Annotated in this window: 48 protein-coding genes; 28 read left to right on the top strand and 20 right to left on the bottom strand. The window is 39.9% G+C overall.

Annotation, left to right across the window (positions count from 1 at the left end; translation table 11 throughout):
• Window positions 1–48 precede the first annotated feature (48 nt).
• The 4 genes from ACSHXM_RS00240 to rpsO all read left to right on the top strand — a co-directional run bounded on the left by ACSHXM_RS00240 (window position 49) and on the right by rpsO (window position 3,632).
• Window positions 49–312, top strand: coding sequence for an OadG family protein (locus ACSHXM_RS00240; RefSeq protein WP_435686681.1), 264 nt, complete (start codon window positions 49–51; stop codon window positions 310–312).
• Window positions 313–337: 25 nt separating this feature from the next.
• Window positions 338–2,116, top strand: a complete 1,779-nt coding sequence (oadA, locus tag ACSHXM_RS00235) for a sodium-extruding oxaloacetate decarboxylase subunit alpha (protein ID WP_435686680.1) — start codon at window positions 338–340, stop codon at window positions 2,114–2,116.
• Between the two features lie 5 nt (window positions 2,117–2,121).
• Window positions 2,122–3,252, top strand: a complete 1,131-nt coding sequence (locus ACSHXM_RS00230) for a sodium ion-translocating decarboxylase subunit beta (protein WP_435686679.1) — start codon at window positions 2,122–2,124, stop codon at window positions 3,250–3,252.
• A gap of 110 nt (window positions 3,253–3,362) precedes the next feature.
• Window positions 3,363–3,632 carry a 30S ribosomal protein S15 gene (gene rpsO / locus ACSHXM_RS00225; RefSeq protein WP_435686678.1) on the top strand — a complete coding sequence of 90 codons (270 nt, stop codon included), beginning with the start codon at window positions 3,363–3,365 and terminating at the stop codon, window positions 3,630–3,632.
• Window positions 3,633–4,623: 991 nt separating this feature from the next.
• On the opposite strand, the gene gltA is transcribed toward rpsO, so the two are convergent.
• Window positions 4,624–5,904 (bottom strand): citrate synthase, encoded by a 1,281-nt coding sequence (gltA, locus tag ACSHXM_RS00220; RefSeq protein ID WP_435686677.1) that lies wholly within the window; start codon window positions 5,902–5,904, stop codon window positions 4,624–4,626.
• 439 nt (window positions 5,905–6,343) lie between these two features.
• Here gltA and sdhC point away from each other — a divergent pair, with 439 nt between their 5' ends.
• The 13 genes from sdhC to ACSHXM_RS00155 all read left to right on the top strand — a co-directional run bounded on the left by sdhC (window position 6,344) and on the right by ACSHXM_RS00155 (window position 30,211).
• Window positions 6,344–6,718 (top strand): succinate dehydrogenase, cytochrome b556 subunit, encoded by a 375-nt coding sequence (sdhC, locus tag ACSHXM_RS00215; RefSeq protein ID WP_435686676.1) that lies wholly within the window; start codon window positions 6,344–6,346, stop codon window positions 6,716–6,718.
• Window positions 6,712–7,059 carry a succinate dehydrogenase, hydrophobic membrane anchor protein gene (gene sdhD, locus ACSHXM_RS00210; RefSeq protein WP_435686675.1) on the top strand — a complete coding sequence of 116 codons (348 nt, stop codon included), beginning with the start codon at window positions 6,712–6,714 and terminating at the stop codon, window positions 7,057–7,059. Before sdhC ends, sdhD begins: the two co-directional genes overlap by 7 nt.
• Window positions 7,060–8,829, top strand: coding sequence for a succinate dehydrogenase flavoprotein subunit (sdhA, locus tag ACSHXM_RS00205; protein WP_435686674.1), 1,770 nt, complete (start codon window positions 7,060–7,062; stop codon window positions 8,827–8,829). It begins immediately after the preceding gene.
• 11 nt (window positions 8,830–8,840) lie between these two features.
• Window positions 8,841–9,551 (top strand): succinate dehydrogenase iron-sulfur subunit, encoded by a 711-nt coding sequence (locus ACSHXM_RS00200; RefSeq protein ID WP_435686672.1) that lies wholly within the window; start codon window positions 8,841–8,843, stop codon window positions 9,549–9,551.
• A 105-nt stretch (window positions 9,552–9,656) separates the two neighbouring features.
• Window positions 9,657–12,479 (top strand): 2-oxoglutarate dehydrogenase E1 component, encoded by a 2,823-nt coding sequence (locus tag ACSHXM_RS00195; RefSeq protein ID WP_435686671.1) that lies wholly within the window; start codon window positions 9,657–9,659, stop codon window positions 12,477–12,479.
• A gap of 9 nt (window positions 12,480–12,488) precedes the next feature.
• Entirely contained in the window at window positions 12,489–13,970 is a 1,482-nt protein-coding gene (gene odhB, locus ACSHXM_RS00190) for a 2-oxoglutarate dehydrogenase complex dihydrolipoyllysine-residue succinyltransferase (RefSeq protein WP_435686670.1), read from the top strand.
• Window positions 13,971–14,100: 130 nt separating this feature from the next.
• Window positions 14,101–15,267, top strand: a complete 1,167-nt coding sequence (gene sucC / locus ACSHXM_RS00185; RefSeq protein ID WP_435686669.1) for an ADP-forming succinate--CoA ligase subunit beta — start codon at window positions 14,101–14,103, stop codon at window positions 15,265–15,267.
• Complete coding sequence (sucD, locus tag ACSHXM_RS00180; protein ID WP_435686667.1) at window positions 15,267–16,139, top strand: succinate--CoA ligase subunit alpha; 873 nt, start codon at window positions 15,267–15,269, stop codon at window positions 16,137–16,139. Before sucC ends, sucD begins: the two co-directional genes overlap by 1 nt.
• Before the next feature lie 174 nt (window positions 16,140–16,313).
• Window positions 16,314–17,207: a hypothetical protein gene (locus tag ACSHXM_RS00175; RefSeq protein WP_435686665.1), complete on the top strand. Its 894-nt coding sequence runs from the start codon at window positions 16,314–16,316 to the stop codon at window positions 17,205–17,207.
• Between the two features lie 725 nt (window positions 17,208–17,932).
• Window positions 17,933–20,704: a TonB-dependent receptor gene (locus ACSHXM_RS00170; RefSeq protein WP_435686664.1), complete on the top strand. Its 2,772-nt coding sequence runs from the start codon at window positions 17,933–17,935 to the stop codon at window positions 20,702–20,704.
• Between the two features lie 76 nt (window positions 20,705–20,780).
• Window positions 20,781–22,292, top strand: a complete 1,512-nt coding sequence (locus ACSHXM_RS00165) for a tryptophan halogenase family protein (RefSeq protein ID WP_435686663.1) — start codon at window positions 20,781–20,783, stop codon at window positions 22,290–22,292.
• 453 nt (window positions 22,293–22,745) lie between these two features.
• On the top strand, window positions 22,746–25,787 hold the full coding sequence (locus ACSHXM_RS00160; protein WP_435686662.1) for a TonB-dependent receptor: 3,042 nt from the start codon (window positions 22,746–22,748) through the stop codon (window positions 25,785–25,787).
• 92 nt (window positions 25,788–25,879) lie between these two features.
• Window positions 25,880–30,211, top strand: a complete 4,332-nt coding sequence (locus tag ACSHXM_RS00155) for an alpha-1,6-glucosidase domain-containing protein (RefSeq protein ID WP_435686727.1) — start codon at window positions 25,880–25,882, stop codon at window positions 30,209–30,211.
• 205 nt (window positions 30,212–30,416) lie between these two features.
• Here the strand turns inward: ACSHXM_RS00155 and ACSHXM_RS00150 are convergent, their stop codons facing one another.
• A complete protein-coding gene (locus ACSHXM_RS00150; protein ID WP_435686661.1) occupies window positions 30,417–30,596 on the bottom strand; it encodes a hypothetical protein in 180 nt (59 codons plus the stop codon).
• 61 nt (window positions 30,597–30,657) lie between these two features.
• On the bottom strand, window positions 30,658–31,230 hold the full coding sequence (locus tag ACSHXM_RS00145) for an arylesterase (protein WP_435686726.1): 573 nt from the start codon (window positions 31,228–31,230) through the stop codon (window positions 30,658–30,660).
• Between the two features lie 70 nt (window positions 31,231–31,300).
• On the opposite strand from ACSHXM_RS00145, the gene ACSHXM_RS00140 reads away from it, so the two are divergent.
• Together ACSHXM_RS00140 and ACSHXM_RS00135 are read left to right on the top strand one after the other, a co-directional pair.
• Entirely contained in the window at window positions 31,301–32,020 is a 720-nt protein-coding gene (locus tag ACSHXM_RS00140; protein ID WP_435686660.1) for an ABC transporter ATP-binding protein, read from the top strand.
• Between the two features lie 5 nt (window positions 32,021–32,025).
• Window positions 32,026–34,554, top strand: coding sequence for an ABC transporter permease (locus ACSHXM_RS00135; RefSeq protein WP_435686659.1), 2,529 nt, complete (start codon window positions 32,026–32,028; stop codon window positions 34,552–34,554).
• An 84-nt stretch (window positions 34,555–34,638) separates the two neighbouring features.
• On the opposite strand, the gene ACSHXM_RS00130 is transcribed toward ACSHXM_RS00135, so the two are convergent.
• Together ACSHXM_RS00130 and folX are read right to left on the bottom strand one after the other, a co-directional pair.
• A complete protein-coding gene (locus ACSHXM_RS00130) occupies window positions 34,639–35,532 on the bottom strand; it encodes a TIGR01777 family oxidoreductase (protein ID WP_435686658.1) in 894 nt (297 codons plus the stop codon).
• Window positions 35,533–35,577: 45 nt separating this feature from the next.
• Window positions 35,578–35,940 (bottom strand): dihydroneopterin triphosphate 2'-epimerase, encoded by a 363-nt coding sequence (gene folX, locus ACSHXM_RS00125; protein WP_435686657.1) that lies wholly within the window; start codon window positions 35,938–35,940, stop codon window positions 35,578–35,580.
• Between the two features lie 93 nt (window positions 35,941–36,033).
• Between folX and ACSHXM_RS00120 the strand changes: the two genes are divergently transcribed.
• Both ACSHXM_RS00120 and ACSHXM_RS00115 read left to right on the top strand, forming a co-directional pair.
• Window positions 36,034–37,074, top strand: a complete 1,041-nt coding sequence (locus ACSHXM_RS00120) for an AI-2E family transporter (RefSeq protein ID WP_435686656.1) — start codon at window positions 36,034–36,036, stop codon at window positions 37,072–37,074.
• A 181-nt stretch (window positions 37,075–37,255) separates the two neighbouring features.
• A complete protein-coding gene (locus tag ACSHXM_RS00115; protein ID WP_435686655.1) occupies window positions 37,256–39,214 on the top strand; it encodes a TonB-dependent receptor plug domain-containing protein in 1,959 nt (652 codons plus the stop codon).
• An 83-nt stretch (window positions 39,215–39,297) separates the two neighbouring features.
• On the opposite strand, the gene ACSHXM_RS00110 is transcribed toward ACSHXM_RS00115, so the two are convergent.
• The 15 genes from ACSHXM_RS00110 to ACSHXM_RS00040 all read right to left on the bottom strand — a co-directional run bounded on the left by ACSHXM_RS00110 (window position 39,298) and on the right by ACSHXM_RS00040 (window position 52,538).
• A complete protein-coding gene (locus ACSHXM_RS00110; protein ID WP_435686654.1) occupies window positions 39,298–39,963 on the bottom strand; it encodes a DUF1707 and DUF2154 domain-containing protein in 666 nt (221 codons plus the stop codon).
• Window positions 39,964–40,111: 148 nt separating this feature from the next.
• Window positions 40,112–41,431, bottom strand: a complete 1,320-nt coding sequence (locus tag ACSHXM_RS00105) for an ATP-binding protein (RefSeq protein WP_435686653.1) — start codon at window positions 41,429–41,431, stop codon at window positions 40,112–40,114.
• Between the two features lie 4 nt (window positions 41,432–41,435).
• Window positions 41,436–42,110 (bottom strand): response regulator transcription factor, encoded by a 675-nt coding sequence (locus ACSHXM_RS00100; protein ID WP_435686652.1) that lies wholly within the window; start codon window positions 42,108–42,110, stop codon window positions 41,436–41,438.
• Between the two features lie 2 nt (window positions 42,111–42,112).
• Window positions 42,113–42,388 (bottom strand): PepSY domain-containing protein, encoded by a 276-nt coding sequence (locus tag ACSHXM_RS00095; RefSeq protein ID WP_435686651.1) that lies wholly within the window; start codon window positions 42,386–42,388, stop codon window positions 42,113–42,115.
• A gap of 102 nt (window positions 42,389–42,490) precedes the next feature.
• Window positions 42,491–43,039, bottom strand: a complete 549-nt coding sequence (locus ACSHXM_RS00090; RefSeq protein ID WP_435686650.1) for a glycine zipper 2TM domain-containing protein — start codon at window positions 43,037–43,039, stop codon at window positions 42,491–42,493.
• Between the two features lie 106 nt (window positions 43,040–43,145).
• Complete coding sequence (gene arfB / locus ACSHXM_RS00085; protein WP_435686649.1) at window positions 43,146–43,553, bottom strand: alternative ribosome rescue aminoacyl-tRNA hydrolase ArfB; 408 nt, start codon at window positions 43,551–43,553, stop codon at window positions 43,146–43,148.
• Window positions 43,554–43,556: 3 nt separating this feature from the next.
• Window positions 43,557–44,207, bottom strand: coding sequence for a CPBP family glutamic-type intramembrane protease (locus tag ACSHXM_RS00080; protein ID WP_435686648.1), 651 nt, complete (start codon window positions 44,205–44,207; stop codon window positions 43,557–43,559).
• Between the two features lie 18 nt (window positions 44,208–44,225).
• Complete coding sequence (locus tag ACSHXM_RS00075) at window positions 44,226–44,525, bottom strand: YciI family protein (RefSeq protein WP_435686647.1); 300 nt, start codon at window positions 44,523–44,525, stop codon at window positions 44,226–44,228.
• 33 nt (window positions 44,526–44,558) lie between these two features.
• Window positions 44,559–45,728 carry a DUF6786 family protein gene (locus tag ACSHXM_RS00070; RefSeq protein ID WP_435686646.1) on the bottom strand — a complete coding sequence of 390 codons (1,170 nt, stop codon included), beginning with the start codon at window positions 45,726–45,728 and terminating at the stop codon, window positions 44,559–44,561.
• 9 nt (window positions 45,729–45,737) lie between these two features.
• Window positions 45,738–46,556 (bottom strand): tryptophan synthase subunit alpha, encoded by an 819-nt coding sequence (gene trpA / locus ACSHXM_RS00065; protein WP_435686645.1) that lies wholly within the window; start codon window positions 46,554–46,556, stop codon window positions 45,738–45,740.
• A 1-nt stretch (window position 46,557) separates the two neighbouring features.
• A complete protein-coding gene (gene trpB, locus ACSHXM_RS00060; protein WP_435686644.1) occupies window positions 46,558–47,736 on the bottom strand; it encodes a tryptophan synthase subunit beta in 1,179 nt (392 codons plus the stop codon).
• Between the two features lie 74 nt (window positions 47,737–47,810).
• Complete coding sequence (trpCF, locus tag ACSHXM_RS00055; RefSeq protein ID WP_435686643.1) at window positions 47,811–49,196, bottom strand: bifunctional indole-3-glycerol-phosphate synthase TrpC/phosphoribosylanthranilate isomerase TrpF; 1,386 nt, start codon at window positions 49,194–49,196, stop codon at window positions 47,811–47,813.
• A gap of 23 nt (window positions 49,197–49,219) precedes the next feature.
• Entirely contained in the window at window positions 49,220–50,236 is a 1,017-nt protein-coding gene (trpD, locus tag ACSHXM_RS00050; protein WP_435686642.1) for an anthranilate phosphoribosyltransferase, read from the bottom strand.
• A gap of 11 nt (window positions 50,237–50,247) precedes the next feature.
• Window positions 50,248–50,925, bottom strand: a complete 678-nt coding sequence (locus ACSHXM_RS00045) for an aminodeoxychorismate/anthranilate synthase component II (protein WP_435686641.1) — start codon at window positions 50,923–50,925, stop codon at window positions 50,248–50,250.
• Window positions 50,922–52,538 carry an anthranilate synthase component 1 gene (locus ACSHXM_RS00040; protein ID WP_435686640.1) on the bottom strand — a complete coding sequence of 539 codons (1,617 nt, stop codon included), beginning with the start codon at window positions 52,536–52,538 and terminating at the stop codon, window positions 50,922–50,924. Before ACSHXM_RS00040 ends, ACSHXM_RS00045 begins: the two co-directional genes overlap by 4 nt.
• A gap of 66 nt (window positions 52,539–52,604) precedes the next feature.
• Here ACSHXM_RS00040 and ACSHXM_RS00035 point away from each other — a divergent pair, with 66 nt between their 5' ends.
• The 7 genes from ACSHXM_RS00035 to ACSHXM_RS00005 all read left to right on the top strand — a co-directional run.
• Window positions 52,605–52,880: a hypothetical protein gene (locus ACSHXM_RS00035; RefSeq protein WP_435686639.1), complete on the top strand. Its 276-nt coding sequence runs from the start codon at window positions 52,605–52,607 to the stop codon at window positions 52,878–52,880.
• Between the two features lie 23 nt (window positions 52,881–52,903).
• The gene (locus ACSHXM_RS00030) at window positions 52,904–53,749 is read left to right on the top strand and encodes a PHP domain-containing protein (protein ID WP_435686638.1); all 846 of its coding nucleotides are present in this window, start codon (window positions 52,904–52,906) and stop codon (window positions 53,747–53,749) included.
• 76 nt (window positions 53,750–53,825) lie between these two features.
• A complete protein-coding gene (locus ACSHXM_RS00025; protein WP_435686637.1) occupies window positions 53,826–54,446 on the top strand; it encodes an L-threonylcarbamoyladenylate synthase in 621 nt (206 codons plus the stop codon).
• Window positions 54,447–54,460: 14 nt separating this feature from the next.
• The gene (locus ACSHXM_RS00020; protein WP_435686636.1) at window positions 54,461–55,321 is read left to right on the top strand and encodes a segregation and condensation protein A; all 861 of its coding nucleotides are present in this window, start codon (window positions 54,461–54,463) and stop codon (window positions 55,319–55,321) included.
• Window positions 55,314–56,012, top strand: coding sequence for an SMC-Scp complex subunit ScpB (gene scpB / locus ACSHXM_RS00015; protein WP_435686635.1), 699 nt, complete (start codon window positions 55,314–55,316; stop codon window positions 56,010–56,012). Before ACSHXM_RS00020 ends, scpB begins: the two co-directional genes overlap by 8 nt.
• Entirely contained in the window at window positions 56,012–56,869 is an 858-nt protein-coding gene (rluB, locus tag ACSHXM_RS00010) for a 23S rRNA pseudouridine(2605) synthase RluB (RefSeq protein WP_435686634.1), read from the top strand. Before scpB ends, rluB begins: the two co-directional genes overlap by 1 nt.
• 315 nt (window positions 56,870–57,184) lie before the next feature.
• On the top strand, window positions 57,185–57,671 hold a 487-nt coding region (locus ACSHXM_RS00005; protein WP_435686633.1), incomplete at its 3' end, for a CHASE3 domain-containing protein.

Genomic DNA, 57,671 nt, shown 5'->3' with positions numbered 1-57,671 from the left:
CATGGTACTTATTCGGTATAGAAAGTTTTATTGATGAGGATTCATTTTATGCAAGCAGATGTCGCCAGTGCTTTAGCTGAAGCCGCTAATTTATTGATGGTGGGAATGGGAGTCGTTTTCTTATTTTTAACCATGTTAATTGGAGCCGTTAATTTAATTGCTTGGGTTAATCGTTTCTTTCCTGAAGAAGTGAATTCTCAAGGACACACTCATTCTGTAGCGCCTAAAGCCACGCAGAACTCTCAACAAGTTTCTCCAAAAGTTGTAGCCGCGATTACCGCCGCTGTTCGTCAATACAGACGTAACCACTAGACTAATATTTTAAGGAAGTATCCCTATGCCTAAACCATTAGCGATAACCGACGTTGTATTGCGTGACGCTCACCAATCTATTTTGGCCACCAGAATGCGCCTTGAAGATATGTTACCCATTGCTAGCCAATTAGATGATATGGGCTATTGGTCATTAGAAACCTGGGGTGGGGCAACTTTTGATGCCTGCATTCGATATTTAGGTGAAGATCCTTGGGATAGAATCAGACAGCTTAAAAAAGCGATGCCTAAAACTAAACAGCAAATGTTGTTACGAGGTCAAAACCTTTTAGGTTACAGACACTATGCTGATGATGTTGTCGAAAAATTCGTTGAACGTGCACATACAAATGGTGTAGATGTTTTCAGAATTTTCGATGCGATGAATGATATACGTAATTTGCAAACTGCGGTTAAAGCGGCTATTAAACAAGGCGCTCATGCTCAAGGCACTATGTCTTATACGGTTTCCCCTGTTCATAATTTGCAAACTTGGTTAGACATGGCTAATCGTTTACAAGACATGGGTGTTCATTCAATTTGTATTAAAGATATGGCTGGTTTATTAAAACCATATGATTGTGAAGAATTAGTTGGCCGTTTAAAAGAAAGCATCGATGTACCCATTGCCATGCACTGCCATGCAACAACTGGATTGAGCACTGCTACATATCAAAAAGCGATTGACGCGGGTATAGATATTTTAGATACCTCAATTTCTTCTATGAGCATGACTTACGGGCATAGTGCAACCGAAACAATGGTGTCAATTGTAGAAGGTACAGATCGAGATACGGGTCTTGAATTGCCAAAACTGGCTGATATTGCTGCTTATTTCCGCGATGTTCGCAAAAAGTATGCAAAATTTGAAGGAAGCCTTAAAGGTGTTGATGCTAGGATCCTCATCGCTCAAGTACCTGGCGGCATGTTAACCAACATGGAAAGCCAGTTAAAAGAACAAGGTGCTGGGGATAAAATGGATGAAGTACTCCAGGAAATCCCTAAGGTACGTGAAGATTTAGGTTTTATTCCATTAGTTACACCTACATCGCAAATAGTTGGCACTCAATCCGTTATTAATGTGTTGACTGGCGAACGATATAAAAATATCAGTAAAGAAACGGCTGGTGTATTAAAAGGTGAATACGGCGCTACTGCCGCACCTGTAAATGCTGAATTGCAAAAGCGTGTACTTGATGGTGCCGAAGCGATTACTTGTCGCCCAGCAGACATGATTGAAGACGAACTAGACTCTTTAACTCAGGAGCTTACAAATATAGCAAAAGAAGAGTCGATAGAAATAGCTTCTGATGTTGTTGATGATGTATTGACGTACGCCTTATTTCCACAGATAGGTCTGAAATTCCTTAAAAACCGTAATAATCCAGATGCATTTGAACCAGTGCCTGGTAATGAGCCTGCGCCAGTAAGTCAGCCTAATGTTGCTGCTTCAACTGATGGTGCTGCTTATTCAGTGCGTGTTGACGGACAAGTATTTGAAGTAGAAGTAGCGCAAAGTGGCACATTAACAAGTGTTACTCCTGCGGCAGGTGCTGCACCCGTAGTGAGTGCTCCAGCAGCTTCAACAGGTGGTGAAACATTAAATGCACCACTGGCAGGTAATATCTTTAAGGTGTTGGTACGAGAAGGTGACACCGTTGCTTCAGGTGATGTGATTATCATAATGGAAGCGATGAAAATGGAAACGGAAGTGCGAGCTTCTGGATCTGGTGTAGTATCTAATATTCAAACTAAAGAAGGTGATTCAGTGCAAACTGGACAACCTTTATTAGTAATAGGTTAAGGGTAATGGAAAAGCTAGAAATATTGTGGCAAAGCACTGCTTTAGCTCACTTTGAGTTAGGTCAGATAATTATGATGGCGGTAGGTTCATTGTTATTATACTTAGCCATAGTCAAAAAATTTGAACCTCTACTATTATTGCCGATTGGTTTTGGTGCCATCCTAACTAACATTCCGTTAGCTGGGTTTAGTGAAGTTGGTGGTTTGCTGCACTATGTATACTACATCGGTATTGATACTGGTGTTTTCCCTCTCCTTATCTTTATGGGAGTAGGTGCTATGACTGATTTCAGCGCCTTAATTGCAAATCCCAGAATGTTGTTGCTAGGGGCTGCGGCACAAACAGGTATATTCGCTACGTTATTCGGCGCTATTGCGTTAAATTTGGTACCAGGTTTTGAATTCACTTTAAAAGATGCTGCTGCAATTGCCATTATTGGTGGAGCAGATGGTCCGACAGCAATATTCTTAGCATCTAAGTTAGCCCCTGACCTGTTGGGTGCTATCGCTGTTGCTGCATATTCATATATGGCTTTGGTTCCCTTGATCCAGCCGCCAATAATGAAGCTGTTTACTAACGAAGAAGAAAGAAAAATTGAAATGCCACAGCTTAGACCGGTTTCTAAGCGTGAAAAAATCATATTTCCTTTAGCGGTATTGTTAATGACTATTCTTTTCTTGCCTACAGCGACTCCTTTGGTAGGTATGTTTGCTTTAGGCAATTTAATGAAAGAATGTGGTGTTGTGGATCGTTTAAGCAATACAGCTCAGAATGAATTAATTAATATTGTGACTATCTTCTTAGGTTTAGCAGTAGGCTCTAAGCTATCAGCAGACAAGTTTTTGACTGTTGAGACCTTGGGTATATTAGCATTGGGTGCAGTCGCATTTTCAATTGGTACTGCATGTGGAGTACTAATGGCCAAAGCTATGTCTAAATTTAGTTCGCAACCAATTAACCCTCTAGTGGGTGCTGCTGGTGTATCAGCTGTGCCAATGGCTGCAAGGGTAGTAAATAAAGTCGGGTTAGAGGCTAACCATCATAACTTCTTGTTAATGCATGCAATGGGCCCTAATGTAGCCGGTGTGCTAGGTTCGGCTGTTGCCGCAGGTATTTTATTAGCCTTAGTTGGTTAAGTTTATAGTTGCTATTCTATAGCTCATGGCTATAATACGCGCTCTTTTGGGACTTGCTGAATTAGTGATCGGCAAGTTTGTGTTTAAACTCTTATATATTGGAGAAAAATATGTCACTAAGTACACAAGAAACTGCAGCTATTATTGCTGAATATGGCGTTAAAGAAGGCGACACTGGTTCACCTGAAGTTCAAGTTGCTCTTTTAACGACTAACATCAATAAGTTACAAGGCCACTTTGCAGACCATAAAAAAGATCACCACTCACGTCGTGGCCTTTTACGTATGGTTAGCCAACGTCGTAAGTTACTTGATTACCTTAAAGGTAAAAATACAGAGCGTTATCAAGATTTGATCAAACGTTTAGGTCTACGTCGTTAATCGATGTTTACCTTTTAAAAAGACGCTTAGGCGTCTTTTTTTATGCCTGCTAAAAAATTCAAAGTTAAATCGTTCATCCACTTATTTAACCCGAGTTTCGGATAAGCCGCGCGTTTCAATAAAACTATTTTTGCCCTTAACCGCGTTGGTTTTCCTAGTAATAGCCAGCTAATACGTACGAAAAACCGCCTAGTTAGCTACAAGAATTTTGTCATTTAGGAGTAAATTATTGCGTCCTAAATAGAGATTTATAATTAACTACGTAACCCAATATCGATGCATTTACCATTTTCAACCCATGTGGAACACCTAGTGGACCTTAATAAGTATTTGGTTTAAAAGAGTGTAGATGAGGTCTATCAATCTGACGACTTTAGCCTGCTCTTTCCTTTTGCAGAAGAGAAGTAATTGTTCAATTACGATTATAGAGGTTCAACTGCCGCAGCTATAATCAAGAATGTGTTAGAGGGAATAGACTTAATATAGCTAAACAATAGGTTACGGTTAGTCATCAGTGGGGCATAGAATAACTAAAATGCGGCTTAGATGGATGCTACATCCACTAAATCAATATCATACAAAGACAATAGACCTTTATAGCCATTTAGCTAAAAATATAGTGGTAAATTTTTTAGTGGTTTCAAGTTTATAAACAAAGAGTGAAGATAATTTACATAATACTGTATGAGGTGTTTTGAATAATTTAGCCGTGACTGTAACAATCTGTTTACAATTATGGTTCTTTTACAGTTTGTTTTGCTGGCGTTAAAAACGGATTTTGTTTAAAAATCATTCAAACTAGTTAGTTTTTATTTCGATAACTTTGGATAACTTGGTACATTGGTTATATAAATTGGTTAACAACAATAATTAATTGGTATATCAATCAAGGGGTTTTTAAAGAGGAAACTGACCTGCTTGTGCAGAATTACTCAAAGTTGACATAAAAAAAAGCGCCTTACTAGGCGCTTTTTTATACAAAATAGTTTGTCTATTTCTTAATTGGATTGTATTTACGTTGTTCTTCACCAGTGTAAAGTTGACGTGGACGGCCAATTTTTTGACCAGGTTGGCTTAACATTTCATGCCAATGAGATACCCAACCAACTGTGCGTGCTAACGCAAAAATACAAGTAAACATGTTAGTCGGAATACCAATTGCTTTTAGAATAATTCCTGAATAAAAATCTACATTCGGGAAGAGTTTCTTCTCTGCAAAGTATGGGTCGCTTAAGGCAATTTTTTCTAATTCCATAGCAACGTTAAGCAAAGGATCGTCGATGTTTAGCTCTGATAATACTTCGTGGCAGCTTTCACGCATCACAGTAGCACGAGGATCATGGTTTTTGTAAACCCTGTGACCAAAGCCCATTAGTCTGAACGGGTCTGCTTTGTCTTTTGCTTTAGCTATGAACTCAGGAATACGATCTACTGAACCGATTTCTTGTAACATAGTTAAGCAAGCTTCGTTAGCACCACCGTGAGCAGGTCCCCAAAGCGAGGCAACACCAGCTGCAATACATGCATAAGGGTTTGCACCAGAAGAACCGGCTAATCGTACTGTTGAAGTAGACGCATTTTGCTCATGGTCAGCATGCAGAGTAAATATTCTGTCTACGGCACGAGATACCGCAGGAGTGATTTTGTAATCTTCTGCTGGTACAGAGAACATCATGTTTAGGAAGTTTTCTGCGTAAGTTAAGTCGTTTCTCGGATATACAAAAGGCTGGCCTATGTTGTATTTGTAACACATGGCAACCATAGTCGGCATTTTAGCGACAAGTCTATAAGCACTACGTAGTCTTTGTTCTGGATCTGAGATATCTAAGTCATCATGGTAGAAAGATGACATCGCACCTACTGTGCCACATAACATTGCCATTGGATGCGCATCGCGTCTAAAGCCACGGAAAAAGTTATTTACTTGGTCGTGTACTAGGGTATGGCGAGTGATGGTATCTTTAAACTCTTTGTATTCTTCAGAATTAGGTGTTTTATCGTGTAATAACATGTAGCAAACTTCTAAGTAGTCTGCATCACGAGCTAACTCTTCAATTGAATAACCTCTATGTAACAATACGCCTTTAGCGCCGTCGATAAACGTAATTGAGGACTCACAAGAACCCGTGGCCATAAAGCCTGGGTCATAGGTGAAGTAACCGCTGCTACCTAATGCACGAACGTCTATTACATCGTTACCTGCTACTCCAGATAAAATAGGTAGTTCAATTTCAGCATCACCTGCTTTCAAAATGGCTTTATTATCTGCCATATGTCGTTCTCCTCAGAATCATTTTAATTCGATAAACAGGATTATATTCTGTTTACTGGGGGCGATATGTAACCGCCATTTGTACTGACTAAGTTTAATTATGTCAATTTTAATGCACTAAATCCTATTAATCTTCACTTTTTTGCAGGATGAAAGGCAAATAAAAATTTAGATCTGGTTGGTCTACTTTCTTAATACTTGTTATAAGGCATTAAAATAGAACAATAATTGTATTTATTTGCTACGCTGGATATACTTCTTGGGCTTACAGGGCTTGACTCTAAGAAGCGTTATTTATTCTAACGTTTAGTTTACAAATCTGTAACAAGCTCATGAAAGAGAGACTGTTTTTAACAAATCAATAACATTCGGGGTTTTTTATATAAGCCTATTCGAATAAAAATGTTTAAATGACCTACGGGTATAAAGAGCGAAAAACGTGAAAAAACAAAGACCAGTTAATTTACAACTCAACACTATTAGTTTTCCTCCCGCCGCTATTACTTCTATTCTCCATCGTATTACAGGTGTCGCATTATTTTTTGCGCTGATGTTTGTAATTTGGGCTTGGGCTGTATCGGTTTCTTCTATCGAAGGATTTGATTTTGTGAAAGAACAAATGAATGGTCCTTTAGGTAAATTTGTTGCAATAGGCACAATATCTGCCCTTATTTATCATGTGTTAGGCGGTGTTCGACATATGATTATGGATATGGGCCACTGGGAAGAACTTGAATCAGGTGACCTAAGTGCTAAAGCTATTATTGCTCTGTGGATTATCTTAACTATCGTAGTTGGAGTTTTATTATGTTAACTCAACAAGCAAGTTTAAAACGTAATGGTGTACAAGATTTTGTAACCATTCGTGCTACCGCGATTATCATGACCGCGTATTCTCTTTTCATTGGTTGGTTTTTTATCACGACGTCAGAAGTGACTTTCGACATATGGACAAATTTGTTTTCAGGTTTAGCCATGAAGGTATTTACCTTTGCCGCTTTATCGTCAGTTATGTTGCATATTCGAATTGGTATGTGGCAAGTATTAACAGATTACGTAAAAGCAGCAGGTTTGAGATCGGCTATTCAATTTATTCTTAACTTAATTGCATTTGTTTATGTGGTTATTGGTTTATTTGTGTTGTGGGGTGTGTAAATGAGTATTCCTGTTCATGAGTATGATGCAGTTGTAATTGGTGCTGGCGGCGCAGGTATGCGTGCAGCATTACAAATTTCTGAATCTGGCAAGTCATGTGCCTTATTATCTAAAGTTTTCCCAACTCGTTCTCACACTGTTTCTGCTCAAGGTGGAATTACTGTTGCATTAGGTAACGCCCACGACGATAACTGGGAATGGCACATGTACGATACGGTAAAAGGTTCTGATTATATCGGTGACCAAGACGCTATCGAATACATGTGTAAAACCGGTCCTGAAGCTATTATCGAAATGGAAAACATGGGTTTACCATTTTCACGTTTCGAAAACGGAAAAATTTACCAGCGTCCTTTCGGTGGACAGTCGCAGAACTTCGGTGGTGAGCAAGGTGCTCGTACTGCAGCTGCAGCTGACAGAACTGGCCATGCTTTATTGCACTTGTTGTATCAACAAAATGTAAAAAATAAAACTAAGGTATTCAGTGAATGGTATGCCTTAGACCTAGTTAAAAACCAAGACGGCGATGTAGTGGGTTGTACAGCAATCGATATCGAGTCTGGTGAAGTGGTTTATTTCAAATCTAAAGCCGTGGTACTTGCCACGGGTGGTGCTGGACGTATTTACGCATCTACCACTAATGCTCACATAAATACTGGTGACGGTGTTGGTATGGCACTACGTGCTGGTGTTCCAATGCAAGATATGGAAATGTGGCAATTCCACCCAACAGGTATAGCCGGTGCCGGTACATTGGTTACCGAAGGTTGCCGTGGTGAAGGTGGTTATTTATTAAATAAAGATGGCGAACGTTTCATGGAACGTTATGCGCCTAACGCAAAAGATTTAGCCGGTCGTGATGTTGTTGCTCGTTCAATGATGACCGAAATTCGTGAAGGTCGAGGATTTGACGGCCCATTAGGTCCACATTGTAAATTGAAACTGGATCATCTTGGTAAAGAAGTTCTGGAATCTCGTTTACCAGGTATATTAGAGTTATCTCGTACCTTTGCTCACGTCGATCCGGTTAAAGAACCTATCCCAGTTATTCCTACTTGTCACTATATGATGGGGGGGATTCCTACCAATGTTGATGGTCAAGCACTGAGTGTTGATGCCAACGGTAAAGAAAGCCCAATTAAAGGTTTATTTGCCTGTGGTGAAATTGCTTGCGTATCTGTACACGGTGCTAACCGTTTAGGTGGAAACTCACTACTTGATTTAGTGGTATTTGGTCGAGCGACTGGGTTACACCTAGGTTCAGCTATCGACGGAATCGAAGCACGTGAAGCATCAAGTGATGACGTCGATGCTGCTTTAACAAGATTTAATCGTTGGGAAAAGTCAGACGCCGGTAAAGGTGAAGACCCAGTACAAATTAAGAAAGATCTACAGCAATGTATGCAACTTAACTTCTCTGTATTTAGAGAAGGTGACGCAATGGCAACTGGCTTGAAAGAGTTAGGTGAAATTCGCGAACGTTTACAACATGCCCGTCTAGATGATAAATCAAATGATTTTAATACTCAGCGTATTGAATGCCTAGAGCTTGATAACCTAATGGAAACTGCCTATAGCACAGCTGTAGCAGCTAACTTTAGAACTGAAAGTCGTGGTGCTCATAGTCGTTTTGATTTCCCAGAGCGTGATGATGATAATTGGTTGTGTCACTCAGTTTATTTACCAGAGGACAGCTCAATGATTAAACGTGAAGTAAACATGACGCCTAAACTGCGTGAAGCTTTCCCACCTAAAGCCAGAACTTACTAGGAGTAACGATTATGCAATTGAATTTCTCTGTTTACCGTTACAATCCAGATGTAGACAATGCACCACGTATGCAAGATTACAAACTTGACGTGGATGAAGGTCAAGACATGATGGTGCTTGATGCACTTATCGCTCTTAAAGAAACAGATCCAACCTTATCTTTTCGACGTTCATGCCGCGAAGGTGTATGTGGTTCTGACGGTGTAAACATGAACGGCAAAAATGGCCTAGCGTGTATTACGCCTTTGTCTGCACTTAAAGGTTCAAAAGTGGTTATTCGTCCACTACCAGGTTTACCTGTAGTGCGTGATTTAGTGACTGATATGACCCAGTTTTATACTCAGTATGAAAAGATTAAGCCGTTTTTAATCAATGATGACAATCAACCGCCAGCTCGTGAGTTTTTACAAGCGCCGGAAGAAAGAGAAAAGTTAGACGGTTTGTACGAATGTATTTTGTGTGCATGTTGCTCAACTTCTTGTCCTTCGTTCTGGTGGAATCCAGATAAATTTATCGGACCTGCAGGTTTGTTGCATGCATATCGCTTCTTGGCAGATAGCCGAGATACAGCGACAGAGCAACGTTTAAATGATTTAGATGATGCATTTAGTGTGTTCAGGTGCCACGGTATTATGAACTGTGTAAATGTGTGTCCTAAGGGCCTTAATCCTACGAAAGCGATTGGTTCTATTAAATCAATGTTGTTAAAACGCGCAGTATAAGAACCAATTATTAGTAGTTGGTTCGTTTAAATTAGAGATATTAATAAGAAAGAGAGTGTGCAACAGCGCACATAATTGTAAGTCTTATTCAACCAAGGGACGACAATGCAACAACGCGTGATGAAAGCATGGTGGGATTCGTCTCACATGGCTGGTGGCAACGCTACATATATAGAAGAAATGTATGAGCTATATTTGGAAGATGCGCAAAACGTATCTGATGAATGGAGAGAAACGTTTGACAAACTGCCTAAACTCGATGGAGTCGAAGTAGAATCAAAACATAGTTTAGTAAGAGAACAGTTTCGTGCTTTAGCAGCATTAGGTCCCGCTGGTCGAGCTGGTACAGCGAGCCCTCAAGCAGGAGCCGGTGGTGACGAGAAACAAGTTAAAGTTCTGCAACTAATTAATGCTTACAGATTTAGAGGGCACCAGCACGCCAATCTTGATCCTTTAGAGTTGTGGAAACAGCCTAGGGTTCGTGATTTAGAGCTATCCCATCATAATTTGTCAGAAAGCGATTTTGATACTGTATTTAACGTAGGCTCATTTGCTATTGGCCAAGAGTCAATGCCATTAGGTGAATTGTTTAAATCTCTGAACCGCACCTATTGTGGCTCTATCGGTACTGAGTACATGCACATTACCGATACCGAACAAAAACGTTGGGTTCAACAACGTATTGAATCAGTTCAAGCCAAACCAGAAATTTCTCGCGAAGACAAAGTTAGCCTGCTACAAGGTTTAGTTGCCGCTGATGGTATGGAAAAATACCTGGGCGCTAAATTTCCAGGTGCTAAACGTTTCTCTCTTGAAGGTGGTGATTCGTTAGTTCCAATGCTGAAAAGTTTGATTAGTCATGCAGGCTCCAAAGGGACAAAAGAAGTTGTTGTGGGCATGGCTCACCGAGGTCGTTTAAACGTACTTGTGAATGTGTTAGGTAAAAATCCATCAGTATTATTTGATGAATTTGCCGGAAATCATGATGACTCATTAGGCGCTGGTGATGTGAAATATCACGCTGGTTATTCTTCAGATTATGCTACACCTGGTGGCAATCTTCATTTGGCACTAGCCTTTAACCCGTCTCACTTAGAAATTGTTAACCCTGTGGTTATCGGTTCTGTACGTGCTCGTTTAGATCGTAGAGGTTGTGAAGATGGTTCTATGGTATTGCCAATTACTATTCACGGTGATTCAGCTATTGCTGGACAAGGTGTAGTACAAGAAACCTTTAACATGTCACAAACTCGTGGCTTTAAAGTGGGCGGTACCGTAAGGATCGTAATCAACAACCAAGTTGGTTTCACTACGTCTAAAACAGAAGACACTCGTTCGACTCAATATTGTACTGATATAGCCAAAATGGTTCAGGCGCCAATATTTCATGTGAATGCTGATGATCCAGAAGCTGTGTTATTTGTGACTAAGCTGGCTCTCGATTATCGTAATCAATTTAAGCGTGATGTGGTAATTGACTTAGTTTGTTACAGACGTCATGGACACAACGAAGCAGATGAGCCAAATGCAACTCAGCCTTTGATGTATCAAAAAATCAAAAAACATCCTGTGCCGCGTAAGTTATATGCAGACCAATTAGTAGCAGAAGGTATTATCGAAGCCCACGAAGTTGAAAAGCTTGTTGGTGACTATCGTGCTGCCTTAGATCATGGTGCATGTGTTGTTGAAGAGTGGCGTCCTATGACGGAACACTCTGTTGATTGGACTCCTTACCTTGGCCATGATTGGGACGTTGAATATGACGGCTCTATCAGTGTTGATAAAATTAAGGAGTTAGGCGAGAAGTTATGTGATTTCCCTGAAGAACATAAACTTCAGTCTCGTGTAGCCAAACTTTATCAAGATCGTAAAGCTATGGTTGCAGGTGATAAAGCGCTTGATTGGGGAATGGCTGAAAACTTAGCTTATGCCTCAATTGTTGATGCGGGTGAGAACATTCGTATGACAGGTCAAGACTCTGGACGTGGTACGTTTTTCCATCGCCATGCCGTATTACACAATCAAAAAGATGGCTCTGATTATATGCCTCTTCAGAATATACATTCTGAACAAGGCACAATTGAAATTTATGATTCAGTACTTTCTGAAGCCGCAGTACTTGCATTTGAATTTGGGTATGCCACGGCAGAACCTGGTTGTTTAACCATTTGGGAAGCACAATTTGGTGACTTTGCTAACGGTGCTCAAGTGGTGATAGATCAGTTCTTAAGTTCTGGTGAAGCCAAATGGGGACGTTTATGTGGTTTAACTATGTTGTTACCCCACGGTTATGAAGGTCAAGGTCCTGAACATAGTTCAGCTAGGTTAGAACGTTTCTTACAAATGAGTGCGGATCATAATTGGCAAGTTTGTGTGCCATCAACTCCAGCTCAAGTGTTTAATATGTTGCGCCGTCAAACCGTTCGCCCAATGCGTAAACCTTTGATTGTCATGTCGCCTAAGTCATTATTAAGACACCCGTTAGCCATTTCAAGTATGGAAGAGTTATCTGAAGGTGTGTTCCATAATGTGATTGATGAAATTGACGACATCAGTCCAAGCAAAGTAAAACAAGTGGTGATGTGTTCAGGTAAAGTCTATTACGATTTATTAGAACAGCGCCGCAAAAACGAACAAGATGATGTAGCGATCATTCGTATTGAGCAACTTTATCCATTCCCTCATGTAGAAATGGAACAAATTGCCAGTAAATACAAAACTGCTAAAAGTTGGGTTTGGTGTCAAGAAGAACCTCAAAACCAAGGTGCTTGGTATTGTAGCCAACACCATTTCTGGTCTTCGTTGCCTAAAGGCGCAACATTGACCTATGCAGGCAGAAAAGCATCAGCGTCACCTGCAGTTGGATATATTTCAGTTCACAACCAACAGCAAAAAGAATTGGTTGATGATGCATTAACAGTTAAATAAGGAACCAGTATGAGCATCGAAATAAAAGTACCGGTATTGCCAGAATCAGTGGCAGATGCATCAATCGCTACCTGGCATGTAAAGGTAGGTGATAAAGTCAGCCGAGATCAAAATCTTGTTGATATTGAAACAGATAAAGTAGTCTTAGAAGTGGTTGCTCCTGCAGATGGTGTTGTTAGCGAAATTTTATTTGCTGAAGGCGACACTGTGTTAGGTGAACAAACCATTGCAAATTTTGAAGAAGGATCAGGAGCCGCTGTTGCTGCACCTGCTGCTTCAGCTAGCCCGCAAACAAGTCAAACTTCCGATAATAAAGGTGAGTCAGTGGAAATTAAGGTACCGGTTCTGCCAGAATCAGTGGCAGACGCAACAATAGCAACGTGGCATGTTCAGCCAGGTGAAGCCATTTCTCGTGATCAAAACTTAGTCGATATTGAGACTGATAAGGTCGTACTTGAAGTTGTTGCACCTGCAGATGGTTCGTTAAGTGATATTCTAGCTCCTGAAGGTGAAACTGTTACTGGTGAACAAGTTATTGCTAACTTTGTTGCTGGTGCCGCCGCGGCTGCTCCAGCTGCATCATCAGGTGATGAATCAGCAGATAATGATGCATTAAGTCCTTCTGTTCGTCGTTTATTGACTGAAAAAGGTATTGACGCTTCAAGTATAAAAGGTACGGGCAAAGGTGGTCGTGTAACCAAAGAAGACGTTGAAAAGTCTTTACAAGCGCCTGCTGCTCCAGCTGCTAAAGCTGATTCCTCTGCACCAGCACCCGCTGCTTTGGTAGGTGACCGTACTGAAAAACGTGTGCCTATGACACGTTTACGTAAAACCATTGCTACACGTTTATTAGAAGCAAAAAATAGCACAGCTATGTTGACTACGTTTAACGAAGTGAACATGAAGCCAATCATGGATTTACGTAAGCAGTACCAAGAAAGTTTTGAGAAACGTCATGGTATCCGTTTAGGCTTTATGTCTTTCTACGTGAAAGCCGTAACTGAAGCCCTTAAACGTTTCCCTGAGGTCAATGCATCAATTGACGGTGATGATATTTGTTATCACAACTATTTCGATATCTCGATTGCCGTTTCTACGCCTCGTGGCCTAGTGACGCCGGTATTAAAAGATACTGATTCTCTAGGAATGGCCGGAATTGAAGGTGGTATTAGAGAATTAGCGCTGAAAGGTCGCGATGGAAAACTAAGCATGGCTGACATGCAAGGTGGAAACTTTACTATCACCAATGGTGGTGTGTTTGGTTCTTTGATGTCTACACCTATCTTAAATCTTCCTCAAAGTGCTATCTTGGGCATGCATAAAATCCAAGATAGACCTATGGCTGTAAACGGTAAAGTTGAAATCTTACCTATGATGTACTTAGCCCTTTCTTATGATCACAGAATCATTGACGGTAAAGAGTCAGTTGGTTTCTTAGTGACGATTAAAGAAATGTTAGAAGATCCAACACGTCTACTTTTAGATGTGTAAAAAGCATTAAAAAATTGAGACAGATAAGTATTTGTTTGTCTCCTTCTTCCGCCAACTTTAGTGTTGGCGGTTTACAAAATAAAGCAGCTAACTAGCGGCTTTTTTCTTAAATTAAACGGGTAAAAAAACCATGAATTTGCATGAATATCAAGGTAAGCAGTTATTCAAAGAATACGGCTTACCAGTCTCTGAAGGGATCGCGACAGATTCTCCAGAAGAAGCTGCTGCAGCAGCTGATAAAATTGGCGGAAGCGAGTGGGTGGTTAAATGCCAAGTACACGCTGGTGGCCGTGGTAAGGCTGGCGGTGTTAAATTAGTTAAAACTAAAGAAGAAATTAAAGCCTTCGCTGAAAACTGGTTAGGTAAAAACTTAGTTACTTTCCAAACAGACGAAAATGGCCAGCCAGTTAGCAAGATCTTAGTTGAATCTTGTACTGATATTGCTGATGAGCTTTATTTAGGTGCGGTTGTAGACCGTACTTCTCGTCGCGTAGTTTTCATGGCGTCTACTGAAGGCGGCGTTGAAATTGAAACGGTTGCTCATGAGACTCCAGAAAAAATCTTAAAAGCTGAGATTGACCCAATTGTTGGTGCTCAACCTTATCAAGCTCGCGACATGGCTTTCCAGTTAGGCCTTAAAGGCGTACAGATTAAGCAATTCGTACAAATATTCTTAGGTCTTGCAAAAATGTTTGTTGACCTAGATATCGCTCTAATCGAAATCAATCCTCTAGTAATCAAAGATGACGGTGATATTCACTGTCTAGACGCTAAAGTGGCTATCGATGGCAACGCGGCATACCGTCAGCCTAAAGTTAAAGCGATGCACGATCCATCACAAGATGATGCACGTGAAGCTGAAGCGGCTAAATGGGAACTTAACTATGTAGCACTAGACGGAAACGTTGGTTGTATGGTTAACGGTGCAGGCCTTGCGATGGGAACTATGGATATAGTTAACCTTCATGGCGGCAAACCAGCTAACTTCCTAGACGTAGGCGGCGGTGCAACCAAAGAACGTGTTGCTGAAGCATTCAAAATCATTCTTTCTGACAGCAATGTAAGTGCTGTACTTGTTAACATTTTTGGTGGGATTGTACGTTGTGACATGATCGCTGAAGGTATTATCGGTGCAGTTAAAGAAGTAGGTGTTAAAGTTCCTGTTGTTGTACGTCTTGAAGGTACTAACGCAGAGTTAGGTCGTGAAGTTTTAGCTAACTCTGACCTAGATATCATTGCTGCAAGTAGTCTAACTGACGCAGCCCAACTAGTTGTTAAAGCTGCGGAGGGCAAATAATGTCTGTATTAATTAATAAGCACACTAAAGTTATCTGTCAGGGTTTCACTGGTGGACAAGGTACTTTCCATTCTGAGCAAGCAATTGCTTATGGCACTCAAATGGTTGGTGGTGTTACACCTGGTAAAGGCGGCACAACTCACCTAGATCTTCCAGTATTCAATACAGTACGTGAAGCAGTAGAAACAACAGGCGCAACAGCATCTGTAATCTATGTACCAGCAGCGTTTTGTAAAGATTCAATCGTTGAAGCAGCTGATGCAGGCATTGAGCTTATCATCTGTATCACTGAAGGTATCCCAACTATCGACATGTTATTCGTTAAAGAATACTTGAACGTTAAAGGCGTTCGCATGATCGGTCCAAACTGCCCAGGTGTTATCACTCCTGGTGAATGTAAAATCGGCATCATGCCTGGTCACATTCACAAGCCTGGTAAAGTAGGTATTGTTTCTCGCTCTGGTACTTTAACGTACGAAGCCGTTAAACAAACTACTGACGAAGGTTTTGGTCAGTCTACTTGTGTTGGTATTGGTGGCGACCCTATCCCGGGTTCTAACTTCATCGATATCTTACAGTTGTTCCAAGACGATCCAGAAACAGAAGCTATCGTTATGATTGGTGAAATTGGTGGTTCTGCTGAAGAAGAAGCAGCTGAATTTATCAAAGCTAACGTGACTAAGCCTGTTGTATCTTACATTGCCGGTGTTACTGCTCCTGAAGGTAAGCGTATGGGTCATGCTGGCGCAATTATCGCCGGTGGTAAAGGTACAGCTGACGAGAAGTTTAAAGCACTAGAAGCGGCAGGTGTTAAAACTGTACGTTCTCTTGCTGATATCGGTAAAGGATTACGCGAAATTACTGGTTGGTAATTTCTAAGTAATAGCATTACTTTTTGATTTAAAAACCCGCAGAATAGCGGGTTTTTTTGTATCTCATATTACTCTTGTCGTCGTTTTCTGTGCAGAGTTACTTAATGGAATTGGTATAAGAGGAGAGCTGACTTAGTACTTGCTCAATTGGGATAATTCATCCATGATTAATAAATGATTTATAGGTTTATAGTATTTAACGTATTATTAATCAGCCATTTGGTTATGGGGAAATCATCTGAGCCCACGGTGTTTTCTTACCAAGGTAGTCAATTTGAAGCTGATAGAAGTCATAATTATACGATTGATGTTTTAAAGTTAGCTTTAGATAAAACCAAGGCTGAATACGGAGATTACAAGTTAGAGTTAAAGGGCCATGGTCTAAATGTGGCAAGAGTGGTAAAGCTCGTTGAAACGGGTTACTACAAAAATTTCTTTTTTAAGCATTCGATAACCACTGAAATAAGTAAAAAAGTTCATACCATTCATTTTCCCATCGATAGAGGAATTATTGGCTATCGAATAGCTCTGATTCATCCATCCAATTTAAATAAGTTTTGTAATCTCACCGAAGAATCTGCAGTTAACAATATATCTATAGTGCAAGGTATAGGCTGGACAGACAGTGATATTTTGCAGGCTAATAATTACAGAGTATATCCACTCACCAACCCCGACCACGATAAAGTTTTTGGGTTGATTAAGAAAGGTCGAGTAGACGCTTACTTTCGAGGTGTGACAGAAGAAAAAGACGAATATTTTGTTGCGGCTCAAAAAAAGTTTGGTTTAGTCTATGAACCATGTATTTCATTTGCTTATGAACTACCTAGGTTCTTTATTACACACATAAACAATCATGTTAATGCTAAACGTGTCGAGTTGGGACTCAAGCGTGCGTACAAAGATGGCAGTTTTATTAAGTTGTGGGAAAAACATCACTTGCATAACTTAATAGCAAACAAGCTAGTTGACCGTAAAATACTGTGGTTAGAAAACCCGTTAATTCAAGGCCTTAGCCAAGAATATAAAAAGTATAATTTTTCTGTACAGGAGTACTTTGATAAGTAGAACAAATGAATCCAGTTTAGTTTTGTGTGTTTTTACTCAAGATTAGCTAGTTAGGAATTACCATTAACCAATCTTAATTAGTTGTTTTACAACTCCCCCAAACCTTCGGCCCATTCGCCCTTCCAGTTTATTTTTAACTGTTTTTAGATAACGTCAAAATTACTGTTCATGTCACCACAATTAAAATGTATACCGGCCGAATTTTTCATAATTAGTGGGGGATGTTAGGGGGAAATAGGTTATTTTCGCTTGTTTGACTGCTATTACATATTAGTTCGTTTCTTGGGTGGCCAGTAAAAATTAAACATGGCGTTTGCTTTACACTTCACCTCTATAAAAGTGGAAGTTGTGAACTTGCTCTCCTTTACTAAACAAACCTTTATGCCTACTTTTATGGTGATAGTTAAGTTATTAAGTGTTGAATTGTAACTTTTTGTTTTGAATACGTATGCAAAGGACTGGGCCTTAACAATCAAGTTCAATGATGGTGAGTGTATGAGTTTAATATGCAATTAAATCAAAGGCTTGCATTTGTTATTAAGTTCTTATTATTGATGTCAATATGTTGTGTATTCGTTAACTGAATGTTGTGCATAAGGTTTGAATACGTATGCATTCGATTGAGTCAAAGCATTTTATAACGTTAATATCTGTTCGAAATAAACATAGATTGTATTTTTCTCAATAGAAAATAATGACAATTAACACAACAATGGGACACACCAATGAAACAATTTAAACCTAATCTAATTAAAGCAGCGCTAATTTCAAGCGGCATGGTTATGGGAACTGGCGTATCTGTAGCTCAAGAAAATACTCAATCTGAAGACGCTGATAACTTAGAAGTAATTCAGGTTTCTGGCTTTCGTGGCTCAGTAATTGAATCCATTAATACTAAACGTTTTTCTAGCAACGTTGTTGACGCCATTAGTGCTGAAGATATAGGTAAATTGCCAGACTCATCTATTGCAGATTCATTATCTCGCATTACTGGTTTGGCAGCTCAACGACTTGAAGGTCGTGCGAGTGTTATTTCCATTCGTGGATTTGGTGAAGATGAATCAACGACTACGTTAAATGGCCGAGAGCAGGTTTCTATTGGTGACAGTCGTGGTGTTGAATTTGATATTTATCCTTCAGAGATAATGAGTGGTGTAAGTGTTTATAAAACGCCTAACGCTTCTATTACCGGTGAAGGTATCGCTGGGGTGATTGATTTACAAACGGTTAGTCCCCTTTCAAAAGGTGAACGTGTTTTAGCTGTTAACGGTCAATTGGAAATGAATGGTCATGACGCAGTGGTTGATGGTTATGATAACAAAGGACATAGAGCAACTGTGTCATACATAGACCAATTTGCTGACGATACTATTGGTGTGGCATTTGCTTTCAATACTATGGAATCACCTGGGCAAGAGAAACAATTTGGCCGTCATGGTGACCCTTTCTTATATACGTTAACTGATGAGAGTGGTACTGAATATAACGGTGTTAAAGGTATTAACCTTAAAGGTCGTTCTTCTGTATTAAAACGTGATTCAGTTATGGGTGTGGTTGAATTCATTCCAAATGATGATTTAAAAGTAACTGTTGACGCTTTGTATGTTGATTTCAGTGATGAGCGTTACATTGGTGCAGTTGAATTTGGTTTTAATAATTGTGATGATGCGGGTAAATTCCCTGATTGTAATTACACCATTAACTCTACCGATTCAGGTTTTGTTACAGGGGCAACTTACAATAACTTCCCTTTCTATTTGAAGAATAACCAAGAACATCGTACTGCTGATTTGACCAACCTAGGTCTAAATGTTGAATATCAAGTTAACGATGACTTAGTTGTTGAGTTTGATATGAGTTCATCAAAAGTAGACCGTGAATTATATCAACACGCTACTTTTGCTGGCGGCGGGAACTTTAACGGTAATCAAGTGACTTACCAGTTAAATTCAGATGGTTCAGGCGGTACATTTACGTCTACTCTTGATTACTCAGATCCAAGTGTGATTGGTTTGGGTGATATTATGGGGTGGGGCTTAGCCGGTGAACGTTCACAGCCTAAAGTTGAAGATGAAATTAATGCATTTAAACTTGCCGCAAAACTAGCACTTGATAGTGACGTTTTTGATTCATTAGAATTTGGTGCAAGTTATCGTGACCGCGATAAGTCTAAAACCCTTACTTACACAAAAACAGACGTTTTAGAGTCGGCTAGCAGTATTGGTACTGGTCCAAATGGTACGCCGATTGCCAACTTGCCTTCTAATCTGATCCTCGGCCAAGTTGACTTATCTCACGTAAACTTTGGTACTGCGTTAATCTTTGACCAAGAAGCTGCGCTGTCCAGTGGCAGTATCTATAGTGAAACAGATGTCACTTATTCTTGGGGTAAAATTAACGAAGCTTTCCAAGTGACTGAAGAAGTCACGTCTCTTTATGTTCAAGGTAATATTGATACTGAAATTGCGGGTAAATCAATAAGAGGTAATGTAGGCCTTCGTTATGTTGATACAACACAAAAATCTGTTGGTGATACCTTCGGTTGGAGTGGTATTAATGAAAAAACAGACTATTCACACTCATACACTCATGTTTTACCAAGTGTAAATATTGTGATTGACCTTAGTGAAGATGAAATCCTTCGTTTAGGTCTTGCTAAAACTATTGCTCGTCCAATTATGGATGACATGAAAGGTGGCTTATTAGTAGAACCAACTTCATGGAGTGGAAACCCTGATGATGTTGATGGTGCGGGTAACTACTGGAAAGCGTCTGGTGGTAACTATCGTCTAGAGCCAAGAGAAGCAAATGGTTTAGACATCAGTTATGAAAACTACTTTGCCGCTGACGGGTACTTCTCAGTAGCCGTATTCTACAAAGATATTACTAACTGGAACTTTGATAGTAGTTTTGAGAATGATATCCCATTGAGTGCTGAAGCATTAGCTACGCACCCTGTCTCAGGGTCAATTGAAGGGTTTAACGATACGACTACTACTTTCTACGTGAAAGAAGATGGCGGTGAAGGTGAACTTCTAGGGTTAGAGCTTTCTGTATCAATGCCGTTGAGCATTATAAATGAGAGTTTAGAAGGGTTCGGTATATTAGCTAGCCATACAATCATTGATGCAAGTATGGAAGACTTTAACGGTGATGATTATATTATCCCTGGTTTATCTGATCGAATTTCGTCATTCACAGCTTTTTATGAAAAAGATGGTTTCCAAGCACGTGTTTCAGCCCGTAGCCGTTCTGATTTTTACGCCAAGGTTTATTCAACAATTGGCTTAAACACAGAGGAAAGATTTGGTCTAGGTGAAACTTTAGTTGATGCGCAAATTGGTTATGATGTTTCCGATAAACTTTATGTTTACTTACAAGGACAAAATCTAACTAATGAGGCTTTCCAAACTAAGTTTGAAGATTCTCAGTACGCAACGGATCAATATTTTGACTATGGCGCTAGCTATCAGTTAGGATTTAGCTACAAGTTTTAATTGTTAGTTATTCAATATTAATCACTAATAAAGCCTCACCATAAGTGAGGCTTTATTATTTATATATTAAGAAAATATGCTAAATAATAAAGTTAACAATGTAGTTATAGTAGGCGGTGGTACTGCAGGTTGGATGACTGCATCACTATTAGCGAAAACCTTTGGTTCGACACTTAATATCACTTTAATCGAGTCAGATGATATTGGTATTATTGGCGTGGGTGAGGCGACAATACCTCCTCTTATTCATTTCAATGATGAATTGGGCATTGACCCAGCTGTCTTTATCAAAGAAACCAAAGCCACTATTAAGCTCGGTATTGAGTTTCAAAATTGGGGTGAACTTGGTGAAAGTTATATGCACGCCTTTGGAGATATTGGCAAGAGTTTTCCTTTGTGTGATTTCAGTCACTTTTGGGTTAAAGCCAAACAAGCTAATCTCGATTTTAATTTTTGGGATTTTTCGATTAATTATCAATCAGCAAAAAGAAATGCCTTTGCTCCTTTAGATAAAGTTCCTGCATTAAATCTTCCCGGTATAGCATTTGCCTTTCATTTTGACGCGGGCTTGTATGCTAAGTTTTTGCGCAAATACAGTGAAGCAAGAAATGTAAAACGTGTTGAAGGAAAAGTGGTTAACGTTAATAAATGTGCAACAACTGGCGCTATTCAAAATGTGGTTTTAGAAAATGGTGAAATCATATCGGGTGATTTGTTCGTTGATTGTTCAGGGATCCGTGGATTGCTCATCGAAAAACATTTAAATACCGGTTATGAAGATTGGTCGCATTGGTTGCCTGCTGATAGTGCTATTGCGGTGGCCTGCGAGTCAGTAGAGCCGTTAACTCCTTATACCAAGTCTATTGCTCATGACTCAGGTTGGCAATGGAGAATCCCCCTGCAACACCGCACCGGAAATGGCATGGTGTATTCGTCAAAATACATGACAGATGAAGCAGCCAAACAAACTTTACTTGATAATTTAGACGGTAAACCTTTAGCTGAACCTAGGGTTATTCGGTTTAAAACTGGACGTAGACTTAAACAATGGAACAAAAACGTTGTAAGCATTGGATTGTCTAGTGGATTTCTCGAGCCTTTAGAATCGACCAGTATTCACTTGATCCAAAGTTCCATTGTACGTTTGGTTAAAATGTTTCCTCATAATGGCATCAGTGAACATGTTGAGTGTGAATATAATCGACAGTCTAAAACTGAATTTGAGAAAATCAGAGACTTCATCATTCTGCATTATAAATTAAATAGAAGAACTGACAGTCAGTTTTGGCTTGATTGCCAAAATATGGAAGTACCTTACTCACTAAAACATAAGATGGATGTGTTTAAAGAGTCAGGTTTGGTATTTCGTGAAAGTGAAGAACTCTTTACCAAAATTGCTTGGCAACAAGTGTTTATTGGACAAGGGCTAATTCCTGACGACTACCACAGGCGCGCTGATCAACTGAGTAATCAAGAGCTCAAAGATTTATTAACCAGTGTTAAAGAAGTGATCGCGAAAACAGCGGATAAGATCCCTAATCACGGCGACTATATTCAAACCTGTTTATCTTCTTTACCTAAACACTAACCAACGCCTCCAATAAATACTTCTTATAACCAGCGTATATCGCTGGTTTTCTATTTATATCAGTTATTTAAAGTAAATCATCTTATGTAATACCAATCCGTATTGATATGTGATCTCTCAGAATGCATCCAGCGGTTTTTGAACAAGGCGTCGGTATGTAGGAATGGTTGTTCCCTTTTAAATACTGAGAACGCAGGGTAAAAGCCGCTGGGGCATTCCTTTCAGGCGAGTTTTAAATTCTCGCTGAGTGCACACTTATCAATGCGGATTGGTATAACCAGCTTTGCTCGTTACATACGTATGCATAAGTTGAATACGTATGCATCAAATGTTGCATTTATTAACCAAGCGTTAACATCTGTTGTGAATTTTAAGTTAACAGTTATTTGGCTTATTTCGAGGCATTAATACAAATACCCAGATAGTGACACATAACGATAGCGGGACACATAGATGAAAAAATTTAGACCCAGTTTAATTACCACAGGACTAATAGCGATCGGCTTAGTCTTGGGCAGTACAACGTTGTACGCACAAGAAACCGAGGAAAAACCGAAAGTTGAACAAGACATGGAACGAATTGAGGTCACGGGTTTTTCGACTAGCCTGATCCAATCCCTTAATCAAAAACGTTTCAGTGACACAGTATCTGAGCAACTTTCTGCCGATGATTTAGGGGGATTACCAGATGTGTCTATGGCTGATGCTTTAACCCGTTTACCGGGGATTTCAGCAGTGCGTACTGGTGGGCAAGCCGCCGAAATTAATATTCGTGGTTTATCTGGCGATTTTGTGTTCTCCACCTTAAATGGTCGAGAGCAAGTCTCTACCAGTGGTGATCGTTCCATTGAATTTGACCAATATCCTTCAGAGTTAATTACATCTGCGGCCGTGTATAAATCACCTAAAGCTTCACTGATTGAAGGTGGTGTAGCAGGTACGGTTGAATTACAAACCGCTAGCCCTCTAAGTATCGAAGAAGACTACAAACTAAGTTTTAATGCGCGTGGCATGTTCAACGACCGTGCAGGAGAAGTATCAGACGCAAAAGAGTTTGGCGACAGGTTTAGTATTGCTTATCAAACCAAGTTTTTGGATGACACATTGGGAGTGGCATTTGGTTATGCTCGTTTATTTCAACCTAGTGTTTCAACACAGTTTATTGGTTTAGCGTCTAACGCAGAGGCTGATGTGGATGGTTTACCTAACGACACCGATGGATCAGAAGCTTGTCCTGAATGTGAAAACATCAGCGAAGGTTTTGAGATGCAGCACAAAGGGGGCGAAGAAACCCGTAATGGTTACATGGCTGCCATTGAATGGGCGCCAGTAGATAACTTCACTCTTAAAACCGATGTGTTTTTATCTGAGTTTGAATCAGAAGAATTTGCCCGTGGTTTTAGAGTAAAACTTGGGGGCGCACAAACATCTATTACTAACCCGATCATGTCTGGCAATGATGTCATCGGTGGAACCTTTAATCGTACTTCTGGTAGTTGGACTCGGGTTGAGCTGGTTAATGATGATAATCAGGACTCGGACGAAGTATTTAACTTTGGTGTGAACGCAGACTGGCAAGCGACAGACAATTTAAATTTATCTTTAGACGTGAGTTTATCTCGCGCTAAAAGTGATTTTCGTAATGGATTACTGTGGAGCTTAGTGGCCGATGACGCAATAGCGGTCAACCCCAAATTCGACGAAAATGTGTCCATTAGTTATGGATTAAATGGTTTGAACTTGCCTGATCTTGCCTTTAACCAAGCAGATGCTTTTTCTGATCTTAGCCGAGTAATGGTCAGTAAATACGGTATATATCCTTTTGTAAATGAAGATGAGTCCAAGGCCATTCGCTTTGATTTAGAGTATGCCTTAGATAATGATTATATTTCTTCTATTGAGTTTGGTGTTAGGCATTCTGAGCGTGAGTATTCTAATGATCGTTCAGTGTTTGAGTACGGCAATGACTCTGCTTTTTCAGTGAGTCAACCGCCCTTGCAACTGACACCAGATATGGTTGAAATAGTGGAGTGGCAAGGAGAGTTTGGTTATTTCCCTGCTTACCCGTCCATTGATTTAAATTCAGCCTTAAGCGCTTGGTTTCCTACTGGAATTCCTCAGCCAGTACAAACATGGGGCACTGGGCATCCAGGAGTGGTTAATAGCCCAACCGACGGTGAAGGTCCAAATACCGCGTGGTCTGTACAAGAAAGTGGGGATGTGACAGAACAAGTGACGTCTGCATATATCATGGCTAATTTAGACATGGAGTTAGGTGATTTACCTATCACTGGTAATATTGGCGTTCGTCGGGTTGAAACGACCCAAGGTTCTACTGTTTTACAATTAGCTACTCAACCTATTGTAGATCCCGACACAGGTGAAGTGATTGATGTCCGTGGTGACCCTGCATTAGGCGCTCAGTATATTACTGACCAAGCGGGCTTAATTAATGACCACTTTGCGCCAGGTTTTTTAAGTGATAAATATACAGACTACTTACCATCACTTAATTTAAATTTCTCTATTACTGACAACTCCCAATTACGTTTTGCCGCGGCTAAAGTGATGGGGCGTGCACCAATTAACCGTTTTGCGGCTAATTCAACTAGTAATATTCAAACCGTTACTGCCAGTCAAAATCCTGATACGGGTGAAATTACCCTTTCCTCACAAACAGCTAAAGTCAGCGGACAAAGTAGAAATAGTCCATATTTACGTCCGTTTTATGCCAATCAGTATGACTTGTCTTACGAATATTACTTTGAAGATACGGAAGGTGCCTTTGTTGCCGCTGCTTTTTATAAAGATATTCAATCCTTTATCGAAGATATTGCCATTGACCCATATGACTTCGCTGGCAATGGATTTCTGTTCCCAGAAAGCATCGAAGTTCCAGTCTTTGTTGAACCCGACGAACCAGGTGCAGCCCCACAAGAAGCACTAAATGCCAACGGTGAGCAGATTTTTGTCACAGTGCCCACTGAAAATGGACGATATGAAACAGCCGTCAATAATGCCAAAGGTGGTTATATTCGAGGTATTGAACTGACGTATACACAAATCTATGACTTCTTGCCCGGCGCTTGGTCTGGCTTAGGTTTGAGTGCCAGTTACTCCTTTACAGAAAGTGAAATCACCCGAGCCTTAAGTAGCTCGGTATTTTCTACCCAACTACCAGGTTTGTCGGAAAATGTAGCACAAGCCACTTTATTTTGGGAGCACGAAGGATTCGAAACCCGTTTAAGCACTCGTTACCGCGACGCTTTTGTATCGCAACAAGTGGCGGTAAACGAACAAGTAGTGAATTTTGATTCTGAAATTGTGATGGATTATCAAGCGTCATATCAAATTAATGACAACCTAGGCGTCGTATTTCAAATTAATAATTTAACCGACGCGCCTACTAGAAGTTATTTCGGTAAAGAAGATTTGACCGGGACGATTCAGTTTTTTGGTACTCAATACTTCTTTGGAGTGACGTACTCATTATGAAACTTTCAATCTTAAATCCAATTCAGTTGATTTCTTTGCTAACTAAAGCAAAAAATCCTAATCAAATACAGAAAACATTGGAGCATTTACCTATGTTTAAGCGAACTAAAGCGCTAGGAATTATTTCTATCATGTTGTCAGCTTTTGTATTGGCAGCATGTGGTGGAGCGAGTGTTGAATCAGGCACAAGCCAATTATTAACCTGTGATGTACCCATGGTACCGAATGAGGCTGGCAGTGCTTGTGTTGCACCACCGCCTTTTCCTTGTGATCCACCTACAGTAGCAAACGAATCAAACGATGGTTGTGTAGTAGGAGCTGACCCAACTGCACCTGAACCATTTATTACACCTAACCAAGATCAGGCCGTACTTTATTATAATCGTGCAGCTGTGGGAGCCGATAATTCCAATAATGACCCTTCTTATGAAGGGTACCGGTTACATACTTGGAATAACGATGCCTGTGATGCCTATGCTGATAGTGATACCGATTGGGCAAATGGTCGTGTTCATGACGGTGTAGATGCTAACTATGGCGCGTACTGGGTGTTAGATCTTAAGCCTGGATATGCAGGAACTGCTGCGGCCTGTGGTAACTTTATTATTCATATTGGTACCGACGGTGACGGCAAAGAAATGGGTGGTGGTGATTTCACTATGCCTTTGTCTCAGGATGATCCTGATTTTACGCGCATGAATTTTACCTTTTCTGGGGTTGCGTCGGTATTCGAATATGCAATTACTTCTTTAGGTGAGCAACCGGTTAAGGTTGAAGGTCAAGCCGCTCATTGGTTAGACGCCAATACCATAGTATGGAATGTCGACCCTTCTAGTTTTGTTAGTGCCAAATTACATTATTCAGCAAACGCTGATTTATCAGTGGATTTAGAGACTGGTTTAAGTGGTACGGTACTTGATTTAGAACCTGTAGATTTAACTGAAGAGCAGCGAGCCATTGCGCCACACTTAGCTGATTTCCCTGCCTTTCAAGGTACGTGGACTGCCGATGACGCTAAACAAGTATTAAAAGCTCAAGCTGTGCTGGCTTCATACGATAGTGAAGACAAGCTTAATGGTGCCACCGGCATTCAAATTGCGAATGGCATAGACCAACTTTATACCACTGGCGATAACGATGCAGATGAAGCTAAGTTGGGGCCAATTTATAACGACGATGGCAGTATTAGCGCTGTGGTATGGGCACCTACTGCGCAAAACGTGAAATTAAAATTATTTAATGCCGACAAAACCTTAGCTAACACCCATGATATGTCTCTGGATGAAAATTCTGGTGTGTGGTCATACACAGGTGGCAACGAATTAGATCGCGCTTTATATCGCTTTGAAGTAACGGTATATCATCCAAAAGCTGAAGGGGTACAAGTATTAAATATTACTGACCCATACTCAGTGAGTTTATCCACCAATAGCCGATTCTCCCAGTTCGTAAACTTAAATGATGACGATCTAAAACCAGAAGGTTGGGATTCACATCATATTCCTACCATAGAACACTTTGAAGATGCGGTAATTTACGAAGGTTCTATCCGCGACTTTAGTGTTCGAGATCAAAGTACCAGTGCGGCAAATCGAGGTAAATATTTAGCCTTTACCGAAGAGGGCAGCGCACCAGTTGAGCATTTAAGAAAACTGGCTGAACACGGTTTAACCCACTTCCATATGTTACCCGCGAATGATATTGCCAGTATTGAAGAAGATCCTGCCAAAGTAGTAGATATGACTAGCACTGTAGGGGATTTATGTAAGTTAAACAAAGACGCGGCCATTTGTGACGACGGCTCTGTGTCTGAGTCTATGATCTTAGGTGACTTGTTTGAAAGTTACGACCCAGTATCAGAAGCAGGTAAAGCACAAGCGTTAGCCCAAGATATGCGCGGTGTCGATCAGTTCAACTGGGGTTACGACCCGTTCCACTTTAACGTGCCCGAAGGTAGCTTCTCTTCTGATGCTGAAGGTGTAGCGCGAATTAAAGAAATGCGCGCCATGAACCAAGCCTTACATGGATTAGGTTTACGGGTTGCCTTAGACGTAGTGTATAACCATACCAATGCTTCAGAGTTATACAGCAAGTCAGTGCTAGACAAAGTTGTGCCAGGCTACTACCACAGGTACGAGACTGACTCAGGCTCTATCGTGCGTGAAACTTGTTGTGATGACACTGAGCCACGCAATGTGATGATGGAGAAGCTTATGCTGGATTCATTAGTGTTGTGGACAACTGAGTATAAATTTGATTCTTTCCGTTTTGATATTATGAGTCAGGCAAGTAAACAATCTATGGTTCGTTTGCGCGACGCTATCACTATGTATGACGAAGATAACTACTTCTATGGTGAAGGCTGGACTCGTGCTGATAGAGGTTACGAACAAGCTAATCAGCCAAATATGGCGGGCACAGAAATTGGTACGTATAACGACCGAATTCGTGAAGCCGTGCGTCAAGGTTTGATCTTTAGCCAAGAGCCAAGTGATGGGGCTTTATCTGCTCAAGATCGCTTAAAAATGAGTTTAGCTGGTACCTTAACCGATTACATTCTAGAAGACTTTAATGGCGTGGCCTCTAAAACTAGTGCCCTAGGTGGTTATGCCACAGATCCAGCTGACATTATCAACTATGTGTCTAAACACGATAACGAAACCCTGTGGGATCAACTGAACTATGTGTTGCCAAATGACTTAACCTTAGCCGAAAGAGTACGTGCACAAAATATTGCCGCCACTATTCCTTTAATGGCCCAAGGCATTCCATTTTTCCAAATCGGCGGTGATTTCTTACGCTCTAAGTCTATGGACAGAAATACCTACGATTCAGGAGATTGGTTTAGTTATGTCGACTTTACTATGCAAACTAATAACTGGAACGTGGGTTTACCTTTGGCTCAAGATAACGAAGCCCGTTGGAATGAAATTGGCTTGTTTATGAATAGCCCAGAACGTGCTGCTAGCATGTCTGAAATAGAGTTTGCTTCGAGCGTATTTAACGAAATGTTAAGTATCAGAAGTGGTTCATCTTTATTCAGATTGACCACAGGCGAAGACGTTATTGACCGTATTGGTTTCCACAATATTGGTAAACGTCAAACTCAAGGCCTAGTGGTGATGAGTATTGATGACGGCGCTTCGAATGATGTGGAAGTGCCTAGAGCTGATCTTGATCCTATGTTAGATGCCATAGTGGTTGTGGTAAATTCAAGTTATCAAGAACAGTCTCATACAGTAGCAACTGCCACTGGTTTTGAATTGCATTACACTCAAGCTTCATCGGTTGATCCTATCGTTCGTGGTGCTAGTTTTAGTGCTGGAGAGGGCGAAGGTACCTTTACTGTTCCGGCTTTAACTACTGCTGTTTTTGTCAAGCCACAGGTGGGTGCACAAGGTATAGGTTTATCTGCTTTTGCAACCGCAGGTGCACCAGATGTAGTGCCTTTCGGAAGTACCACTGTTTATATTCGCGGCAGCTTAAATGGTTGGAGTGAAGACAATCCTGCGACTTATGTAGGCGATGGTATCTATCAAGCGAACATAGCCTTAGCAGCCGGTGACTATGAGTTTAAGATAGCCTCAGCTGATTGGTCGACTGTGGACTTTGGTTCTAACGAAGTCGATGTGGCGCTGGGTGTGGATAAAGTCATGGGCAGAAGTCAGTCCAACTTAAAAATGACCTTAACCGAAGACGCTACCCTCAAGTTTAGCTTTGACGCCAATGACGTGGATGCGCCAATTCTAATTGTTGATTATGAAGAGCCTTTCTATGGAACCACAGTGTTTATTCGTGGTTCATTGAACGGGTGGGGGGAAGGAAATCCAATGGATTACGCCGTTGGCGGTAAGTACTCCACCACAATAGACTTAGCCGCAGGGGATTATGAGTTCAAAATTGCTTCTGCTGATTGGTCTACCGTAGATTTTGGTTCGGCAGAATCTGATGCTGGCGTATCGATTGCGCTAGCCGAAGTGTTGGGTGTGAGTGGCAGCAATATGACTATCACTGTGGCGCAAGATGGTGCTTATACCTTTGTGTTCGACGCATCTAATTTAACTGAACCGACAGTCACAGTATTTGATGCTGAAATGTTTGGCGATACCACAGTATTTGTTCGTGGTAGCTTAAACGGCTGGGGTGAAGCCAATCCATTAATTTTTGCTGATGATGGCAGTTATTTCACCGACATCGCCTTAGATGCAGGAGATTACGAGTTCAAAATTGCATCTGCCGATTGGGCCACCGTTGACTTAGGTTCAGGTGAAGAAGAGGTAAGCGTTAATGTAGACGCTGCTAAAATATTAGGTTTTAAAGGCAGCAATATGACGATTAATATCGCCGAGACAGGAACTTACCGCTTTACTGTTGTTGGGCCTGATCCGTCGGCACCTACTGTGTTAGTAACACTCATCCCTTAGTTTAGCTTTAATGACGTTTTAGCCGCTCGAATGAGCGGCTTTTTTTTAAGCAAGGTTTTGAATACTTTTAGGGTTATTTAATGAAATTGGTATTATTCAGATCAAAAAAAGTAAAAGATTAATGTGATTAGGTTAGGCAATAAAAAAGCCAACATAATGTTGGCTTGTTTCTAAGTTGTACTAGCTAATAAACTACATCAAATAACTAAACACTTATATTGACTTGAGAGCCTACTCTTTCGCCAGCTTGCGGAGCGTTTTCCTGCGTTGCCGTTGACTCGAGCTTTTCTTGCTGTTGCTCGGCTTGAACCACTTGTTGTGGCGAACCGCTTTGAGTCGGTGCACTTTGAGCTATTGAACCGGCTCCTGCTGATCCTACGTCCATATCGTTCCCCTAATTAAGTAATTATCTATTTTGTCAGTTTAGTTGTTTATTATTTATTCTGCTAGGGGAAAATTATTGCTCCTAGGGTCGATTGCATGTTTTCAGCAATGATTGGTTGAGCTTTCTTATTGGGATGTATGCCATCTTTTTGCATTAAATTTGTATCTAAGGCTATGTTTTCTAAGAAAAAAGGTATCAACTTTACATCTAGCTCAGAGGCTAATTCTGTATAGGTATTTGAAAACATACGAGTGTATCGTTTGCCATAATTGGTTGGAATTTGCATCTGTTGTAATAAAACATTCACCCCGTTATCTTTAGATAAATGTATGATTGATTTAAGGTTTTCTCGCATTTTTTTCACTGGGTGGCCTTGTAATCCATCATTTCCACCTAATTCTATAAATATATGACTAGGTTGATGTTGTTCAAGAAGTCTAGGTAGTCGAGCTAAAGCTCCGTCAGTGGTTTCACCACTGATCGCTGCATTGATAACTGTGATGGGTTTATCTTTCCACGCATCTTGTAACAAACTTACCCATCCTTGCTCTTGCTTTAGACCATAGGCAGCGCTTAGGCTATCACCTAGTATTAATAATTTTATTTGTTTGGCTTGTAAGTGATCCGAAATCATTAACAAGGGTATAAGTAAGAATATCAATTTAAATTTGTTTGACAAAAACTGAGTATTAAGAAACAACACTATGACTCCAAAAATAATGATTAGTACAAAGGCTATCAGTAAAACAGTAAAAACAACCCAAGGTGAGTTACAGATCCTCCAGCCAATTAGTTTTGATGTCAAGGCCGGTGAGTCGGTTGCCATAATTGGTGCGTCCGGTTCAGGAAAATCGACTCTATTAAGTTTATTGGCCGGTTTAGATGAAGTGACTGAAGGCGAAATTCATCTTGATGGTGAAGGCATGCACAGTATGGATGAAGAGCAAAGAGCGCAACTTAGAGGTGCCAAGGTCGGGTTTATTTTTCAAAGCTTTATGTTAGTCCAAAGTTTGACTGCGATTGAAAACATCATGTTACCCGCAGAGATTGCTGGTCATAGTGACGCTAAACAAAGGGCATTGGAAATATTGCATAAAGTAGGTTTAGATCATCGTGCGAGTCATTATCCAAATCAACTGTCGGGTGGTGAACAACAACGAGTGGCTATCGCTAGGGCGTTTATTTCACAGCCTAAAATACTTTTTGCAGACGAGCCTACCGGAAATTTGGACGCCGCGAATAGTGAAAAAATTGAAAAACTTTTATTTGAATTAAACCAAAACTCGCATACGACTTTGGTACTGGTTACCCACGATCAAGAGTTAGCAGATAAATGTGAAAGACAACTCCATATGCAAGCTGGTGAATTAACAGAGGTATTTATACAGTCTGAAACAGTAGAACCTGCAGTCAGTGTAGGTTAAATGATATGAATTATACTTTTAGTTTAGCCTGGCGTTTGTTTCGCCATGAAACCAAACGTGGCGAATTAACCATCATTTTATTAGCCATAATTCTGTCTGTGGCTTCAGTGTTGTCTCTTTCTTTATTTAGTGAGCGATTACAACAAGCTCTTAGTGACAAAAGTGCAGAGTTTATCGCTGCAGATCGCGTGTTATATGCCAGAAAGCCGGTCGACGAAGAATGGATAACACATGCTCAGGGAATGGGTCTAAATACTGCACATCAAGTCTATGCTCGTTCTATGGTATTTGCTAATGAGCAAATGGATTTAGTAGATTTAAGAGCTGCAGATATTGGATACCCCCTTAAAGGTAAAGTGAAAATATCGCAACAGGCATTTAGTCCTGGTGTGGTAACCGAAGAATTGCCGAGCTCTGGAGAAGCCTGGATTGAGTCTCAATTATTTCAAACCTTAGGTATTTCAATTGGAGATAAAATTGAGGTCGGTGATAAAGAATTTACCGTCACTCAAGTTTTAAGTGAAGTACCTGATGCAGGTTTTAGTGTTTTCGGTGGTGATCCTAAAGTATTGATACCTAGGGCTGATTTAGCCGCTACTAATATTGAAGGCCCTGGAAGTCGTATTGGTTACAGTTATTTTTATACGGGTTCCAAAGGTGATTTGGATGATTATCATGACTGGCTTAAGCCACAACTAGACAGGGAAATTCATGATTGGGATTCTGTAGAAGATGAAAGTTCTGCAATTGGACGTTCAGTCGGTCGGGCAGGGCAGTACTTTTTGTTAGCGAGTTTGTTAGCCATAGTGCTTGCTGCTGTTTCTATTGCTGTGGCTGCGCAAAGGTATAGCCAACGGCATTATGATCCTGTTGCTATCATGAAAACACTTGGCGCCCCTAAAGGCATGGTACAAAAGATATATTTATTGCAAATTTTATTTATCACTGCTCTAGGTATTACTATTGGAGCGATCTTAGGGTTTGTTATTCAGCAACTTGTGGTAAGCGCAATTGCGGATAAAGTAGATGTCTCAATAGATGTGTGGCATTGGCGTCCTTTGCTTATTGCTATTTTCACTGGAACAGTCTGTGCCGTATTGTTTTCGTTATATCCTTTATTAAAGTTATTTTCTGTTTCGCCTTTAAGAGTGTTAAGGCGAGATTTAGGCGCAAATTTGAGTTCTCGGGTAATTCAATTTGTGGCGTCTGGAGGGGCTATATTTTTATTGATGTGGGCTTACAGTCAAAACCTTAAAGTGAGCGCAATTTTGTTTGTGTCTGGCATTGCTTTAGTCATTGGTTTGTTACTCGTTACCTATGTGCTCATTTGGGCGGGTCGCAAAATGGGCCAAGGTAAAATGGGAGCATGGCAACTTGCTTGGGCTCGGATCCACCGTAGAGCAATGGATAATAGTGTGCAGCTGATAAGTTTTGCTGTGACGATTATGCTGCTGCTGGTGGTGTTAGTAATGCGAAACGATATGGTGCAGCAGTGGCAAGATCAATTGCCAGAAGGGACACCGAATTACTTCTTGGTAAACATTAGCCAAACCCAGCAACCAGAACTAGCTAAACATTTTTCGGACAATTCGGTCGATATTAAAAAGTTTTATCCCATCGTACGAGGTCGCTTTGCAGCCATAAACGACGAGAAGGTGCGTACAGCAGTCTCTAAAGAAGATCCTGATGAGAAAAACCAGGGGCGTAATGGCCTTGGCAGAGAAGCTAACCTCACTTGGAGTAATGAGTTACAAAATGGCAGCAAAATCATTGCTGGAGATTGGTTTGGTGATAACCCCTTGGAAAATGATGACCCGAGTGAACATCAGGTGTCAGTGGAAAAAGGTATCGCTGAGCGTATCGATATAAAATTGGGTGACAAATTAACTTTTAACATTGGTAGTGAAATTGTCAATACACGCGTGACCAGTTTACGAGATGTTAATTGGCAGTCTATGCAACCCAATTTTTTCTTTGTTATCGAACCACGAGCCTTGCAACATTTTACGCCGACTTATATTTCGAGTTTTAATTTGCCAACGGCGAGAAAGACCGAAGTGACTCAACTTATGCAGCCTTTTGCAAATGTTACCTTGATTGATGTTGATGCAAGAATTAACCAATTACGGAATATTGTTGATCAGGTCTCTTTGGCCGTTGAATTTATTTTAATCTTAGTTTTAGCAGCAGGCTCTTTAGTACTGATTGCCCAAGTGCAAGCGAGTATGGATGAGCGTCAACAGGAGTTAGCTATTTTGCGAACTTTAGGGGCAAAAGGCCGATTGATCCGCGCGAGTGTGGTGTTTGAATTTGTGATTATTGGGGTTGTGGCTGGCATTATGGCAGCGCTTGCTAATGAGCTAAGTTTATATATGTTACAAACCCAAATATTCCAAATGCAAGCTAGTTTACATTGGGAGTATTGGGGAGTGGCACCTGTAGCAGGTGCAATTGTGGTTGGATTGTTAGGCGCGTTAGGTTGTTGGCGTTTGTTATCACTCAACACTAGTCACTTGTTACGACAAATGGTTTAGAATTTAGCCGCCTAATAAATTGGAAGCTTTAAATGCACTGCCTAAATATAAATGAGGCGGTGCATTTTTAGTTTGATTCAAAGATTATTTTTTAACGCAATGAAAAACTTGTGATAACTCGGGATAGACAAATTTGTATCCGCTGTCGAGTAAACGTTTGGGAATAACTCGCTGTCCATAGATAAGTAAATCGGCCATTTCTCCCATCATTTTTCGCAAAACAAATTCAGGTACTCTAAAGAAACAAGGTCTGTTTAAGGTGGCGGCAAGTTTTTTACTGAACTCTTCATTGGTAACTGGGTGAGGGGCAGTGAAATTATATACGCCACTACAGGTTTCATTTTTAATTAGGTGCACTATACCTTGCAGCATATCTTCTAAATGGATCCATGATAAATACTGTTGGCCGTTTCCAATTGGACCGCCTAAACCCCACTTAAAAGGTGTTAACATCTTGTACAGTGCCCCACCTCTTTTGCTAATCACTACCCCTGTACGCAAAATACATACGCGGGTTTTATTTGATTCTGCTTGTTTGGCTAAAAACTCCCAGCGCTCACACAATTGATGACTAAATTCATCATGTACCTGGTCAAAACTCTCATCGATTTCGGTGTCATCTTGACGACCGTAATAACCGATGGCTGAGCCGCTAATAAAAACTTTAGGTGGCGTGTCACTATTTTTAATCAGCTTTACTACTTTTTCGGTAATAGACCAACGGCTTTCTTCAATACGTTTCTTTTGTTCTATCGTCCATTTTTTATCGGCTATCGGTTCGCCTGCTAAATTTATAACTACATCATAATCATTAACATTCTCGAGCAAATCTAAATTCGAAATAAAGTGAATTTTATGGCCTAATATTTTCTCAGCCATGGCTACATTTCGGGTGTAAACCGATACTTCACTTGGTCTTAATAGAGGAATGAGGTTAGAACCAATTAACCCAGAACCTCCTGTCATAAGTATATTCATCATATCCCTTGTAAATTAGTTTCGCCTAATAGCACAACACTTGTCTTATTTATTACAAGATAAACACAAAGACACCGAATCTGCAAAGCGCAAAGCATGAGGTTTATCAACTTCTGCTTCAGCATAGGTTACCCACGGATGTTCCGCTGCAATTTCTAATACGTCTGCGGTAAGTTTTTCTAACAAAGAAAAGCGATTATTTTCCACTAGTTGAATGATTCGTTTGGTAATGGTTTTATAGTTTAATGCATCTTCCATATTGTCAGAATCTGTTGCTTGATCAGCTTTGTAGTCGATTTTTACGTTAACCACCACGTCTTGCATATTGGTTATTTCGTCTTGGTTAATACCAATATAAGTACGTAACCTTAGATTTTTGATTCGAATCGTAGCTGGGTTCAGCGTCATTATTTGTCCTTGTTAGTTCTTTTTTATTCAGTGCTATAAAACACGATACAGATCTGTTAGTTTGCTAACAAGGTATTCATTCAGAATTATACAATGCAAGTCAAACTTCAAACTTCAATAAAAGTACTATTAGTATTAGCCTCCATCGTAGTCATTTTGGCTGGTATTAAAGCCGCCAGTGCCATTGTTGTACCATTTTTATTATCCGTTTTTATAGCTATGGCCTGTAGTCCAATCATTACGCTTGCTAACCAGTATAAATTGCCTCGAGCATTGGCTGTAATATTGGTGATCCTCATTATTGTCTGTTTTGGTTTGATTATGGCCGGTTTAGTAGGCCAGTCTATGAATGAATTTAGCCAAAATATGCCTAAATATAGAGCTCAATTAGTTGAGGAGTTTGCTTGGGTTATTGGCCAGTTAGATGCTTTAAACATTAGTGTTGATAAGCAGCAATTATTATCTTACTTAGATCCAGGGGCTGCCATGAATATGGCAACTAACTTATTGTCTAGCTTAGGTGGTGTGTTAACTAACTTTTTACTGATTTTACTCATTGTCGTTTTTATGTTGTTTGAGGCTGAGTCTATTCCTAAAAAAATCCATATTGCCCTTGATGATCCCAACATGAAAATGCAACAAATTGATAAGTTTTTGCAATCTGTGAAAAATTATTTGGCGATTAAAACGCTCGTTAGTTTAGGCACGGGTTTAGTGGTGGGGGTATGGTTGTATGTTTTAGGTGTTGATCATTTTTTACTTTGGTCTGTACTGGCATTTTTATTGAATTATATACCTAACATTGGGTCAATTATTGCGGCAGTGCCTGCAGTATTATTGGCATTTGTACAGCTTGGTGCGGCAAGTGCTGGATTAGCAGCATTAGGTTTTGTGGTTTCAAATATGATCATGGGTAATGTAGTAGAGCCTAGGTATATGGGGCGGGGATTAGGTTTGTCCACCTTAGTCGTATTTTTATCTTTGATTTTCTGGGGCTGGTTATTAGGTACTGTTGGGATGTTGTTATCTGTGCCATTAACAATGATCGTTAAAATAGCCTTAGAATCGAGCCCTGACACTCGGTGGATAGCGCAGTTATTGGCCAGTGATGTTGGTAAACTAGAGGCTAAATAACCCGATTTCGGGTTAAATAACGATTTACATAAGAAAGCTAAATATCAACAGTAAATTAGAATAAAACTGTTTAGTTTCAGCCTATTAAACGTATCTTTTTTTAACCTGAATATGCTTGATTTAGTACCTATTTGGAAATTCTTGTATATAATTGTTTTAAGTTTTATTTAGTTATAGTTTTATGTCTGTAGCCACAAAATTAATTACTAATATATCATTAGCTGTATCGTTTGCTTTAAGTACATATTGTATGGCCGATGCTAACGATGACCTGTTTGATATGTCTTTAGAGCAACTTTTAGATGTTGAGGTTATAACTGTATCTAAACGCAGTGAGCCCATCACTGAAGCTCCTGGTGTGGTGACAGTGATTAGTGCCGCTGAGATTAAAGCTTACGGCGCACGTAACATTAAAGACATTTTATTACGCCTGCCTAATTTTTATATGTTTGACTCTGCAACTTTTACCGCTTCTGGTGTCACAATGCGAGCGGGTGCCACCCAGCATCTTAATAATCATGTTTTGTATTTAATCGATGGTAGGCCATTACGTGAGTCTCAAAATGGAGGATTACAGACAGATATTAATTTGTTGTTTCCAATAGACGCTATTGCGCGCATTGAAGTAATCCGAGGACCAGGATCGGTGTTGTACGGTAGTAACGCGTTTAGCGGTACCATCAACTTTATTACCAAAAGTTCTGTAGACACTCGTTCCGCAAAATTAAAAACACAAGCCGGTAGTGATCAATACTGGGCCAATACTGCAATGCTGAAATTAACGTTAGGCGAATCAGGCAATGTATCCTTGTTTGTTAATAATTTAAAAGATGATGGGGCACTGATTAGAGCGATTGATGAAAAAGGTGTCGATGGAACAAGTATCTTATATCGAGATGGTAAAAGTGCGTATATGCAACTTGATTATCAAGGATTTTCGATAAATGGTATGAGTAGTGATTTATCTATGCCTATGTTAAGTGGTGCAAATTTTTGGAGTAACAAAGCTGATTTAAACCTAAAACGTGACTATCTAGATGTAGGGTACGACTTGGATATTAATGATAATTGGTCCACGTCTTTCCATTACACCTACAATAGACAAGAGCGAAATATAGCGCGTCCTTCAGGTATAAATTCAAATTATTTGGCTAATGGCTATCAATATGAGTTAACTGTTCTTGGTAAAATAGGTCCAAATGTTAATTTAGTAACAGGTACTGTTATTGATGTTGTTCGTGGTGATTTAGGTCTGCAAGGTGGCGCCTACCGCAGTAAACGTGAAGGTGTATATTCGCAAATAGATTATCAAATGCAATCGTCTTCGAAAGTATCTATGGGGTTGCAATGGAATAGAGCCCAAGGCCATAGTGAAGTGTCTCCTCGGTTTGCTTTTATTCATCGCTTCAATAAATACTGGATTTCTAAAATACTCTACGCTGAAGCTTTTCGTTCACCCTATGGTTCTGAGTTGTTTTTCGAAGCGAGCTTTTTACAAGGTAACCACTCACTTATTCCTGAACAAATAAAAACAACTGAAGGTCAGTTAATTTACACTGCATCTGATTTCAGTTTAACCGGGACGTTTTATCATAATAAAACCTCAGAAACGATCGGCAGAGCCATAGTTGATGGTGTAACAAGTTTTGTGAATTTAGCGGGTAACGTGAACTTTAATGGCCTTGAATTAGAATCAAGTTGGAGAATAAACTCGCAATGGGCTATTCAAGGGAATTATTCATATCAACTGAATGAAAATGAATCTGGGATGAAAGATGTAATAGGGGCATCCCGAATGATGGCTAAAGTGGGATTTAGTTACCAGTCATTAAATGGAATACAAGTTGGCCTTTGGAATAGCTATTTTGGAAAAGTAAGCAAGTTAGAAAACAATCCCTACTACAGTATTAATATTGTTAATCCAGAGGCTGGTGCTTACAATTTACTTAGCGTAAACGTTTCAATGAATTTGGCTGATGTCTTTGAAAAAACAAGCTTAAAAGGCCTAGAGTTGTCTATTTATGCCGATAATATTCTTAATCAAGATGTGTGGTTTGCCGACCTCTCACGTTTTAAAGTGAATTCATACCCCCAGTCCCATGCTAGAGGTGTCTTCGCATCCTTATCATATTCTTTTTGAGTCCATTTTTTAATTCAACTGATTAACTGCTTAAGCTATTTGAATTACCTAGTTTAGTTTTATAGTTTCTATTTAAACGCCTGTTATTTTAAGCCTGAGTCATTAAACATAGATTTCATTTGATTGGCGAAAGCTACAAACTTCTCTTTGATGGTTTGTTTAATCTTGATATCTAAACCGCCAAATAATACTAATCCTTCAATGGTGATAGTTGGAGCTTGTCTTGAAGCAATTGATGGCGCAGTGTTATCTATGCCACCTAACATACAAAATGCTTTGGATATAACGTTGACGTTTTCTGGTACGTAAATGTTATCACCACCCAATAAGCAAAATATTCTTACAGTTACATTAGGGCTGGTGAATATGGCATCGGTAAAGTCTATGTCAGCCCCACCTAAAATACTCACTATGCGCACTTCGCTAGGCACAGTCCATTGCCCACTTCGGTTGGAACCACCTAAAATATTCACTATGGTTTCTGGTTCTTCAGATTCGCTAGCGGAATAATTTACATTGAACTGGCGTTCTTTTTGGGCATTTTGCTTAGAGAATTGTTCATCTTTAGGTATTTCTAGGTCTTTGGCTAGGTCGACTATTTCTTGATGATTGGTACTAGCCATGGCTTGATCTAATCGTCTTTCGAAAGCTTTATCAGAAATAATGCCGTGGCTGTAATTGTATATAAGTGTATCAATCACTTCTTCACGCACTTTTTCAATTGGACGATCTTCTAGAATAACAGCCATAACCTTTCCTTAAACTTTTGCAATAAACCTATATTAGTTTTATAGAAAAGCAGTTTATATGCCAGTTTAAATATCTAGCCTATTCAATAGGTTAGATATTTAAATGGAATTTACAAAAGTGAGATTAACTATATTTTGGTGTATTTTACTAATTATTAAGTGTAGACATGAACGTTAGAGTGATTGCCGCACCACCTAGGTGACTCTGGTTTATTTCCAATTTACCTTGGTAGGCAGAAACCAGGTCACTTACCACAGCCATGCCAATTCCTTGGCCTTCTTTGTAACTATCTAGGCGGGTGCCCCTTTTTAACAAGCTTTGTTGTTTGTCGGCGGGTATACCTGCGCCATCATCTTCAATTGTGAGCTGCAAGTTATTTTGCACGAGTTTACTTGTGACTAAAATATTGTGTAATGCAGCCTTACAAGCGTTATCAATTACGTTACCTAAGATCTCCATTAGGTCTGTCATGTCACCCAGAAATTGACAATTTTGATCTTCCTCTTGGTAAGTTAATTCTAAGCGTTTATCTGCATATACTTTAGCCATTGCACTCAACAACTTGTTAACCACGGGTTTAACTTCAATGCTATTGTCAAACGCCCCTGTGGTGCCAGCAACGGCTCGCTTTAGTTGCCTTTGAATTTGCATGTCAATTTGATTGATTGGCTCTCTAGCGTCATTTGGGAGCTCAGAATTGCCTGATAGTACTGCTAAGGGAGTTTTTAAACTGTGAGCAAGATCACTTAAGCTATTTTTATATCGGCTTCTTTGCTGTTCTTCAGAATCTAGAAGGTGATTAATGCTGGTTTTTAGCTTTTCTAATTCTGGAGGGTATTGTTGATCTACACGTTTTAATTGGCCTTTTTCAGCAAGGCGTATTTGCTTATTCAGTTTACTTATCGGTAACAAAGCTGCGTTCAAACTAATTAACAATAATACCAACAATAAAATCGCCACTAAACCCAGCCATTTCCATAAAGTATTAGCGAACTTTTGTTTTTCTGAATCAAATACTTGCTTGTCTTGAAGAATATAAAAGCTGACTGCTTGATAGCCTTTAGTGTGTTCAAACTCTGCGGTGTATGCATATAAAAAGTATTCATTATGAAAACTGAAATCTTCTTCACCAATAGCGGGGCCTGCAATATTGGGTATATCTTGCCAGTTTAGCGTTGAGAGTGACTGCCACAATACCCCTTCTTGCGATTGAATAAACGCGTACAGTCCAGAGCCTGGAATATTAAATTCATCGTTATACAGTTGCTCAGGCATAACAGCTCGATGCTTTTTGAATTCAAATTCAGAAATTAAACTCAAGCTCTGCACTCTAAGTTGTTGCAACATCGATTGGGTAAGGCTGCTATTAAAGGCTTTTTCTAGTGTAAATGCAGTTAAAGGAATGAAAATTAGCAACGCCAGCAGTGCCGCTGCAAAGGTTCTCAATCGTAATGAAAGGTTTTGCATCAAGTTATAATGCTCGATTTATCCGGTAACCTCGGCCACGAAGAGTTTCGATAGGGTTAATACTCCCGTCAGGATCAATTTTTTTACGTAACCGACCTACAAATACTTCAATAACATTACTGTCTAAATCAAAATCTTGATCGTAAATGTGCTCTGTTAGTTCAGTCTTAGACACAATTTTTTGTGGGTTCAGTAATAAGTATTCCAGTACTTTGTATTCATATGCCGTGAGTTCAACGTACTCAGAGTTTATTCTGACTTCCTCACTCAATGTATCCAAACTAATTGGGCCTTTTTCGATGGTTGGATGAGCCTTACCTGCAGCACGTCTAATTAAGGCTTTTACACGAGCTAACAATTCTTCATTGTGAAAAGGTTTAGTCAGATAGTCATCTGCACCAGCATCTAAACCTTCTACTTTTTCTTGCCAACGATCTCTAGCAGTTAAAATCAATATGGGGCAGGTGACATCATTTTTTCGAGCTTTTTGAATGACTTCAAATCCATCTATTACAGGTAGACCAATATCAATTATGGCTAAGTCGTAGGGGTGTTCGGCTAATAAAAATAAGGCTTTTTTACCATCATCTGCTAAATCGACACTGTAACCATTTTGTTGCAATAACACATCAAGTTGAGTCAGAAGGCGGCTATCATCTTCTACAATTAAAATTCGCATAATTAATTCTTTTTACCTTGTTGGCTAACTTTACCTGACTTTTTGTCTACATTGACTGAAACGACTCGCCCTGATTTTTGAAGAAGTTTAACTTGGTATTTGTTTTTACTCTGATTTACTTTTAACACTCGCCCATTCACCTTCTGCTGTGCCTTTTTGGCCGCTTGGGATTTATTTAGGGTGGTTGGTTTAGGATCAGCTGCCGCTACATCTGAAGAGATGATTAAGCAGCTGATAATACAACTAAACAATAACCGAATGTAAAAAGGTGATTTCAAGGTTTTACTCTATTTTTCTAGATTTAAAGTCAGTTTACCTTAATCCTCATGGGACTTAAAAGTGTTTGCTTAAGTCCTATGATTGATTAAGGCAAAATATTATTAACGATAAATTCTAATGTGTTTATTAGGACGTTGTTGGCTAAATGTTTGATATAGGCGACCTTTCATTTTATATGTTACCTCATAGCCTCGTAACCTTCTTTGTTTACTCTTTGAATAATGGCCCTTCGAGCAATATCTATTTTGTTTAGCGTGGCGTGAAGAATAACCTTGTTGTTGATGGTCAATCTTATGACCTATTACTCCACCAATAATTGCACCGGCTAAGGTTCCTACTACTTTATGTTTTCGGTCACTACTTGCATGGCCAATGCTACCACCTATTACAGAGCCTAATACTGCTGCATTGTGCCTGTTATTATAATGGTATTGACGATAGTTACTGTCCCTATATCGACGCTCGTCTGATCTATAGTCGTCTGAATGGCGGTGAACATCACAATAATCTTGGTTGTGGCGTGTAGCGACATACTCATAAACGGGAGTCACATCTACCACTCTGGCTTTATAGTAGCCTTTGTTATGATGAGCTTGGGTTACGGGTGAGATGAAAAGTAAAATTAATACACTGCTGATAACGTATTTCATTGTGTCACTCCTTTATTAAGTGACTATGATATTAACTACACAAGACTGAATTTTAACTGAATTGAAACTATACCTAAGTTATTTTTGAGGGCGAAAATTTAAAAAACTAATAATCAACCTTTCTTCGAAGTGCTTTGGTTTTACCTGATTTAACTTTGCTATCTACCCGCTTTTTCTGTGAACTCTTGGTTGGTTTAGTGGCTCTTCTGGCTTTTTGCAATTTTCCCGCTTCACTCAGTATGACTTGTAACCTAGCAAGGGCATCTTGCTTATTCATTTCTTGAGTACGGTGGCTTTGAGCTTTGATTATCAAAATACCTTCTTGAGTAACTCTTTTATCTGAGCCTGATAATAATTTTTGTTTTACGTACTCTGGAATGGTGGAAGCTCGAATATGAAAACGTAAATGAATAGCACTTGATACTTTATTCACATTTTGCCCCCCCGATCCTTGGGCGCGCATAGCAGTTAACTCTATGGCTGGCATTAAACTGGCTATATTCGGTTGATACATTAATTAAGCTCCGGGAAAGGCCAACATTTTACCTAAGCCTAAGGTAAATAACCAAACACCGTACGCACTATGTTCTATGCTGACTAAAAGTAGAGATTGGCGTTTTTTATAGGTTAAAGCAAATATAATTCCACCGACAAAAGTCAGAACAAACACCAAAATATTTTGGAAAAATATATGGGCAAAACTAAATAGACTAGCATTGATCACAATAAACAAGGTTGGGTTTGATACAAGATTTTTATAACGTTCAAAGAAGAATAAACGATATAAAAACTCTTGGGGATAAACTGAAAAGACCGAATAAAATACGCTAATGGCTATCCATAAAACGGGATTGTTTAGCACAACCGAAAATAAACTCTCAGGTAGAAACAACCATACCAGTAGTGTTGAAGCTAAAACGAATAGTGAGAAACGCGCCAACATAGTGATTGAGAGTTTTCGCCAATTATTTCCAATCAAATAGGTTTTTTTAAATAAGCTCTGTTGATGACATTTGATTACACAATAAATTAACGCGCCTAAAACACAGGTTAGCTTAATAACCGAATGGATAGGTAACACAATCAATAATGGCGTGCCTAAAAAAAGCGCCGCCATTTCAATCCATAAATATAAAGTCGATGGAGAGCGAGGGATTTGTTTAGACACGGTATTTATCACTTTTAACTAAGGGAATACCTTTTTATACGGCTTAACAGTAACACTTTTATATACACCTGCACTGACGTATGGGTCTGCATCCGCCCATTCTTTAGCTTGTTTCAGGCTATCAAAATCTAGAATGACCAATGAACCGGTAAAACCTGCTTCTCCTGGATCATCACTATCAATGGCTGGACAAGGTCCTGCAGCTAACACTCGGCCTTGGTCGGCTAAAGCTTGTAAACGTTCTAAGTGTGCAGGTCTGGCTTGTTTACGCATTGGCAAACTGTTTTCTACATCTTCACTGTATATGACGTACCACATGTTTAAATTCCTGTTTATTTAAATTGAAATATATTACTTGTCAAAAACTGACTTAGTGTCACTGACGTTAATGCCAATTAACTGTTGTGAAATTAAATCCAGTTCCTGTGTTGTGCCAATAAAATGCACTACCTGCTGTGTATGTGTAACCGACTCATTGGTCTTTAAACTAAGCATCGGCGCGGCACTTTCTAATTCAAAAAAGGCAGACTCATTTAGAAGGCTTCCATCCATATTGCCATGGTTGTAGGCATTGGTAACGTCACCTTTGGCAAGGCTTGTGTCTGCTTGTTCTAATGATAATGGATATAACTGCTTTTTATCTAAACTGAATTTAATGACAGTTAAACGGTTTAGCGAAGGTGCATATGAAAACATCAAGTTTTTGCTCATATTCGCTGGTATGCCAATTTTACTGCGATATTTCCCATCTGTTTTATAAAATACTAAATGGTCTTTACTTATTAATCTGTCGGCATACAAAGGGTATAAATAACTTTGTGCTGGCGCTTGTTCAGGTTCGATTGGAAAAATAGAAATATTGTCATCTGAGCCTTGCAACATCGCCAATGACCAAATAGTGATGAGGCCTGTGTTTGGATCCCAGTCTTCAGCTAAATTAGTGAGTTTATTAAAAGAGGTATATCCCACTTGTTTAACTGTTTTAGGAAATTGAATACCAAGTGACTGACTAATTTCTTGTGTATTGAGTAAATTAATCTTTCTGTCTAACAAGGCTGAAAATTGAGTATTTTGATGGTTAACTAAATTAAGCTTTTTTTGAAAGTGGGCACTTGTATCATCCAGATTGATTACTAAATAATCACGGGCTTGCAGTGCTGGTGGTACGCGCCAATTTTCGTTTTTAATAGCTTTGCCAGCAGGATAAAACAAAGAATATTTTGAACCTATTGGGGCTATCCAAGTTCTGTCTTCTCCGCCAACATTGCCCTGTTTATTTTTAATCGCGGTACGGTTTAACCAAGCGTTGCTTTGGCCACTTGTACCATTGCTTGTACTAGTGAGCACTCTGCCTTGGTGTTGAGCCGACAACACGATTTGGCTTTGTTGGTCTTTGGATTTAAGCACAATAGGCTCATCAAACTGACGAATGAAGTTTAAGTCATCGGCAAAATTTGATTGGGCTAAAACCTTAGCTGGCAAGCAGCTAAGGATGATTAAAACACTTAGGGTGATTCTCATTTTGAGCCTTTACTTAGTGGCTTGTTTCATGTCGCTAACAAAGGTTTTTAACTTGTCTAACATAATACTAGGTTGATCTAAGTTTTCCGCGATAATGTTGACTGTGGCTGAGCCAGAAATAGCGCCCGCTGCACCCGATTGAATCGCATCTGCTACTTGTTTTGGGGTAGAAATTCCAAACCCTAACAAAGGCGGCGCTACTTTATATTGGGTTAATTTTTCGATTAACTCACTGGCTGGGATTGTCACTGCTGTTTCTGCACCAGTTACGCCTGCACGGCCGAGTAAATAGGTATAACCTTGAGATTTATTACCTATTTCAGCAAGGGTTTCATCACTTGCATTAGGTGGAGCAATTAGTATTTGCTTGATGCCCGTTTGTTCGGCAATGGCAATAAATCGGTCTGCTTCACGAAGTGGCACATCTGCGATTAAGATAGAGTCTACACCAGCATTTGCAGCGTCTTGATAGAAGCTTTCAATTCCTCGTTTGAGTACCAAATTACTGTATAACAATAATCCAATGGGAATATCGGCATCAATTTCCCGCACTTTTTTAATAATGTCGAAACATTCTGTGATTTGAATTTTGTGATCCAAAGCACGAATGGCTGCTTTTTGAATTGTAGGGCCATCAGCGATTGGATCAGAATAAGGAAAGCCTAATTCTAATGCATCTGCACCACCTTCGATTAACGCTTTTATAATGTTAACTGAAGTATTTGCATCTGGGTCGCCAACCATAACAAATGGAACAAACGCTCCTTCGTTAGCAGCATCAAGACGTGTAAATAGTTTTGCATAACGATCTGTTGTTAAGTTAGTCATTTTACTTGTCTCCTAATATGCTGTGGACATGGGCTAAATCTTTGTCACCTCGACCAGATAAATTCACTACGATAATAGTGCCATCTTCAGCTTCATCAGCCATATTTAGTCCATGGGCAAGGGCATGTGAAGATTCTAAAGCTGGGATAATGCCTTCTTTACGAGACAATATTTGAAACGCATTGAGTGCTTCTTCATCGGTGACCGACACATATTCCGCTCGGCCAATGTCAGCTAAATGGGCATGTTGTGGTCCTACTGCTGGGTAATCTAGTCCAGCGGATACTGAATATGACTCTTCAATTTGACCATCTTGATCTTGCATGATGTAGCTGTACGTACCGTGTAAGATACCTGCAGTACCCTTACCAATAGCGGCTCCATGTTCTTTGGTGTGCACACCTTTTCCAGCAGGTTCAACACCGACTAATTTCACACTAGGATCATCGATAAAGTCAGCAAACATGCCAATAGCGTTGGAACCACCGCCTACACAGGCAACAACTGCATCAGGCAAACGCCCTTCTTTTTCTAAAATTTGAGCTTTGGTCTCTTCACCTATCATGCGGTGAAATTCTCGAACTATAGTTGGGAACGGGTGAGGGCCTGCCGCTGTACCTAATAAATAGTGAGCTTTGTCGTAACTAGCAGACCAGTCACGTAACGCTTCATTCACTGCATCTTTCAAGGTACCAGAACCCGCGTCTACAGGGATGACTTCAGCACCCATTAAGCGCATTCTGAAAACATTGGGTGCTTGACGTTCTACGTCTTTAGCCCCCATGTAAATACGGGCTTTTAGGCCTAACAATGCACTGGCAAGTGCGGTGGCTACACCGTGCTGACCTGCACCAGTTTCAGCAATGATTTCGGTTTTACCCATACGTTTGGCTAATAATGCTTGGCCCAATACCTGATTGGTTTTGTGTGCACCACCGTGAAGTAGATCCTCACGTTTTAGGTATAATTTAACTTTAGGGTTATTGACTAAGTTGCGCGTTAAGGTCATGGCAGTTGGGCGACCCGCATAGTCTTTTAGTAAACCCATGAATTCGGCTTGGAATTCGGGATCGTTTTGAGCATCAATAAAAGCTTGTTCGAGTTGGTCGAGTGCAGGAATTAGCAATTCAGGGACATACATGCCGCCATATTCGCCAAATTTACTGTCTAAATGATTCATTTATTTCTCACTTTATAAATCTATATTTTTACTAAAAGCCGTTTCTAGATATCCACTATCAGATAAAGTGGTATTTAATACTGTCTTAGTTGGCTAAAAGCTTGGTTTATTTTTTCTAGATCTTTTATTCCTGGGGCGCTTTCTACACCTGAGTTTAGATCTAACATGGCACAGTGATGTTGTGCCGCTTGTTTTACGTTACTTGGGCTTATACCACCCGCCAAAATCAGTTTGGTTTTGTCAGGTATCTGGTCTAACAATTGCCAAATAAAGCTTTGGCCTGTGCCACCTGATTGTTCCCCAACTTGGCAATCTAATAAAAAGTAATCTATTTGTTTTTCATCTAAAGTGGGTAATTCACTTTTCACCCCTTTGGCCAGCCAAATTTGGCAAGATTGATTTAGCTCAACTCCAAGTTGATCTATATATCTTTGGTCTTCTTGTCCATGTAATTGCACCGCCACTAGATTAAGTTCTTTAGAATATCGAATGACTTGCTCAATTGGCGCATTAACAAACACACCAACGTAGTTGAAAGGCACAGCATAGGTGATTTGTTTGGCCTGTTCTAACGTGACAAACCGCTTTGATTTTTCAGCAAAGATAAGGCCGGCATAACTAGCATGGCTATCTTTAACTAGTTTGGCACCAGTTAGGTTCGTGGTACCGCAAATTTTTACACTGCCGTATACAAGTTTTCTAGCGGCCAAAGTAATGTCATCTTCTGCCATAAGAGAACTTCCAACCAAGAAACCTTCTACTAAGGGCGCAAGGCGGCGTACGTCCTGATGGGTATAAATACCTGATTCAGAGATAACCACATGTTCATGTGTGGCCAATTCTTTAATCAAAGGAACCAAACGTTCTGTGGTGGCAAGATCGGTGCTCAAATCCCGTAAATCACGGTTATTAATTCCAATGATTTTAGCTTTTAAGGCTGCGGCTCTATGCACTTCTTCTTCGTTACTGACTTCGGTCAGTACATCTAATTGATAATGTTCTGCAAGGTTCGCCAGTTCAATATATTCTGCGTCATCCAACACCGATAACATGAGAAGAATGGCGTCTGCATTATGATAACGAGCAAGATGAACCTGGTAGGCCTCAACAAAAAAGTCTTTGTTGATCACTGGTTGCGTGACATTTTTTCGTACGTATTCAAGATATTCAAATTTACCTTGAAAATACTTTTCGTCAGTCAATACAGAAATGCAAGCTGCGTAGGGTTTGTACGCTTGAATGATTTCATCAAGATCAAAATCTTCTCGGATCAAACCTTTTGATGGAGACGCTTTTTTGCACTCTAGGATAAAACCTGCATTAGGTTGTGCCAGCGCGTCATAAAAACTTCTATCCGACGGCGTAAGCTGTTCAATAAAACTGTCCAATGGTAAATCGGTTTTTCGCTGTGCTATTTCTTGGCGTTTATCTAACACAATTTTTTCTAGTACGTTGGCCATTTAGTTAACAGGTTCCTATTGGTCTAATCGTGTTTTTGACTGATCTCAGCCGAGAGTTTTATGCTGGCTAAAGGCAATTGTTGTTGCATAGCTTCAATTGCCATATTAGCGCCTTCTTGGTATGAGGCTGCCTTACCGCATAATTTTAATAGTGCACCCGTATTCATCGCGACAGCAGCTTGATGTGCTGGTTCGCCTTTGCCGATTAATACATTTTCGATGAGCTTTTTGTTTTCTTCAGGCTCACCACCTTTGATGGCATCTAATGGATAGGAGTCCAGACCAAAGTCAGTGGGTGATAAGCTAAATTCGGTTAAGGCATCGCCATTTACTTCTATCACTTGGGTTTCACCGTGTAAGGCAAACTCATCTAAACCACTACCGTGCACCACTAACGCTTTTTGATAACCTAACAATTGTAAGGTTTCAGCAAAAGGTTTGAGTAATTCCGGCGCATACACCCCGATAATAATATGACTAGGGCGAGCTGGATTAACCAAAGGCCCTAACAAATTGAATAAAGTACGGGTTTTTAAGGTAGTGCGAACTGGCATGGCATGACGAATACCAGAGTGATAATTAGGTGCAAACAAGAAACACAGGTTTGATTGGTCTAAACATTCACGAGCTGTGTCTGCTGGCATAGTTAACTCTAAACCAAAGGCTTTAAATAAATCCGCAGAACCAGACTTGCTAGACACGCTACGATTACCATGTTTAGCGACTTTTAAACCACAACTTGCTGCGACTATGGCAGAGGCAGAAGAAATATTAATGGTGTTATGTCCGTCACCACCTGTGCCTACAATATCTGCAAATTCGTAATCAGGACTAGGAAAAGCGCCTGCATTTTTAATTAATGCGGCGGCTGCCCCAGCTATTTCTGCCGGGCGTTCACCTTTAATTTTTAACGCAGTTAATAAGGAAGATAAAACGATATCGTCAACTTGGCCTGTAACAACTTGGGAGAACACTTCTGTGACTTCAGATTGTTGTAGATCTTTGCCCTGATATAACTGTTCTAGAATGTTATGGATCATAGTGGTCTGCCTTATCCTTCTTGTAGGTTATTGGGCTGATTTTGAGTTAAATATTCAATGCTTTGCATTAATAATTGACTGCCTTGAGAGGTTAAAATAGATTCTGGGTGAAACTGAAAACCTAACATCTTGTCTTTAGCATGGGTGACTGCCATTGGAATATCATTAAAATTGGCTAATAAATCCAGCTCTGCTGGCATATCATCTGCCATTAATGAGTGGTACCGAGCGACAGGAAGAGGCTGGGGCATGTTAACAAACATTTTGTCACCACAATGTTTGATTAACGAAGACTTACCATGCATGACTTCATTAGAACGAACAATTTTTCCACCATAAGATTCTACAATCGCTTGATGGCCTAAACAAATACCCAGTACCGGAAATTGGCCTTTTACTAAAGACAATAACGTCAACATTGAGCCGGCTTGAGACGGATTCCCGGGGCCAGGTGATAACATTAACATGACTTGTTTGGTTTGGTTGTTACTACCTGTTTGCTGGGACTTTTCTTGCATTTTTTCTAGTATTAACTCGGCTGGCACTGAGTTGCGGTACACAATTAGTTCTAGCCCCAAACTACGTAATTCATCGACTAAGTTGTAGGTGAAAGAGTCAAAATTATCTAACAAGAATACACAGATATTTGATTGGGTTTGCGACTGGGGTTGAGTTACCGGAGTATTCATTGGCCTTCTCCTGCATCTAGTGACTCGTTCGGCTGAGAGCTGGTTAAGACAGCATTGATTACTGCTTGTGCCTTACTACGTGTTTCGTCTGCTTCAGATTGTGGGTCTGAATCGAATACTACTCCAGCTCCTGCTTGAACATAAGCAGTGTCGTTTTTCACAAATGCAGAGCGGATTACAATACAGGTATCCATGTCACCTTGATTGTTAATATAACCCACAGCGCCACCGTAACTGCCACGACGTTGTTTTTCTACTTCTCTAATTAGGGTTGCTGCGCTGACTTTAGGTGCGCCGACTAAAGTGCCCATGTTCATACAGGCTTGGTATGCATTAAGTGCATCCAAGTCATCACGTAATTGTCCTACCACCCGAGAAACCAAGTGCATTACGTGAGAATATCGATCGACTTTTAATAAATCTGTGACATATCGGCTGCCAGGTTGAGACACTTTTGCCACGTCATTTCTAGCTAAGTCCACCAACATTATGTGTTCAGAACGTTCTTTTTTGTCTTCTTGAAGGTTTAACTCTAAGCGGCTATCTAAATCTAAATCGATACTGCCGTCTGCTCGTTTACCTCTTGGGCGAGTGCCGGCAATCGGGTAAATTTCAACTTGATTTGTTTCTTGGGTGTATTTTAATGCCGACTCAGGAGAGGCTCCAAACATGTAAAAGTCATCGTCTTTAATAAAGAACATATAAGGACTTGGGTTTTGTTTCTTTAAAGCTCGATATGCGTCATGTGGATGTGGGCAAGGCAAACTAAAAGTACGTGAAGGCACTACTTGAAAAATATCACCTGCCAATATGTGTTCTTTTAAATCCAATACGTCTTGTTTAAATTCTGCATCGGACTTGTTTACTGAAAGCTGGTTAATATCAATTGTTTGTTTGGTTTGAACCGGTAAGGGCTTAATTGTGGCCAATTTATGTTTGATTTGTTCTAGTCTTTGACTCACAACAAAATAGTTGTCACGGACATTTTCTCCGCTAAACACACTGCCAATAAGTTCGGTTTGTTGAGTCTGATGATCAATAACAACCAAAGATTCTGCTAGGTAAAATACAAAATCAGGGCACGAGTTTTCACTACTTTTCACATCTGGCAATTTTTCAAAACTGGCTAATAAATCATAAGCTAAAGCGCCACCTAAAAAGACTGCATTAGGATGCTGACGAATAGTGATGATTTTTTGTGTAATTAGGCGTAACGCATCAAAAACCGCTGGCGCTTTTAGTCTACTGTCTTCGTCTAACGCTGGATCAGGTTCGGGAAAAGATAAGGTGATAATGCCATTATCAAGATCGTATTCGTGATTGACACCAGCAGGGCAATGTTCAATAAATATGGGTAACACGGCACGGCCATTATCTGAAATTGCGCGACACGTGACTTGATGTCCATGACATTCTAATTTGACCGCGGCATCGACCAAAAGCAAACTTTTAAGGTTGTCTTTGCTATCAATTTCAGCAGACTCAAGTAGTAAGTTATTTGTCGTATTTTGGCAAAGATATTGATAGGCATGTAATGGATCGGCTACATAATCTGCCGAAACAATTAAGGTCTCAACTTTTCCTACCTGTTCTGTTAACTGGGCTAAACTCATTATTGTTCTCGTACTTCTATTTTAGTGACTATTTTAATTGAGTATCTTTGCGGGTCTAATTTACTTTTGGCTACACGTAAAAAAGCCCGCATTATACGGGCTTTTTTAAATTTATTTGTAAAAAATACAAACACTCACAGCCCGTTAGTTCAGGTTGTGCCACCACCAAGTAATGTGTGTTTGAGTATTTTTCATGTCATTGTCTCTTTAATTCTGACTATTAGTTATGAATTAGTGCTTGTGACAGCGTATAATAAGCTTATTCACAATATTTGTGCCTATAGAAGAAAACAAAAACGCTTCCGTGTCAATACACAAATTGCTTTTAGCTATAAAAATTAACTATATAAGAAATCACTCAATACATGAAAATCGACTTACATAGCCATACTTATTATTCTGATGGACACTTGTCTCCAAAAGAATTAATCGATCGTGCGCATAATATGCAAGTGAATGTGTTAGCTATTACTGACCACGATACCGTTATGGGTATTGATGAAGCCTTGCAATACCAAGCTCAACAAAAAAGGCATATGCAAATATTGCCTGGAGTTGAGATATCTACCTCATGGCATAATTTTGATATTCATATTTTGGGCTTGAATGTTGACCATAAAGACCAGCCATTTTTGCAAAGGCTAGAACAGCAAAGCCAAGAGCGAGACAGACGTGCACAACTTATGTCTGACAAATTGGCCAAGGCGGGTATTGAAGATGTACTGTCTGAGGCAAAAGAAATCGCTGGAGTAGGGCAGCTAACGCGTGCGCATTTTGCTCGTGTGTTAGTACAAAGAAATGTGGCTAAAGATTTTGATACCGTTTTTAGAAAATATTTAGGCAAGGGCAAAAGAGCCCATGTCAAACCAAAGTGGATTAGTATTCAAGAGGCTGTGACTTGGATCCAAGACGCTGGCGGTAAAGCTGTTTTAGCGCACCCTGGTCATTATGATATGACCACAAAGTGGCTTAGACGTTTAGTTGCCGAGTTTGCAGGCGCTGGTGGAGACGGTATGGAAGTGATTCATTCCCATTTAACCCCAGAGCGTAAAAAATTGTTGGCAGATATTGCCCAAGAGCATAATTTAATGGCATCCAGTGGTTCTGATTTTCATTTTCCGAATCGTTGGACCGAATTAGGCAAAAACCTTTCGCTTCCTGAGCAGCTTGTGCCAATATGGCATGACTGGGAGCTAACCGCTTCAGCTTAATTGGGTTTGTCATAGTTACACTAATAATAATCCCCACTCAAATGTACTGCTGGGATAGTAGGATAGGAGTTTTACCATGAGTCAGTTTTTTTATATTCACCCGGATAATCCTCAGGCACGTTTAATAAAACAAGCTTGTGAATTAATTCATCGAGGCGAAGTGATTGTTTACCCCACAGATTCTGGATACTCCATCGGATGTCATATGAATGACAAAAAAGCCCTCGAGCAAATTTGTCGTATTAGACATATCGATAAAGATCATAACTTTACTCTAATGTGTAAAGACATGTCTGAGTTATCTGAATATTCAAGGGTTGATAACACCGCTTTTAGGATGATAAAAAACAACACGCCAGGGCCATATACTTTCATTCTAAAAGCCACTAAAGAAGTACCTAAACGACTACAAAACCCTAAGAGAAGAACCATAGGTATTCGAGTGCCAGACAATAAAATCGCTTTAGATTTGTTAGAGGAGTTAGGTGAACCTTTGATGTCTACCACCTTAATTCTACCTGATGAGATAGTGGCTGAGTCTGATCCCGATGAGATCCGTGATAAGTTAGAAAAACAAGTTGGCTTGATCATTCATGGTGGTTTTTTGGGCGAGCAGCCTACCACTGTTATCGATATGTCTGAAGGTGAAACTACTATCATCAGAGAAGGTAGTGGTGATATCAGTCCTTTTAGCTAAATTGAATTAATAAAATGTCGACAGATAATTCTTCGTTTTCAGGACCCGCTAACAGCGAGCCAGTGCAACAACCATTGCCATTGGCTTTTGTTAATGGCGAGGCTTTGATTGAAAAACCAGAAGATTTATACATTCCCCCAGACGCCCTAGAGTTAATTTTAGAGGCATTTGAAGGTCCTCTGGATCTGCTTTTGTACCTTATTCGTCGTCAGAAATTCGATATCGTCAACTTACCTGTATATCAGGTGACTCAACAATACATGGAATATGTTGAATTGATGAAAGATCTTAAACTCGAACTGGCGGCCGAATATTTATTAATGGCGGCCATTCTAGCTGAGGTTAAATCTCGTTTATTATTGCCCAAAAGGCCTGATGCAGAAGAAGATGAGGAAGATCCACGAGCTGAGTTAATTCGCCGTCTAAAAGAATATGAACGGATTAAAGTAGCTGCACATGAATTAGATAACATTCCTAGGCAGGAGCGTGATGTATTTAATGCTAAAGCTCAACCAGCTCCTAGCGTTGAGCCTATTAAAATACTGCCGGCTGTGAGCATGCAAGAACTTGTTTTGAGTTTTCAAGGTGCTATGAAACGTGCAGAAGCTTTTAATCACCATCATATTGAAAAAGAAACACTTTCTACTCGAGAACGAATGAGCCTAATTTTAGAACAAATATCTGCCGATGAATTCACTGGATTTGATCAACTTTTTCATGCTAACGAAGGCAAAGCAGGTGTGGTGGTTACCTTTTTAGCCATTTTAGAATTAAGTAAAGAAAGCCTAATTGAATTAGTGCAAGACCAAGCCTTTGGCAATATTCATGTTCGATTAAACGGTACGCAAGAGCAAGGAGTCCAAACTGATGGCTAAAATTTCTCGTGCTCAGTTGAAACAATTAGTCGAAGCTAGCATTTTTGTAGCCGACCAAGCGATATCTTTTGAACAGCTGCAGTTAACTGTTTTGGAAGACTTAGTAGTCAGTAAAAAGATGCTGAAAGAAGTATTAGCTGAATTGACTTTAGATTATCAAGCCAGAGGCATTCAATTGGTTGAAGTCGCTTCCGGTTATCGCTTTCAATCTATGGATAGTTTAAGTCCTTGGTTAAGCAAATTATGGCATGAACAAGCACCAAGGTACTCCCGTGCTATGTTAGAGACACTCTCGTTAATTGCTTATCGTCAACCCATCACCCGTGGAGAAATTGAGGATGTGCGCGGGGTGTCGGTGAGTAGTCATATAATGAAAACCTTAAGCGAGAGAGGGTGGATAAAAGTGATTGGCCATAAGGAAGTGCCTGGTAGGCCTTCTTTGTATGCCACAACCAAAGAGTTTCTTGATTATTTTTCGTTAAAAAGTTTAGCCGACTTACCCAGCGCGGAAGCGTTTTTAGCTTCTGACGAATCTGATCTTGCTAGTCAAAAAGACGTTAACCCATTAAATATTCTCTCCCAAGAACCTGCTATGCAGAGTGAAGGAGAGCTTCAATCTAAATCTGTAAATACAAATGATGTCGTGTTAGACGAATCAAATGTGCCAGATGAACCAGAGCAAATACACTAATGAGTGATAAATTACAAAAAGTCCTAGCCAATGCCGGCGTAGGTTCAAGACGTGAAATGGAACGATGGATCCAAGCGGGTCGAGTTTCTGTAAATGGTAAACTTGCTACCTTAGGAGATCGTGTTGAGTCTGCAGACAAAATTCGGGTAGATGGAAATCCGATAAACACAGCCAATGAATCGCCAATGTGCCGAGTTTTAATGTACAACAAGCCAGAAGGGGAATTGTGTAGCCGTAAAGATCCTGAAGGCCGAGCTACAGTTTTTGATAGACTGCCAGCCATTAAAAATGGCCGGTGGATCGCTGTAGGCCGTTTGGATATTAACACCAGCGGACTTTTGTTATTTACAAATGACGGTGAATTGGCTAATCGCTTAATGCATCCCAAACACGAAGTAGAGCGTGAATACTCTGTACGAGTATTTGGTGAAGTAGAAGACATCATGCTAAAACGTTTAACTGATGGCGTGAAATTAGAAGATGGATTGGCTAAGTTTACTCAGATTGTGAAAAAGCCTAGCGATGAAGAGAGCACAAACTCTTGGTACAACGTGAGCTTATCAGAAGGACGTAATCGCGAAGTTAGACGTTTATGGGAATCTCAAGGCCTACAAGTAAGTCGCTTAATTCGTGTGCGATATGGCGAATTAGAGTTGCAAAAGCGTTTACCTCAAGGTGGTTGGGTTGAACTTACATTACCTGATTTAAATGGATTACGTAAAAGTGTCCAGCTTCCTCCTGAAGCCAATACCTTAATTAAAGTTGAACCAGGTAAATTAGATCACGTTAAGCTAAGCCGTATGAGGCGTTCAGTTAAAAAACATAGAGTAAAACAAGCGAATAAAAAACGTAGTTAATGCTGAAAGTGCTTGTTTACAATAGTGAACAAGCACACTTAATCCCTCTTACAAATTTTATCTAGTTCTATTTAACGTCTCCGGTTTTTTGATATTAAAGTTTTATCGCGCGCCAGCTTAACTCTGTAATTCGATTATCCCCCTCAGCTAAAAAGACTTACCTCTTTGACTATTTTTGGCCCAACCACTTAATAAGTTCAAATTAAAATTAGTGGGCTAACTACATGAATTATATATTTAATTTATTTGTATTAATTGTGATCACTGCTATACCTAATAATTGATTCGCTAAGTAAGAACAAAGAAGGAAGCTCAATGCGATTTAATGTGTCAACAAGGATATTTGGTGGTTTTGCTTTAGTTGTTTTATTTGCAATGGGTATATTTGTTGTGTCCCTTGTCAGTATAGGAAGTATTAGTAAAGGGGTCAGTAAAGTAACAGACGAAAGTGTACCCATGCTCATCACTAGTTCAGATCTTTCAAATAGTTTGTTGAAATCTGAAATCGAGTTAAGTAATTATTTTGTACAGACTCAATTTGACCTAGTCAAAAAAGCAGAAGAGTTGTTTTTAGTAGAAAAAAATAAAAATGATGTAGCAATAAAAACGCTAGCAAATACCACTCAGTCTTATCCGGATATATTCAAGTTATACGAATCTGCTAATACAAATAATGACGCTTTCTATCAAGCTGCAGAACAAGTCATTGGTGCCCATAAAATAGAGCTTTCTACATTAGATGAAGTGAATGACATTGCTATGGATCTCGGAGACTTAGGCGATGAAATGCTTAGTTATAGTT

Origin of the sequence: Paraglaciecola sp. (assembly GCF_051252315.1) — a bacterium.
Lineage (GTDB): Bacteria > Pseudomonadota > Gammaproteobacteria > Enterobacterales > Alteromonadaceae > Paraglaciecola.
This window is presented reverse-complemented; position numbering and strand designations above follow the sequence as displayed.

Coding starts and splice junctions, on each gene's coding strand:
- trpCF (WP_435686643.1), bottom strand. CDS start 49,196: ATGGCCAACGTACTAGAAAAAATTGTGTTAGATAAACGCCAAGAAATA.
- ACSHXM_RS00230 (WP_435686679.1), top strand. CDS start 2,122: ATGGAAAAGCTAGAAATATTGTGGCAAAGCACTGCTTTAGCTCACTTT.
- ACSHXM_RS00090 (WP_435686650.1), bottom strand. CDS start 43,039: ATGAAATACGTTATCAGCAGTGTATTAATTTTACTTTTCATCTCACCC.
- sucD (WP_435686667.1), top strand. CDS start 15,267: ATGTCTGTATTAATTAATAAGCACACTAAAGTTATCTGTCAGGGTTTC.
- rluB (WP_435686634.1), top strand. CDS start 56,012: ATGAGTGATAAATTACAAAAAGTCCTAGCCAATGCCGGCGTAGGTTCA.
- ACSHXM_RS00155 (WP_435686727.1), top strand. CDS start 25,880: ATGTTTAAGCGAACTAAAGCGCTAGGAATTATTTCTATCATGTTGTCA.
- arfB (WP_435686649.1), bottom strand. CDS start 43,553: ATGTATCAACCGAATATAGCCAGTTTAATGCCAGCCATAGAGTTAACT.
- ACSHXM_RS00195 (WP_435686671.1), top strand. CDS start 9,657: ATGCAACAACGCGTGATGAAAGCATGGTGGGATTCGTCTCACATGGCT.
- ACSHXM_RS00240 (WP_435686681.1), top strand. CDS start 49: ATGCAAGCAGATGTCGCCAGTGCTTTAGCTGAAGCCGCTAATTTATTG.
- ACSHXM_RS00170 (WP_435686664.1), top strand. CDS start 17,933: ATGAAACAATTTAAACCTAATCTAATTAAAGCAGCGCTAATTTCAAGC.
- ACSHXM_RS00105 (WP_435686653.1), bottom strand. CDS start 41,431: ATGCAAAACCTTTCATTACGATTGAGAACCTTTGCAGCGGCACTGCTG.
- ACSHXM_RS00160 (WP_435686662.1), top strand. CDS start 22,746: ATGAAAAAATTTAGACCCAGTTTAATTACCACAGGACTAATAGCGATC.
- ACSHXM_RS00130 (WP_435686658.1), bottom strand. CDS start 35,532: ATGAATATACTTATGACAGGAGGTTCTGGGTTAATTGGTTCTAACCTC.
- ACSHXM_RS00045 (WP_435686641.1), bottom strand. CDS start 50,925: ATGAATACTCCGGTAACTCAACCCCAGTCGCAAACCCAATCAAATATC.
- ACSHXM_RS00120 (WP_435686656.1), top strand. CDS start 36,034: ATGCAAGTCAAACTTCAAACTTCAATAAAAGTACTATTAGTATTAGCC.
- scpB (WP_435686635.1), top strand. CDS start 55,314: ATGGCTAAAATTTCTCGTGCTCAGTTGAAACAATTAGTCGAAGCTAGC.
- ACSHXM_RS00115 (WP_435686655.1), top strand. CDS start 37,256: ATGTCTGTAGCCACAAAATTAATTACTAATATATCATTAGCTGTATCG.
- ACSHXM_RS00175 (WP_435686665.1), top strand. CDS start 16,314: ATGATTTATAGGTTTATAGTATTTAACGTATTATTAATCAGCCATTTG.
- sucC (WP_435686669.1), top strand. CDS start 14,101: ATGAATTTGCATGAATATCAAGGTAAGCAGTTATTCAAAGAATACGGC.
- ACSHXM_RS00135 (WP_435686659.1), top strand. CDS start 32,026: ATGAATTATACTTTTAGTTTAGCCTGGCGTTTGTTTCGCCATGAAACC.
- ACSHXM_RS00070 (WP_435686646.1), bottom strand. CDS start 45,728: ATGAGAATCACCCTAAGTGTTTTAATCATCCTTAGCTGCTTGCCAGCT.
- ACSHXM_RS00150 (WP_435686661.1), bottom strand. CDS start 30,596: ATGGACGTAGGATCAGCAGGAGCCGGTTCAATAGCTCAAAGTGCACCG.
- sdhD (WP_435686675.1), top strand. CDS start 6,712: ATGTTAACTCAACAAGCAAGTTTAAAACGTAATGGTGTACAAGATTTT.
- ACSHXM_RS00025 (WP_435686637.1), top strand. CDS start 53,826: ATGAGTCAGTTTTTTTATATTCACCCGGATAATCCTCAGGCACGTTTA.
- sdhA (WP_435686674.1), top strand. CDS start 7,060: ATGAGTATTCCTGTTCATGAGTATGATGCAGTTGTAATTGGTGCTGGC.
- oadA (WP_435686680.1), top strand. CDS start 338: ATGCCTAAACCATTAGCGATAACCGACGTTGTATTGCGTGACGCTCAC.
- ACSHXM_RS00165 (WP_435686663.1), top strand. CDS start 20,781: ATGCTAAATAATAAAGTTAACAATGTAGTTATAGTAGGCGGTGGTACT.
- trpD (WP_435686642.1), bottom strand. CDS start 50,236: ATGATCCATAACATTCTAGAACAGTTATATCAGGGCAAAGATCTACAA.
- trpA (WP_435686645.1), bottom strand. CDS start 46,556: ATGACTAACTTAACAACAGATCGTTATGCAAAACTATTTACACGTCTT.
- rpsO (WP_435686678.1), top strand. CDS start 3,363: ATGTCACTAAGTACACAAGAAACTGCAGCTATTATTGCTGAATATGGC.
- ACSHXM_RS00040 (WP_435686640.1), bottom strand. CDS start 52,538: ATGAGTTTAGCCCAGTTAACAGAACAGGTAGGAAAAGTTGAGACCTTA.
- gltA (WP_435686677.1), bottom strand. CDS start 5,904: ATGGCAGATAATAAAGCCATTTTGAAAGCAGGTGATGCTGAAATTGAA.
- ACSHXM_RS00075 (WP_435686647.1), bottom strand. CDS start 44,525: ATGTGGTACGTCATATACAGTGAAGATGTAGAAAACAGTTTGCCAATG.
- ACSHXM_RS00145 (WP_435686726.1), bottom strand. CDS start 31,230: ATGATTTCGGATCACTTACAAGCCAAACAAATAAAATTATTAATACTA.
- ACSHXM_RS00030 (WP_435686638.1), top strand. CDS start 52,904: ATGAAAATCGACTTACATAGCCATACTTATTATTCTGATGGACACTTG.
- ACSHXM_RS00020 (WP_435686636.1), top strand. CDS start 54,461: ATGTCGACAGATAATTCTTCGTTTTCAGGACCCGCTAACAGCGAGCCA.
- ACSHXM_RS00140 (WP_435686660.1), top strand. CDS start 31,301: ATGACTCCAAAAATAATGATTAGTACAAAGGCTATCAGTAAAACAGTA.
- ACSHXM_RS00200 (WP_435686672.1), top strand. CDS start 8,841: ATGCAATTGAATTTCTCTGTTTACCGTTACAATCCAGATGTAGACAAT.
- odhB (WP_435686670.1), top strand. CDS start 12,489: ATGAGCATCGAAATAAAAGTACCGGTATTGCCAGAATCAGTGGCAGAT.
- trpB (WP_435686644.1), bottom strand. CDS start 47,736: ATGAATCATTTAGACAGTAAATTTGGCGAATATGGCGGCATGTATGTC.
- folX (WP_435686657.1), bottom strand. CDS start 35,940: ATGACGCTGAACCCAGCTACGATTCGAATCAAAAATCTAAGGTTACGT.
- ACSHXM_RS00110 (WP_435686654.1), bottom strand. CDS start 39,963: ATGGCTGTTATTCTAGAAGATCGTCCAATTGAAAAAGTGCGTGAAGAA.
- ACSHXM_RS00100 (WP_435686652.1), bottom strand. CDS start 42,110: ATGCGAATTTTAATTGTAGAAGATGATAGCCGCCTTCTGACTCAACTT.